55 protein-coding genes (1 of these 55 running past the window's edge) are annotated in these 54,185 nt (G+C 70.6%); 35 read left to right on the top strand and 20 right to left on the bottom strand.

The genetic code is table 11. The annotated features are described in order from the left end of the window. Positions 1 to 212: 212 nt before the first annotated feature. From AC3WPZ_RS06695 to AC3WPZ_RS06775, 17 genes are all read left to right on the top strand, one after another. Positions 213 to 452: an acyl carrier protein gene (locus AC3WPZ_RS06695; protein ID WP_382162947.1), complete on the top strand. Its 240-nt coding sequence runs from the start codon at positions 213 to 215 to the stop codon at positions 450 to 452. Between the two features lie 2 nt (positions 453 to 454). After that, positions 455 to 1,720: a beta-ketoacyl-[acyl-carrier-protein] synthase family protein gene (locus AC3WPZ_RS06700; protein WP_492438723.1), complete on the top strand. Its 1,266-nt coding sequence runs from the start codon at positions 455 to 457 to the stop codon at positions 1,718 to 1,720. Between the two features lie 25 nt (positions 1,721 to 1,745). Continuing rightward, positions 1,746 to 2,030: a phosphopantetheine-binding protein gene (locus AC3WPZ_RS06705; RefSeq protein WP_291114403.1), complete on the top strand. Its 285-nt coding sequence runs from the start codon at positions 1,746 to 1,748 to the stop codon at positions 2,028 to 2,030. A 1-nt stretch (position 2,031) separates the two neighbouring features. Next, positions 2,032 to 2,694: a COG4648 family protein gene (locus tag AC3WPZ_RS06710; protein WP_492438725.1), complete on the top strand. Its 663-nt coding sequence runs from the start codon at positions 2,032 to 2,034 to the stop codon at positions 2,692 to 2,694. Beyond that, on the top strand, positions 2,691 to 4,043 hold the full coding sequence (locus AC3WPZ_RS06715; protein WP_492438727.1) for an AMP-binding protein: 1,353 nt from the start codon (positions 2,691 to 2,693) through the stop codon (positions 4,041 to 4,043). Before AC3WPZ_RS06710 ends, AC3WPZ_RS06715 begins: the two co-directional genes overlap by 4 nt. Then, positions 4,030 to 4,338 carry an ApeI family dehydratase gene (locus AC3WPZ_RS06720; RefSeq protein WP_382162937.1) on the top strand — a complete coding sequence of 103 codons (309 nt, stop codon included), beginning with the start codon at positions 4,030 to 4,032 and terminating at the stop codon, positions 4,336 to 4,338. Before AC3WPZ_RS06715 ends, AC3WPZ_RS06720 begins: the two co-directional genes overlap by 14 nt. Further along, positions 4,335 to 5,240 (top strand): lysophospholipid acyltransferase family protein, encoded by a 906-nt coding sequence (locus AC3WPZ_RS06725; protein WP_492438729.1) that lies wholly within the window; start codon positions 4,335 to 4,337, stop codon positions 5,238 to 5,240. Before AC3WPZ_RS06720 ends, AC3WPZ_RS06725 begins: the two co-directional genes overlap by 4 nt. After that, the gene (locus AC3WPZ_RS06730) at positions 5,237 to 5,800 is read left to right on the top strand and encodes a LolA-related protein (protein ID WP_382322868.1); all 564 of its coding nucleotides are present in this window, start codon (positions 5,237 to 5,239) and stop codon (positions 5,798 to 5,800) included. The genes AC3WPZ_RS06725 and AC3WPZ_RS06730 overlap by 4 nt, the downstream gene beginning before the upstream one ends. Next, positions 5,797 to 8,139, top strand: a complete 2,343-nt coding sequence (locus AC3WPZ_RS06735; RefSeq protein WP_492438731.1) for an MMPL family transporter — start codon at positions 5,797 to 5,799, stop codon at positions 8,137 to 8,139. Before AC3WPZ_RS06730 ends, AC3WPZ_RS06735 begins: the two co-directional genes overlap by 4 nt. Further along, positions 8,136 to 8,774: an alpha/beta fold hydrolase gene (locus tag AC3WPZ_RS06740; protein ID WP_492438733.1), complete on the top strand. Its 639-nt coding sequence runs from the start codon at positions 8,136 to 8,138 to the stop codon at positions 8,772 to 8,774. The genes AC3WPZ_RS06735 and AC3WPZ_RS06740 overlap by 4 nt, the downstream gene beginning before the upstream one ends. A gap of 1 nt (position 8,775) precedes the next feature. After that, entirely contained in the window at positions 8,776 to 9,582 is an 807-nt protein-coding gene (locus AC3WPZ_RS06745; protein WP_444688000.1) for a polysaccharide deacetylase family protein, read from the top strand. Continuing rightward, positions 9,579 to 10,301 (top strand): methyltransferase domain-containing protein, encoded by a 723-nt coding sequence (locus tag AC3WPZ_RS06750; RefSeq protein ID WP_382322872.1) that lies wholly within the window; start codon positions 9,579 to 9,581, stop codon positions 10,299 to 10,301. Before AC3WPZ_RS06745 ends, AC3WPZ_RS06750 begins: the two co-directional genes overlap by 4 nt. A 62-nt stretch (positions 10,302 to 10,363) precedes the next feature. After that, positions 10,364 to 11,560 carry a beta-ketoacyl-[acyl-carrier-protein] synthase family protein gene (locus AC3WPZ_RS06755; protein WP_492438736.1) on the top strand — a complete coding sequence of 399 codons (1,197 nt, stop codon included), beginning with the start codon at positions 10,364 to 10,366 and terminating at the stop codon, positions 11,558 to 11,560. Next, complete coding sequence (locus AC3WPZ_RS06760; RefSeq protein WP_492438738.1) at positions 11,557 to 12,351, top strand: beta-ketoacyl synthase chain length factor; 795 nt, start codon at positions 11,557 to 11,559, stop codon at positions 12,349 to 12,351. The genes AC3WPZ_RS06755 and AC3WPZ_RS06760 overlap by 4 nt, the downstream gene beginning before the upstream one ends. Then, positions 12,348 to 12,884: a hotdog family protein gene (locus tag AC3WPZ_RS06765; protein ID WP_492438740.1), complete on the top strand. Its 537-nt coding sequence runs from the start codon at positions 12,348 to 12,350 to the stop codon at positions 12,882 to 12,884. The genes AC3WPZ_RS06760 and AC3WPZ_RS06765 overlap by 4 nt, the downstream gene beginning before the upstream one ends. Continuing rightward, positions 12,881 to 13,600 (top strand): 3-oxoacyl-ACP reductase FabG, encoded by a 720-nt coding sequence (gene fabG, locus AC3WPZ_RS06770; RefSeq protein ID WP_382162919.1) that lies wholly within the window; start codon positions 12,881 to 12,883, stop codon positions 13,598 to 13,600. The genes AC3WPZ_RS06765 and fabG overlap by 4 nt, the downstream gene beginning before the upstream one ends. Before the next feature lie 10 nt (positions 13,601 to 13,610). Continuing rightward, on the top strand, positions 13,611 to 14,720 hold the full coding sequence (locus AC3WPZ_RS06775) for a phospholipase A (RefSeq protein WP_492438742.1): 1,110 nt from the start codon (positions 13,611 to 13,613) through the stop codon (positions 14,718 to 14,720). 8 nt (positions 14,721 to 14,728) lie between these two features. Here AC3WPZ_RS06775 and AC3WPZ_RS06780 read toward each other — a convergent pair whose 3' ends face one another. From AC3WPZ_RS06780 to AC3WPZ_RS06800, 5 genes are read right to left on the bottom strand one after another with little or no spacing between them, the layout of a single operon-like run. Then, on the bottom strand, positions 14,729 to 15,934 hold the full coding sequence (locus tag AC3WPZ_RS06780) for a cation:proton antiporter (RefSeq protein WP_444688005.1): 1,206 nt from the start codon (positions 15,932 to 15,934) through the stop codon (positions 14,729 to 14,731). Between the two features lie 13 nt (positions 15,935 to 15,947). Next, on the bottom strand, positions 15,948 to 16,706 hold the full coding sequence (locus AC3WPZ_RS06785; RefSeq protein WP_382322876.1) for a glycosyltransferase family 2 protein: 759 nt from the start codon (positions 16,704 to 16,706) through the stop codon (positions 15,948 to 15,950). A gap of 3 nt (positions 16,707 to 16,709) precedes the next feature. After that, complete coding sequence (locus AC3WPZ_RS06790) at positions 16,710 to 17,507, bottom strand: lysophospholipid acyltransferase family protein (protein ID WP_382322877.1); 798 nt, start codon at positions 17,505 to 17,507, stop codon at positions 16,710 to 16,712. Beyond that, positions 17,504 to 18,514 carry a chorismate transformation FkbO/Hyg5 family protein gene (locus tag AC3WPZ_RS06795; RefSeq protein WP_492438744.1) on the bottom strand — a complete coding sequence of 337 codons (1,011 nt, stop codon included), beginning with the start codon at positions 18,512 to 18,514 and terminating at the stop codon, positions 17,504 to 17,506. Before AC3WPZ_RS06795 ends, AC3WPZ_RS06790 begins: the two co-directional genes overlap by 4 nt. After that, a complete protein-coding gene (locus AC3WPZ_RS06800; protein ID WP_492438746.1) occupies positions 18,511 to 19,848 on the bottom strand; it encodes an NAD(P)/FAD-dependent oxidoreductase in 1,338 nt (445 codons plus the stop codon). The genes AC3WPZ_RS06795 and AC3WPZ_RS06800 overlap by 4 nt, the downstream gene beginning before the upstream one ends. A 156-nt stretch (positions 19,849 to 20,004) precedes the next feature. On the opposite strand from AC3WPZ_RS06800, the gene AC3WPZ_RS06805 reads away from it, so the two are divergent. Together AC3WPZ_RS06805 and AC3WPZ_RS06810 are read left to right on the top strand one after the other, a co-directional pair. Continuing rightward, entirely contained in the window at positions 20,005 to 20,448 is a 444-nt protein-coding gene (locus tag AC3WPZ_RS06805) for a hypothetical protein (RefSeq protein WP_492435313.1), read from the top strand. 191 nt (positions 20,449 to 20,639) lie between these two features. Beyond that, positions 20,640 to 22,121, top strand: coding sequence for a rhodanese-like domain-containing protein (locus tag AC3WPZ_RS06810; protein WP_492435315.1), 1,482 nt, complete (start codon positions 20,640 to 20,642; stop codon positions 22,119 to 22,121). Positions 22,122 to 22,131: 10 nt separating this feature from the next. Here the strand turns inward: AC3WPZ_RS06810 and AC3WPZ_RS06815 are convergent, their stop codons facing one another. The 5 genes from AC3WPZ_RS06815 to AC3WPZ_RS06835 all read right to left on the bottom strand — a co-directional run bounded on the left by AC3WPZ_RS06815 (position 22,132) and on the right by AC3WPZ_RS06835 (position 27,188). After that, entirely contained in the window at positions 22,132 to 22,959 is an 828-nt protein-coding gene (locus tag AC3WPZ_RS06815) for an ABC transporter permease (protein ID WP_382322881.1), read from the bottom strand. Between the two features lie 4 nt (positions 22,960 to 22,963). Beyond that, positions 22,964 to 23,779, bottom strand: a complete 816-nt coding sequence (locus tag AC3WPZ_RS06820) for an ABC transporter ATP-binding protein (RefSeq protein ID WP_492438748.1) — start codon at positions 23,777 to 23,779, stop codon at positions 22,964 to 22,966. A gap of 1 nt (position 23,780) precedes the next feature. Next, the gene (locus AC3WPZ_RS06825; RefSeq protein ID WP_492438750.1) at positions 23,781 to 24,806 is read right to left on the bottom strand and encodes an ABC transporter substrate-binding protein; all 1,026 of its coding nucleotides are present in this window, start codon (positions 24,804 to 24,806) and stop codon (positions 23,781 to 23,783) included. A 106-nt stretch (positions 24,807 to 24,912) separates the two neighbouring features. Continuing rightward, entirely contained in the window at positions 24,913 to 25,677 is a 765-nt protein-coding gene (locus tag AC3WPZ_RS06830) for a class II glutamine amidotransferase (RefSeq protein WP_291117293.1), read from the bottom strand. Between the two features lie 5 nt (positions 25,678 to 25,682). Next, positions 25,683 to 27,188, bottom strand: coding sequence for a DHA2 family efflux MFS transporter permease subunit (locus tag AC3WPZ_RS06835; protein WP_492438753.1), 1,506 nt, complete (start codon positions 27,186 to 27,188; stop codon positions 25,683 to 25,685). 139 nt (positions 27,189 to 27,327) lie between these two features. On the opposite strand from AC3WPZ_RS06835, the gene AC3WPZ_RS06840 reads away from it, so the two are divergent. Continuing rightward, positions 27,328 to 28,437: an AI-2E family transporter gene (locus AC3WPZ_RS06840; protein ID WP_382162887.1), complete on the top strand. Its 1,110-nt coding sequence runs from the start codon at positions 27,328 to 27,330 to the stop codon at positions 28,435 to 28,437. Here AC3WPZ_RS06840 and AC3WPZ_RS06845 read toward each other — a convergent pair. From AC3WPZ_RS06845 to AC3WPZ_RS06865, 5 genes are all read right to left on the bottom strand, one after another. Further along, the gene (locus tag AC3WPZ_RS06845; protein ID WP_492438755.1) at positions 28,434 to 28,667 is read right to left on the bottom strand and encodes a cysteine-rich CWC family protein; all 234 of its coding nucleotides are present in this window, start codon (positions 28,665 to 28,667) and stop codon (positions 28,434 to 28,436) included. The genes AC3WPZ_RS06840 and AC3WPZ_RS06845 overlap by 4 nt on opposite strands. A 32-nt stretch (positions 28,668 to 28,699) precedes the next feature. Further along, on the bottom strand, positions 28,700 to 29,944 hold the full coding sequence (locus tag AC3WPZ_RS06850) for a PepSY-associated TM helix domain-containing protein (protein WP_492438757.1): 1,245 nt from the start codon (positions 29,942 to 29,944) through the stop codon (positions 28,700 to 28,702). After that, the gene (locus tag AC3WPZ_RS06855; protein WP_382327637.1) at positions 29,944 to 32,223 is read right to left on the bottom strand and encodes a TonB-dependent receptor; all 2,280 of its coding nucleotides are present in this window, start codon (positions 32,221 to 32,223) and stop codon (positions 29,944 to 29,946) included. The genes AC3WPZ_RS06850 and AC3WPZ_RS06855 overlap by 1 nt, the downstream gene beginning before the upstream one ends. A gap of 71 nt (positions 32,224 to 32,294) precedes the next feature. Further along, positions 32,295 to 33,329 (bottom strand): FecR family protein, encoded by a 1,035-nt coding sequence (locus AC3WPZ_RS06860; RefSeq protein WP_492438760.1) that lies wholly within the window; start codon positions 33,327 to 33,329, stop codon positions 32,295 to 32,297. A gap of 4 nt (positions 33,330 to 33,333) precedes the next feature. Continuing rightward, the gene (locus AC3WPZ_RS06865; protein WP_492435328.1) at positions 33,334 to 33,810 is read right to left on the bottom strand and encodes a sigma-70 family RNA polymerase sigma factor; all 477 of its coding nucleotides are present in this window, start codon (positions 33,808 to 33,810) and stop codon (positions 33,334 to 33,336) included. A gap of 102 nt (positions 33,811 to 33,912) precedes the next feature. Here AC3WPZ_RS06865 and AC3WPZ_RS06870 point away from each other — a divergent pair, with 102 nt between their 5' ends. Beyond that, positions 33,913 to 34,722: a crotonase/enoyl-CoA hydratase family protein gene (locus AC3WPZ_RS06870; protein ID WP_444688012.1), complete on the top strand. Its 810-nt coding sequence runs from the start codon at positions 33,913 to 33,915 to the stop codon at positions 34,720 to 34,722. Here AC3WPZ_RS06870 and AC3WPZ_RS06875 read toward each other — a convergent pair. Together AC3WPZ_RS06875 and AC3WPZ_RS06880 are read right to left on the bottom strand one after the other, a co-directional pair. Beyond that, entirely contained in the window at positions 34,709 to 35,776 is a 1,068-nt protein-coding gene (locus AC3WPZ_RS06875; protein WP_444688013.1) for an acyltransferase family protein, read from the bottom strand. The two genes, AC3WPZ_RS06870 and AC3WPZ_RS06875, sit on opposite strands and share 14 nt — an antisense overlap. 35 nt (positions 35,777 to 35,811) lie before the next feature. Next, positions 35,812 to 37,398 carry a gamma-glutamyltransferase family protein gene (locus tag AC3WPZ_RS06880; RefSeq protein WP_492438762.1) on the bottom strand — a complete coding sequence of 529 codons (1,587 nt, stop codon included), beginning with the start codon at positions 37,396 to 37,398 and terminating at the stop codon, positions 35,812 to 35,814. A 123-nt stretch (positions 37,399 to 37,521) separates the two neighbouring features. On the opposite strand from AC3WPZ_RS06880, the gene AC3WPZ_RS06885 reads away from it, so the two are divergent. Continuing rightward, entirely contained in the window at positions 37,522 to 38,271 is a 750-nt protein-coding gene (locus tag AC3WPZ_RS06885) for an SGNH/GDSL hydrolase family protein (RefSeq protein ID WP_382322890.1), read from the top strand. 13 nt (positions 38,272 to 38,284) lie between these two features. Here the strand turns inward: AC3WPZ_RS06885 and AC3WPZ_RS06890 are convergent, their stop codons facing one another. Then, a complete protein-coding gene (locus AC3WPZ_RS06890) occupies positions 38,285 to 38,587 on the bottom strand; it encodes a hypothetical protein (RefSeq protein ID WP_492438764.1) in 303 nt (100 codons plus the stop codon). A gap of 147 nt (positions 38,588 to 38,734) precedes the next feature. Here AC3WPZ_RS06890 and AC3WPZ_RS06895 point away from each other — a divergent pair, with 147 nt between their 5' ends. From AC3WPZ_RS06895 to AC3WPZ_RS06930, 8 genes are read left to right on the top strand one after another with little or no spacing between them, the layout of a single operon-like run. Next, positions 38,735 to 39,913, top strand: coding sequence for an ABC transporter substrate-binding protein (locus tag AC3WPZ_RS06895; RefSeq protein WP_492438766.1), 1,179 nt, complete (start codon positions 38,735 to 38,737; stop codon positions 39,911 to 39,913). 25 nt (positions 39,914 to 39,938) lie between these two features. Beyond that, positions 39,939 to 40,796 carry a branched-chain amino acid ABC transporter permease gene (locus AC3WPZ_RS06900; RefSeq protein ID WP_382162870.1) on the top strand — a complete coding sequence of 286 codons (858 nt, stop codon included), beginning with the start codon at positions 39,939 to 39,941 and terminating at the stop codon, positions 40,794 to 40,796. Further along, positions 40,793 to 41,800: a branched-chain amino acid ABC transporter permease gene (locus AC3WPZ_RS06905; RefSeq protein WP_492438769.1), complete on the top strand. Its 1,008-nt coding sequence runs from the start codon at positions 40,793 to 40,795 to the stop codon at positions 41,798 to 41,800. The genes AC3WPZ_RS06900 and AC3WPZ_RS06905 overlap by 4 nt, the downstream gene beginning before the upstream one ends. After that, positions 41,797 to 42,558 carry an ABC transporter ATP-binding protein gene (locus AC3WPZ_RS06910; protein WP_492438771.1) on the top strand — a complete coding sequence of 254 codons (762 nt, stop codon included), beginning with the start codon at positions 41,797 to 41,799 and terminating at the stop codon, positions 42,556 to 42,558. The genes AC3WPZ_RS06905 and AC3WPZ_RS06910 overlap by 4 nt, the downstream gene beginning before the upstream one ends. After that, complete coding sequence (locus tag AC3WPZ_RS06915) at positions 42,551 to 43,252, top strand: ABC transporter ATP-binding protein (RefSeq protein WP_382162861.1); 702 nt, start codon at positions 42,551 to 42,553, stop codon at positions 43,250 to 43,252. Before AC3WPZ_RS06910 ends, AC3WPZ_RS06915 begins: the two co-directional genes overlap by 8 nt. Before the next feature lie 22 nt (positions 43,253 to 43,274). Beyond that, a complete protein-coding gene (locus AC3WPZ_RS06920; protein WP_444688015.1) occupies positions 43,275 to 43,835 on the top strand; it encodes a MarR family winged helix-turn-helix transcriptional regulator in 561 nt (186 codons plus the stop codon). A gap of 3 nt (positions 43,836 to 43,838) precedes the next feature. After that, complete coding sequence (locus tag AC3WPZ_RS06925) at positions 43,839 to 44,795, top strand: PDR/VanB family oxidoreductase (RefSeq protein ID WP_444688016.1); 957 nt, start codon at positions 43,839 to 43,841, stop codon at positions 44,793 to 44,795. Between the two features lie 35 nt (positions 44,796 to 44,830). Further along, the gene (locus AC3WPZ_RS06930; RefSeq protein ID WP_492438774.1) at positions 44,831 to 45,925 is read left to right on the top strand and encodes a Rieske 2Fe-2S domain-containing protein; all 1,095 of its coding nucleotides are present in this window, start codon (positions 44,831 to 44,833) and stop codon (positions 45,923 to 45,925) included. A gap of 43 nt (positions 45,926 to 45,968) precedes the next feature. Here the strand turns inward: AC3WPZ_RS06930 and AC3WPZ_RS06935 are convergent, their stop codons facing one another. Then, entirely contained in the window at positions 45,969 to 48,182 is a 2,214-nt protein-coding gene (locus tag AC3WPZ_RS06935) for a malate synthase G (RefSeq protein WP_492438776.1), read from the bottom strand. Positions 48,183 to 48,560: 378 nt separating this feature from the next. Between AC3WPZ_RS06935 and AC3WPZ_RS06940 the strand changes: the two genes are divergently transcribed. Continuing rightward, the gene (locus AC3WPZ_RS06940; protein ID WP_492438778.1) at positions 48,561 to 49,649 is read left to right on the top strand and encodes a porin; all 1,089 of its coding nucleotides are present in this window, start codon (positions 48,561 to 48,563) and stop codon (positions 49,647 to 49,649) included. Positions 49,650 to 49,767: 118 nt separating this feature from the next. On the opposite strand, the gene AC3WPZ_RS06945 is transcribed toward AC3WPZ_RS06940, so the two are convergent. Next, positions 49,768 to 50,514 (bottom strand): IclR family transcriptional regulator, encoded by a 747-nt coding sequence (locus tag AC3WPZ_RS06945; RefSeq protein WP_382322898.1) that lies wholly within the window; start codon positions 50,512 to 50,514, stop codon positions 49,768 to 49,770. 110 nt (positions 50,515 to 50,624) lie between these two features. Between AC3WPZ_RS06945 and AC3WPZ_RS06950 the strand changes: the two genes are divergently transcribed. From AC3WPZ_RS06950 to AC3WPZ_RS06965, 4 genes are all read left to right on the top strand, one after another. Then, positions 50,625 to 51,548 (top strand): hydroxymethylglutaryl-CoA lyase, encoded by a 924-nt coding sequence (locus AC3WPZ_RS06950; protein WP_382162840.1) that lies wholly within the window; start codon positions 50,625 to 50,627, stop codon positions 51,546 to 51,548. A gap of 18 nt (positions 51,549 to 51,566) precedes the next feature. Continuing rightward, positions 51,567 to 52,778, top strand: coding sequence for a CaiB/BaiF CoA transferase family protein (locus tag AC3WPZ_RS06955; RefSeq protein WP_492438781.1), 1,212 nt, complete (start codon positions 51,567 to 51,569; stop codon positions 52,776 to 52,778). 63 nt (positions 52,779 to 52,841) lie between these two features. After that, the gene (locus tag AC3WPZ_RS06960; protein WP_492438783.1) at positions 52,842 to 53,768 is read left to right on the top strand and encodes a LysR family transcriptional regulator; all 927 of its coding nucleotides are present in this window, start codon (positions 52,842 to 52,844) and stop codon (positions 53,766 to 53,768) included. 13 nt (positions 53,769 to 53,781) lie between these two features. Continuing rightward, a protein-coding gene (locus AC3WPZ_RS06965) for an NADPH-dependent FMN reductase (protein ID WP_492438785.1) crosses the window boundary here: on the top strand, positions 53,782 to 54,185 show its 5' portion. Its footprint extends 163 nt past the window's final position; only the first 404 of its 567 coding nucleotides appear in the window; the start codon lies at positions 53,782 to 53,784; its stop codon lies off the right edge, out of view.

Here is a 54,185-nt window from a genome sequence, read left to right on the forward strand (position 1 = left end):
GGCCTAATGTACGACACGCGTGTGACAGCCGGCCTTCCTGTAGCCCCTTTGTATAATCCCATGCCCTGTGAAGCAAGGGCGGCGCGCCCGCCCAAGGCCGTACCAGAACCCCAAGACGGTCTTTGCTTCGGAGGAGTTCCCCCCATGTTCGTTTTTGCGCATCGGCTTGCGTGCAGGCCCCACCGTGCCAGTCTCATCCTTGGGCAATTTTCATGAGCTCCACTGAACTGATCCGCACCTTCCTCGTCGACCGCCTGGGTGTCCAGCCCGATCAGGTGCTGCCCGAGGCCTTGCTGGCCGAGCTCGGGGTGGACTCGCTGATGCTGGCCGAACTGATGTTCGAAGCCGAGGACCGGCTGGGCATCGACATCCCCTCCGACGTGCAGCCGCCCAAGACGGTGGCAGAGATGCAGGCCGTGATCGATTCGCTGGCCGCGCTCAAGGCCGGTTGAACATGCGCCCCCACCGCGTCGCGATCACCGGCATCGGGGTGATCAGCCCCTACGGCGGTGATGCCCGGGATTTCTTCGAACGCCTGCTGGCCGGGGAATCCGCCGTGCGCCACCTGCGGGTGACGCAGGACCTGCCGCGCCCGCTGTCCCACCCGTTCGTGGGCTGCGCCGGCTTCGACCCCGAGGCCGCGCTGGGCAAGCCGCTGGCGCTGATGATGGAGCGTTTCGCCCAGCTCGGCGTGGCCGCGGCCTTCCAGGCCTGGGAGCAGGCCGGCCTGCCGCGCCAGGCCACGGACACCGAGGGCGCCGAGCGCGAGGCCTGGGGCTGCATCTGGGGCACCGCCCTGGGCGGCCTGGAGGCGCACGAGCGCGGTGGCCGCGATCTGTGGATCCGGGGGCGCGAGCGCGTCTCGCCGCTGTCGGTGGTGCAGGGCATGAACAACGCGGTCAACGCCCACATCTCCATCCAGCTCGGCCTGGGCGGCGTGAGCACCAGCCACACGGCGGCCTGCGCGTCCTCCAGCATCGCCATCGGCGAGGCCTTCCGGCGCGTGCGCAGCGGTGAGGCCACGGTGATGGTCACCGGTGGCTCCGACGTCTGCCAGTCCTACAGCGTGTTGCGCGCCTGGGACGCCATGCGCGTGATGGCACCCGGCGACGCCGACACCGCGCCCGCCGCCTGCCGCCCGTTCGCGGCCGACCGCGCCGGCCTCGTGCTCGGCGAAGGCGGGGCGGCGCTGGTGCTGGAGGCCTGGGACCACGCGGTCGCCCGCGGCGCGACCATCCATGGTGAAATCGTGGGCTATGGCACCAGTTGCGATCACAGCCACCTGGTCCGCCCGCACCGGCAGGGCCAGGTGCGCGCCCTGCGCGCCGCGCTGGCCGACGCCGGCCTGGCGCCGGCCGAGATCGGCTACGTCAACGCCCACGGCACGGCCACCCCCGAGGGCGACCCGGTGGAGGTCGCGGCCCTGTGCGAGGTGTTCGGCGACGGCGCCGCGGAGTTGCCCGTGAGCGCCACCAAATCCATGCACGGCCACCTGCTCGGCGCCGCCGGCGCGATCGAGGCCGTGGCCACCGTGCTGGCGCTGCGTGAGCAGGCCATCCCGCCCACCGCCCACCTGGCCGGTCGCATCGACCCCGCCTGCGAGGGCGTGGACCACGTGCTGCAAGGCCGCCGCCAGGTGCCGCTGCGCGCGGCGCTGTCCAATTCCTTTGCCTTCGGTGGCAGCAACGCCGTGCTGGCGTTCCGCGCGCCGCCCCTTTGAAGACCCCTTTTCCCGAGTGACCGTCATGACCCAACCCGTCTCCCCTGAAACCGTCGATGCCCTCTGGCCCGAGGTGGTCGCGCTGATCATCGAAGCCCTCAACATGGAGCTCGCGCCCGCCGAGGTGGATCCCGACGGCCCCTTGTATGGCGACGGCATGGGCCTGGACTCCATCGACATGCTGGAGATCTCGCTCGTCATTTCCAAACGCTATGGCTTCCAGATGCGTTCGGACAACGAGGACAACGAGAAGATCTTCGCTTCGCCGCGCGCCCTGGCCGCCCACATCGCCAGCCAGCGCACCCAGTGAGATGACCGCTTCCACGCTGCTGCGGGACCTCGGCGCGCTGCTCCTGATGGTGGCCTGGGTGATCGCGGCGCACGTGGGCAGCAACGGCTGGGGCAATGCCGACTTCAACGCCGCCGTGGCCGTGCTGCCCATCGCCGTGGCCGTGCTGATGGCGCTGTGGCGGCTGCCCCATTGGGCCGTGCGCGGGGCCGGCGTGCTGGCGCTGGGCGCCTTGCTGGCCTGGCTCTGGCCGCGGCTGCGCCACAACGTGGCCCTGCTGTACTACATCCAGCACCTGGGCATCCACATCGCGCTGGGCGTGCTGTTCGGCAAGTCGCTGCTCGGCCCAGGCGACGCCCTCATCACCCGCATGGCGCGGCGCATCTTCGGACCCGAGCTGTCCGAGCGCAAGCTGCGCTACACGCGCGGCGCCACGCTGGCCTGGACGATCTTCTTCTTCGCCAACGCGCTGGTCTCCACCGGGCTCTTCATCTGGGCGCCGCCGGCCATCTGGTCGATCCACGCCAACGTGCTGACCGGTCCGCTGATCGGCCTCATGTTCCTGGGTGAGCACCTCGTCCGCCTGCGGGTGCTGCCGCCGCACGAACGCCCGGGCCTGGCCGACATCCGGCGCGCCTACCAGCGCGAGTCGGCGCGCCGCAGCGCCGCGCCACCACCGCCATGAACGACACCCTGCCGTTGATCGGGGCCCACGGGCTCGACGATGTGTTCGCCTGGCGCGCGCAGGGCGCGGTGCGCGTGCGCGAGTTCCTGGCCGACGCGCACGCACTCGCCGCCCGCCTGCCCGAGGGCGGCTGGCTGCTCAACGTGTGCGAAGACCGCTACCACTTCGCGGTCGGTTTCGCCGCCGGACTGCTGGCGGGCAAGGTCAGCCTGCAGCCCTCGTCGCAGTCGCCCGAAACGCTGCAGCGCCTGGCGGCCGACTACCCCGGCGTGTCCTGGCTGGGCGACCGCCCCGGGGCGGTGCCCGACCTGCCCGGCCTGGTGTTCCCCGATCTTGCCGTGCAGCTCCGGCCCGAGATCCACGACATGCCCCGGCTGGACGCCGAGCGCGTGGTCGCCATCCTGTTCACCTCGGGCTCGACCGGCCTGCCCCAGCCGCACCGCAAGACCTGGGGCAAGCTGGTGCTCAACGGTCGCGCCGAGGCCACGGCCCTCGGCCTCATGCAACGGCCGCAATCCATCGTGGGCACCGTGCCCATCCAGCACAGCTACGGTTTCGAGTCGACCTTTCTGATCGCGCTGCACGGCGGCTGCCAGTTCGCGGCCGGCAAACCCTTCTACCCGCAGGACATCGTGGCCGCGCTGGACGCCGTGCCGCGCCCGCGCATGCTGGTGACCACGCCGTTCCACCTCTCCGCGCTGCTGGCCTCGGAACTGCCGCTGCCGCCCATGGACCTGGTGCTCTCGGCCACCGCGCCGCTCAGCCCCGATCTCGCGCGCCGCGCCGAAGAACGCTGCGGCGCGCCGGTGCACGAGATCTACGGCTCCACCGAATCGTCCGCGCTGGCCAGCCGCCGCACGCTCGATGGCGCGGCCTGGCGGCTCATGGAGGCCGTGCACCTGGAGCACGAGGGCGACACCACCTACGCCAGCGGCGGGCATGTCGAAGGCCGCGTGCCGCTGGCCGACATCATCGAGTCCGGCACCGAGGGCTGCTTCCTGCTGCACGGCCGCCATGCCGACCTGATCAACATCGCCGGCAAGCGCACCTCGCTGGCCTACCTGAACCACCAGATCGGCGCGCTGCCCGGCGTGGTGGACGCGGCCTTCTTCCTGCCCGATGAGCTCGGCGACGACGGCGTGACGCGCCTGACCGCCTTCGTGGTCGCGCCCACGCTGGACGCCCGCGCGCTCATGGCCGGCCTGCGCCAGCGGCTGGACGCGATCTTCCTGCCGCGCCCGCTGGTGTTCGTCGAGGCGCTGCCGCGCAACAGCACCGGCAAGCTGCCGCGCCAGGCCTTGCAGGCGCTCTACACCGAGAAAGTGGGCCCTGGCCATGGACGCGGCTGAGTTCCACTGGGCCGTGCCGCCCGACCACCCGGCCTTCGCCGGGCACTTCCCGGCGCGCCCCATCGTGCCGGGCGTGGCGCTGCTCGATCAGGCGATCGTGTTCGCGGGACAGATGCGCCAACGCCCGTGGCAGGGCGGGTGGCAGGTCGCGCAGGCCAAGTTCTTCGTGCCGGTCGGGCCGTCCCAGGTGCTGCGCTTCGCGCTGCAGACCACGCCGCGCGGCGCCATCGCCTTCAGCGTGAGCTGCGAAGGCCGCGAAGTGGCGGCGGGCAGCCTCGTGCCCCCGGCGCCATGAGGGGCGACACGCCACCCGAGTGGATGCGCCAGCGCGAACGCAGCCACCTTGGCGCGCTGCGCTTCATGGTCTGGCTCTCGCTCACGCTGGGCCGCCCCTTCGGCCGCCTGGTGCTGCGTTTCGTCACCCTGTACTTCGTGCTCTTCTCGCCCCGCGCGCGCCGCGCCGGCCGCGACTACCTGCGCCGCGCGCTCGGCCGTGCGCCCACCTGGCGCGACGGTTACCGGCACGTGTTCAGCTTCGCGAGCACCGTGCACGATCGCATCTACCTGCTCAATGACCGCTTTGATCTGTTCGACATCACGTTCGTGGGCGACGACGCGCTGCACGATATCTTGCAGCGCCAGCGCGGCGCCCTGCTGCTCGGCGCCCACCTGGGCAGCTTCGAGGTCCTGCGGGTGATGGCGCATGCCCGGGCCCACGTGCCCGTGGCGATGATGATGTACGAGGACAACGCGCAGAAGATCAACGCCATCCTCAACGCCATCAAACCGGGCGCCCAGCAGGACGTGGTGGCGCTCGGCCACCCCGATACCATGCTCAAGGCGCGCGACAAGCTCGACGACGGCCACCTGGTCGGCCTGCTGGCCGACCGTTCCCTCGCCAACGACAGCACGGCAGAATGCATGTTTCTGGGCGCGCCGGCGCGGTTCGCGGTCGGGCCCTGGCGCATGGCCGCCATGCTGCGCCGGCCGGTGTTCTTCATGGCCGGCCTGTACCTGGGCGACAACCGCTACGAACTGCGTTTCGAGCTGCTGGCCGATTTTTCCAACGTCGAGCGCGGCGAGCGCGACGCCGCCATCGCGCAGGCCATGCAGGCCTATGCCGACCGCCTGAGCGAACTCTGCCGCCGGGCGCCTTACAACTGGTTCAATTTTTACGAGTTCTGGCAACGCACATGATCCGACGACTCTTCTGCGGCCTCGCGCTGCTGGGCTTCACCGCCCTGGCGCACGCCGCCCTCGATCTCGACCAGCTGATGGCCGAGCTCGCCCGCAACCCCGGCGGGCAGGCGAAGTTCGTCGAGAAGCGCCACCTCGCGCTGCTCGACAAACCCGTCATCGCCACCGGCGAGATGCGCTACACGCCGCCCGACCGGCTGGAGAAACGCACGCTCACGCCCCAGGTCGAGACCATGGTGCTCGACAAGGACACGCTCAGCGTGGAGCGCGACCGCCGCCGCATGACGATCCGCCTGAGCGCGCGCCCCGAAGTGGCCGCCTTCGTGGACAGCATCCGCAGCACGCTCGCGGGCGACCGCGCCGCGCTGGAGCGCCACTACAAGCTCTCGCTCAGCGGCAGCCTGGAGGCCTGGGTGCTCGTTCTGGTGCCCAACGACGAGCGCATCACCAGCCTGCTCAAAAGCATCACCGTCAAGGGCGTGCGCCAGCAGGTGCTGGGCATCGACTACCTGCAGGCCGACGGCGACCGCACCGAAATGACGATCGAGCCGACGCCATGACCCGAAGCGTGTGGCGTGCCCTGCTGATCTGGCTGGCGGCGATGGCCGTCGGCCTGGGCCTGTTGTGGAACACGCGTTTCTCGGCCGACGTCTCCTTTTTCCTGCCGTCCAAGCCCACGCCCGAGCAGTCGGTCATGGTGGACCAGCTGCGCGAGGGCGCGGTCTCGCGCCTGCTGATGCTGGCCATCGTCGGCGGCAGCGCCGACCAACGCGCCAACGCCTCGCGCGCGCTGCGCGCCTCGCTCAAGGACGAGCCCAGCCTGGACACGGTGCAGAACGGCGAGGCGGAGGCGCTGGACGCCGCGCGCGATTTCCTGCTCGACCACCGTTACGTGCTCAGCGGCGCCGTCACGCCCGAGCGCTTCAGTGTGGAGGGCCTGCGCAGCGCGGTGAACCACAGCGTGGACCTGCTCAGCTCCTCGGCCGGCCTGCTGTTCAAGCCCTACCTGGCGCGCGACCCCACCGGCGAGCTGGTGGAACTGGTCTCGGGCCTGAACGCCGGCGTGCAGCCCAACGAGCAGGACGGCGTGTGGGCCTCGCGCGACGGCGAACGCGCCATGCTGGTGGTGCAGACGCACGCGCTGGGCTCCGACACCGACGGCCAGGCCGCCGCCATCGACCTGATCCGCGAGCGCTTCGCGCAGGTCGTGCAGCAGCAGCCCGGCCTGCAGGCCCTGACGCTGGAGATGTCCGGCCCCGGCCTGTTCGCGGTGCGCGCGCGCGCCACCATTCAGGAAGAGGTCAGCCGCCTCTCGCTCATCAGCACGGCCATCCTCGCGGTGATGCTGGGCTTCGTCTACCGCCGTGGCCGCCTGATGTTGCTCACGCTGGTGCCGGTGCTCAGCGGCACCCTCGCGGCCATCGTGATGGTGGGCCTGGTGCACGGCACCGTGTTCGGCATCACCGTGGGCTTCGGCGCCGCGCTCATCGGCGAGGCGGTGGACTACGCTATCTACTACTTCGTGCAGTCGGGGCGGCAGGGCGTGGGGTCCTGGCGCGAGCAGTACTGGCCCACCATCCGCCTGGGCGTGCTCACCTCGGTGCTCGGTTTCGGCGCGCTGCTGTTCTCGGGTTTTCCGGGCCTGGCGCAGCTGGGCCTGTACGCCATCACCGGCGTGCTCACGGCCGCGCTGGTCACGCGCTACCTGCTGCCCCAGCTCGCGGGCCCGGGCGTGCACCTGCACGACGGCGCGCGCCAGGGCCGCCTGCTGCGCCCGCTGGTGGACCATGCCACCGTGCTGCGCTGGCCGTTGCTGGCGCTGGTGCTGGTCTCGTGCGTGTACCTGGTGCAGGAGCGCCACGATGTCTGGCAGTCCGACCTGTCCGCGCTGTCCACCGTGAGCCAGGCCGAAGGCGAACTCGATGCGCGGCTGCGCGGCGACCTGGGCGCGCCCGATGCGCGCTACATGGCCGTGATCACCGCGCCCGACCGCGAGAGCGCGCTGCAGGCCGCCGAGCGCGCGGGTGCCAAGCTGCGGCCGCTGGTCGAGCAAGGCCTCATCGGCGGTTTCGACACCCCGGCGCGTTTCCTGCCGAGCGAGGCCACGCAGGCCGCGCGCCGCGCCAGCCTGCCCACGCCCGAAGAACTGCGCGAGCGGCTGCGCAGCGCGCTGGTGGACGCACCGCTCTCGGCCGATCGCCTGCAACCCTTCCTGGACGACGTGGCCGCCGCGCGCGGCGCACCGAACCTCACGCGCCAGGACCTCGAGGGCACGGGCCTGGGGCTGGCGGTGGACGCGCTGCTGATGCAGCGCCCCAGCGGCTGGAGCGTGCTGCTGCCCCTGCGCCCCTCGGCCGAGGCCACCGGCGCGGACATCCCGGTGGCGGCCGTGCGCGAGGCGCTGGCCGGCAGCGGCGCGCTCTTCATCGACCTCAAGGGCGAATTCGACACGCTCTACGGCGAGTACATCGACGAGGCCATCGTGCTCTCGCTCGCGGGCTTTCTCGCCATCGTCGTGGCCATGGCCTTCGTGCAGCGCAGCGCGCTGCGGCTGGCCAGCGTGATGCTGCCGCTGGTGATGGCGGTGCTGGTCGTGATCGCCGGCCTGCACTTCTTCGGCGTGCGCCTGCACCTGCTGCACCTGGTGGGCATGCTGCTCACCGTGGCCGTGGGCTCCAACTACGCGCTGTTCTTCGACCGCCTCGCGCTCGGCGAGGTGCTGGACGACGAGACCCTGCTGTCCATCGGCGTGGCCAGTTTCACCACCGTCATCGGTTTCGGCGTGCTGGCCTGGTCGACGGTGCCGGTGCTGCACGCCATCGGCGTGACGGTGGGGCCGGGCGCGGTGCTGGCGCTGGTGCTGTCGGCGGCCTTCGCCGTCAGAAGGCCCGCGCCGTGAAGGCCTTGCGCACGGTCGGCACCTCGGGCGCTGCGCCGCAGCTGCTCGTGATGCTGCCCGGCGTGGCCATGCGGCCCGAAGAGCTCTTCGAGGCCGGCTTCGCCGACGCCATCGAACGCCGGGGCCTGGCGCTGGACCTGCTGGCGGTGGACCTCAGCGGGCTCGGGCTCGACGCCGTCGACACCTGGGACGCCTTGCAGCACCAGGTGCTCACCCCGGCGCGCGAGCGCGGCGCGCGCGTGTGGCTGGGCGGCATCTCGCTCGGTGGCATGGTCGCCATGGCGCACCTGGCCGCGCGGCCCGGCGTGGCCGACGGCTTGTGCCTGCTCGCGCCCTACCCGGGCAGCCGCCCGAGCGTGAACGTGATCGAGCGCGCCGGGGGCATCGATCGCTGGCAGCCCAGCGCGCAGGACCTGCAGGACCCCGAGCTGCGCGTGTGGCAGTGGCTGCGGCAGCCGCCCGCCGGCCTGCCGGTGTTCGTCGGCCACGGCACCGAGGACCGGTTCGCCGCGCGCATCGCGCAACTGGCCGAGCGCTTCCCGGCCGCCTCGCGCCACACCGTGCCGGGCGGGCACGACTGGTCGGCCTGGCGGCCGCTGTGGGCGCGTTTCCTCGATGCCGGGCACTTCCACTGACATGGCCACGAAGCGCTGGAGCCCATCCCCCTTCCTGAGCGCGAGCGCCGCCGTGCACGGGGCGGCCGTGCTCGGCACGCTGGCCGTGCCGGCCGCCTGGCCCTGGGCGGTGGGCGCGCTGGTGGCCAACCACGCGCTGCTGGCCGGTGCCGGCCTGTGGCCGAGCGCGCGCCTGCTCGGGCCCAACCTGATCCGCCTGCCCGAGGCCTCGGTGCGGCGGCGCGAGGTCGCGCTGACCATCGACGACGGGCCCGACCCCGAGGTGACGCCGCGCGTGCTCGACCTGCTCGACGCCGCGAGCGCGAAAGCCAGTTTCTTCTGCATCGGCCGCATCGCCGAACAGCACCCCGCGCTGTGCCGCGAGATCGTGCGGCGCGGCCACCGCGTGGAGAACCACGGGTACGCGCACAGCAACGCGTTTTCGCTGTTCGGCCCGGGCGCCATGCGGCGCGACATCGTGCGCGCGCAGGCCACGCTGGCCGACCTCACGGGCGAAGCGCCGCGCTTCTTCCGCGCCACCGCCGGCCTGCGCAACCCCTTCCTCGACCCGGTGCTGCACGGCCTGGGCCTCACGCTCGCCACCTGGACGCGCCGCGCCTACGACACCCGCACCGGCGACCCCGAGCGCGTGTTCCAGCGCCTCTCGCAACACCTGGGCCCGGGCGACATCGTGCTGATGCACGACGGCCACTGCGCCCGCACCCGCGCCGGTGAACCCGTCATTCTCGTGGTGCTGCCGCGCCTGCTGCAGACCCTCGCCGAGCGCCAGCTTCCTCCCGTCACCCTGAACCAAGCCCTGCCCCCATGAGCCGTCAATCCGTCCAGCTGCTGGTCAACGAAGCCAGCCAGACCTTCCGCCCCAGCGGGCGCTTCGCCTACCACTACGCGCGTGGCAAGCTCGGTTACGACAGCATCTTCCACGAGATGCTGCGCCGCGGCCTGCTGCCCGAAGGCGGCCACTACCTCGACCTCGGCTGCGGCCAGGGCAGCCTGTTCGCCTGGCTGCTGGCCGCGCGCCGGCTGCACGAGCAGGGCCGCTGGCCGGCGGGCTGGGCGACGCCGCCACAGCCCAGGAAGCTGCGCGGCATTGAGCTCATGCAGCGCGACGTGGACCGCGCCGCGCGCGCCTTCGGCCCGCAGCACCCGGTGGTGCGGGTGGAGCAGGGCGACATGAACGCGGTCGACTTCGGCCGGCCCGACGCCATCCTCATCCTCGACGCGCTGCACTACTTCAGCCACGAGCAGCAGCGCGAGGTGCTCGCGCGCATCCGCCAGGCGCTGCCGCCCGGGGGCGTGTTCCTCACCCGCATCGGTGACGCGGGCGCGGGCCTGACCTACCGCATCTGCAACGGCGTGGACCGGCTCGTCACCTACACGCGCGGGCACCGCCTGCCGCGCCTGTACTGCCGCACCCTGCAGGACTGGGTGGCCGAGCTGCGGCAGCTGGGCTTCGTGGTCGAGACCGAGCCCATGAGCGGGCGCAAGCCGTTCGCCAACGTGATGCTGGTCTGCCGGGTACCGCACTGAGCGCGGGCGGTTTTCCTGCCACCATCTGAGACAATGCCCGACCCCGTTTTTGCCCCCTGCCCGTGAAGCCCCTGCTGCTGTCCGCCTACACCGCCACCACCTGCCTGGGGGTGGGACTCGATGCCCACCGCGAGGCCGTGCGCCAAGGCCGCAGCGGGCTGCGGCCCTGCCATTTCGAAACCGTGGAACTGCCGACCTGGGTGGGTGAGATTCAGGGCGTGGACGCCCAGGCGCTGCCCGCCTCGCTGGCCGCCTACGACTGCCGCAACCACCGGCTGGCCTTGCTCGCGCTGCGCGCCGACGGTTTCGAAGACCGCGTGCGCGCTGCCGTGCAGCGCCATGGCGCGGGCCGCGTCGGCGTCTTCATGGGCACCAGCACCTCGGGCATCCTGGAGACCGAGCTCGCCTACCGCCAGCGCGATCCCGCCAGCGGCGCGCTGCCCGCCGCCTTCAGCTACGCCACCACGCACAACCCGTATTCGCTCAGCGAGTTCCTGCGCGAACACCTGGGCATCACCGGCCTGTCCATGACGATCTCCACCGCGTGTTCGTCCAGCGCCAAGGTGTTCGCCGCCGCCGCGCGCCAGATCGAGCTGGGCACGATCGACGCGGCCCTGGTCGGCGGCGTGGACTCGCTGTGCCTGACCACGTTGTACGGTTTCGCTTCGCTCGAACTCACCTCCGCCGAGCCCTGCCGACCCTACGACGCGGGGCGCGACGGCATTTCCATCGGCGAAGGCGCCGCCTACGCGCTGCTGGAGCGCGGCGCTGACGCCCCCGACGCGCAGGCCGTGTGGCTGCTGGGCGCGGGCGAGTCCAGCGACGCGCACCACATGTCCGCGCCGCACCCCGAAGGCCTGGGCGCGAAACTGGCCATGGAGGCCGCGCTGCGCTCGTCGTCCTTGAACGCGGGCGACATCCACTACATCAACCTGCACGGCACGGCCACGCCGGCCAACGACAGCGCCGAGGGCAAGGCCGTGGCCGCCGTGTTCGGTGACCGCGTGCCGTGTTCCTCCACCAAGGGCGCCACCGGCCACACCCTGGGCGCGGCCGGTGCGGTGGAAGCCGTGCTGTGCGCGCTCGCCCTGGTCGACGGCTATGTGCCCGGCAGCCCTGGCACGCGCGAGCGCGATCCCGCCATTCCGCTGCGCTACCAGCTGCGGGGCGAGCCCGCCGCGTTGCGCCACGCGCTCACCAACTCCTTCGGCTTCGGGGGCAGCAACTGCAGCCTGGTGTTCGGGAGGGCGCAGGCATGAACGCGCCCCTGACCGCCTGGATCACCGGCATCGGCCTGATCGCGCCGGGCCTGCCCGACTGGCCCAGTGCGCGCGCCGTGCTGCGCGGTGAGCAGGCCTGGACCTCCGCGCCCTCGGTGCTGCCCACGCCCACGCTGCTGCCGCCGGCCGAGCGCCGCCGCGCCAGCCGCGTGATCAAGCTCGCGCTGGGCATCGGCCTGGAAGCCGCGGCCGGCGCCGACGTGTCCACCCTGGCCACGGTGTTCAGCGCCTCGGGCTCGGACGGCCACAACTGCCACGCGCTGTGCGAGCAGCTCGCCACCGACGACCGCCACATCTCGCCCACGCGCTTCCACAACTCGGTGCACAACGCACCCGCCGGCTACTGGGGCATCGCCACGAAGTCGATGGCGCCGTGCCAGGTGCTGTGCGCCCACGACGGCAGCTTCGGCGCCGGCCTGATCGACGCGCTCGGCCAGGTGGTGCTGGACCGCCAGGCCACACTGCTGCTGGCCTACGACAGCGAGTACCCCGAACCCCTGTTCGCCAAGCGGCCCGTGGCGGACTGCGCGGGCGTGTCCCTGCGGCTCGAATGCGAGCCCTCGCCGGACGCGCTGGCGCGCATCACCGTGCAGACCACCGAAGCGCCCGCGCGGCCCCTGGAGCAGGCCACGCTGGAACCCTTGCGCGCGACCATTCCCGCGCTGCGTTCGCTGCCGCTGCTGGAGCGCCTGGCGCAAGGCCGCAGCGGTGAGGTCTGCATCGACTACCTGCCCGGCCTGCGGCTCGCGGTCCGGATCGACCCCGCATGAGCGCAGCGCCGGGCCGTTCCCAAGCAAGCTCGCACCGCGGCCCGCAGGGCGAAGGTGCGCCAGTGAGTCCGGCCACGCTGAACCACGCCGGCATCGCGGCCCGCATCCCGCACCAGGGCACCATGTGCCTGCTCGACGCCGTCACCGAGTGGTCGGCCGATCACGTGGTGTGCCGCGCCGTGGGCCACGCCGACCCGGCGCACCCGCTGCGCGCGCACGGCCGCCTGGGCGTGGCCAATGGCATCGAGTACGCGGCCCAGGCCATGGCGGTGCACGGCGCGCTGGTGGCCGGCACCGAGGCCGCGCCGCGCCAGGGTTACCTCACCAGCGTGCGCGGCGTCAGCCTGCACGCCGAGCGGCTGGACGACCTGCCGGGCCCGCTGGACGTGCGCGCCGAGCGCCTCTCGGGCGATGCCTCCAACGTGCTCTACCGCTTCACCGTGGGCCACGCCGGCCGCTGCCTGCTCGAAGGGCGCGCGGCCGTGGTGCTCGACGCCGACTCCCTGAACCCCAACAAGGACCCGCAGCCATGAAACGAGCCCTCGTCACCGGCGGCAGCGGCGGCATTGGCGCGGCGATCTGCCAGCGCCTGGCCACCGACGGCCACCACGTGATCGTGCACGCCAACCGCCAGCTCGACAAGGCCCAGGCCATCGCGTCGACCATCCGCGACAGTGGCGGCAGCGCCGAGGCCGTGGCCTTCGACGTGACCGACCGCGTGGCCACCGCCGCCGCGCTGGCCACGTTGACCGAGGCGGGTGCGATCCAGGTCCTGGTGAACAACGCCGGCATCCACGACGACGCCGTGTTCCCCGGCATGAGCGGCGAGCAGTGGGACCGCGTGCTCGATGTCTCGCTCAACGGCTTCTACAACGTGACGCAGCCGCTCACCATGCCCATGATCCGGAAACGCTGGGGCCGCATCGTGAGCATCTCGTCCATCGCCGGCCTCATGGGCAACCGGGGGCAGGTCAACTACGCGGCCGCCAAGGGCGCGCTGCACGCGGCGAGCAAGTCGCTCGCGCTCGAACTCGCCAGCCGGGGCATCACCGTCAATGCGGTGGCCCCGGGAATCATCGAGACCGACATGATCGAAGGCGCCTTCGACGCCGAGGCCATCAAGCGCCTGGTGCCCATGCAGCGCGCGGGCCGCGCGGACGAGGTGGCCGAGCTGGTGGCGTTTCTGGTGTCCGACAAGGCGGCCTACGTGAGTGGGCAGGTGATCTCCATCAACGGTGCGATGTGCTGAGGGCCTGCCTGTGAAACCTGAAAACCTGTCCCCGTTCATCCTGCTGTGCGGCCTCGCGGCGGGCCTGCCCGCACAGGCGCAGACCGAGACGCCCCCCACGCTGGAGACCTGCGCCGCCATCGGCGCCGCGGCCGACCGCCTGACCTGTTACGACAAGCTCGCCGGGCGCGCGTCGGCGCCTGCCGCCCCGGTGGCGCAGCAACCGTTCGGCGGCGAAGCGGCCACGGCGGACCCGACCCCCTCGCTGCTGTCGCAGTCGGGCGGGCAGCTGCCCCCGGCGGCCGCACCGGCGTCTTCCAGCAGCCTGCTGGCCAAGTTCTGGGAGCTGGACCCGGCCGACAAGCGCGGTGTGTTCAATTTCGTGGGTTACCACCCGAACTACGTGCTGCCCGTGCACGTCACCTCCCGCATCAACCGCTCGCCCCAGTCGCCGACGCAGGCGGCCGTGACCGCGCCCGACGATCGCCGGGAAGAGGCGAAATTCCAGCTGTCGCTGCGCACCAAGTTCCTGCAGAACGTGGGTTTTCCTGGCGCCGATCTGTGGGGCGCCTTCACCCTGCAGACGATGTGGCAGGTCTACAACCACGCCGACTCGCGGCCCTTTCGCAACACCGACTACCAGCCCGAGTTGATCTACGTGGTGCCCACCGCGCCGCAGTTCCGCGCCTTGCCGCTGGGTTGGCAATGGCGCTTCACCCAGCTGGGCCTGGCGCACCAGTCGAACGGGCAGTCCGACCCCTTGTCGCGCAGCTGGAACCGGGTCTACCTCGGTGCCGGCTTCGAGCGCGGCAACTGGACCTTCACGACGAAACTCAACAAGCGGCTGCGGGAACGCGAAGAGAACGACAACAACCCCGATCTCATCGACTACCGGGGCAAGGCGGAGTTCAACCTCGGGTGGGCGAGCGGGGTGCACACCGCGTCGCTGGTGCACCGCAGCACGCTGCGCGGTGGCAACCGCGGGAGCACGTCGCTCGAATGGACCTACCCCGTGGTGCGCGACCAACCCAATGGGCTGCGCTGGTACGTGCAGCTGTTCAGTGGTTATGGCGAAACGCTGTCGGACTACAACTTCCGCCAGACCAGCCTGGGCGCGGGCGTGAGCTTCCTGCAGTTCTGAGCCGGCCGTCAGGGATGGCGCAGCGCGCTGGCGCCGCGCGCCGCGCTGCGCAGCTTGGGTTCCACGATGGGCACCGTGAGCATGGTGCTGGCCACCGCCATCAGCAGCAGCGCGGTGAAGGTCTCGCTGGTGATCACCTGCTTGTCCAGCAGGATGTTGGCGAAGATGATCATGATCAGCGCCTTGGTCTGCAGCAGCCAGCCGATCAGGGAGGCCTCGCCCGGCGGCCACTTCAGCACGCGGCCGGCCAGGTGCACACCGATCAGCTTGCCACTGACCGAGGCCAGCAGCAGCAGGGCCGCCATGCCGAACACCGCCGCACCGCCCACGTCCCAGTTGGTGCGCAGGCCGGTGGAGAGGAAGAACACCGGCATGATCACCAGCAGCACGTGGTGGCGCAGCTGGTCCAGCTTGTCCTGGTCGAACCAGTCGGCGTCCATCACCACACCGGCCAGGAAGGCGCCCACCATGTAGTGCAGGCCCGACCAGTCGGCGCCGAAGGCGCAGACCGCGAGCCAGATCAGCGCGACGGCCCAGCGGTCGGCTTCGGCCAGGCGGCGCATCAGGTGGCGGAAGGCCCAGCTCAGCACGACGAAGGCGAGGATGAAGGCGCCCTGTTTGCCCACGCGCTGCCAGTCCATCAGGATCAGCGCGAGCACGCCCCAGATCGCGATGTCGTCCACGCTCGCGTAGCGCAGGATGCGCTGGCCCAGCGGCTGGCGCAGCAGCTGCAGCTTCTCCATCAGGAGGATCAGGATGGGCAGCGCGGTGACCGCGCAGGCCATGCCCACGCCGAGCACGAACTGCCAGGGCCGCGCGGACGCGCCCATCCAGCCCGGCATGCCCAGCATCACCAGCGCTGCCGCGCTGCCCAGCAGCAGCGGCGCGCCCAGGGCCAGACCGGCGGTGATGCCGCTCTCGCGCCGGTGTTTCCAGGCCTGGCGCAGGTCGAGTTCGATGCCCGCGATCATCACGAACAGCATCACGGCCCACCACGCGATGCCGTTGAGCGACTGGATCACCACCGGGCTGAAGACGAAGGCGTGGTACTCGGGGAAGGCCTTGCCCAGCACGCCGGGGCCGAGCAGGATGCCGGTGACGATCTGCACCACCACCAGCGGCGCCCAGTAGTCGGTGCGCCCCAGCCGCCAGATCAGCCACGGCACGGTGAAGATGATCGCCATGGCGATCAGGAAGATCTCGGTGGTGTTCATGGCGGTGCGGGTGTCAGCCGGTCAGGCGCCGCCAGAGCAGCAGGGGCAGGCGCAGCACGAAGCCGGTGAACAGGCGCGTGTGCATGCCGCTGAGCAGCAGGTTGTCGCGCAGGTAGTTGAAATGCGAGACGCCACCCTCTTCGGGCGTGAAGTAGCGCACCGGGGCGTCGATGTTGATCGGCCGCACGCCGGCCCAGCTCAGGCGCACCACGGCCTCGGGGTCGAAGTCGAAGCGGCGCATGAAGCGCGTGCCGTGCATCACGCGCATCAGCGGCGCGATCGGGTAGACGCGAAACCCGTAGAGCGAATCGCCGATGCCGAAGCCCAGCGTTTCCAGGTTGGCCCAGCCGTTCGAAAGCTTGCGGCCCAGCACGCGCACCAGGGGCGCTTCGGGACCGAACACCGGCTTGCCCAGCACCATGGCCTCGGGCTCGGCCTGCGAGGCGGCCATGAAGTCGGGGATCAGGGTTTCGGGGTGCTGGCCGTCGGAGTCCATGGTCAGCGCGTGCGTGAAGCCCTGCTGCGCCGCGACCGTGATGCCGTGCAGCACGGCCGAGCCCTTGCCCTGGTTCTCGGGCAGCACCAGCACGCGCAGGCCGGGGTCGCTGGCGGCCTCTTCGGTCAGCCAGTCGGCCGAGCCGTCGGTGCTGCCATCGACCACCACCCACACGGGCGTCCATTGCGCGCGCGCGGCGCGCACCGTGGCCAATACCTTGCGGCCCGGGTTGTAGCTGGGAATGAGGACCAGGTGCGTGGTGCTGGAAACGGGCATGGATCAGGCGGCGGCGGACGACGCCATCGGTGGGGAAGAGGGGTCGAGCATGGCACGGAAATAGTCTTCCAGCTCCTGCGTGAAGGCGCCCGGGTTGCGTGGCGCCTCGAAACGCCGGCCCAGGCGGATGCGGCAGGTCAGCGGCAGCAGGGGGCGGCGCCAGATCGGCCAGCCCTTGCCCAGGTAGGGGCTGGAAAACTCCACGATCAGTGTCTGCACCGGCACCTCGGCGCGGGCGGCGATCAGCGCGGTGGAGCGCGAGAGCGGGTTGATCGGGTTCGCCGGGTAGCCGCGCGTGCGCGTGCCCTCTGGGAAGATCAGCACCTGCGCGCCCTGCTGCAGCTCGCGGCGGCAGTTCAGCACGGCGGTGAGCAGGTTGTCGTTGCGCACGTAGCGCGCCAGGCGCGCGCCCGCGCCGAGCAGCGGGTTGTCCATCAGGTCGGCCTTCATGAAGCAGACCGCGTTGGGCAGGCGCGAGGTGATCAGCACGGCGTCGAGCAGCGAGGGGTGGTTGGCCGCGATGACCATGGGCCCCTGGTCGCGCAGCGCATCGATCTCGGACAGGTCGAAGCGGCAGGCGCACAGCAGGCGCAGGATGCCGACGTACAGCCGAAAGCCGCGCATGATGGCCTGGCGGCCGAGCCAGCGGCCCAGCGGCCGGGGCAACACCGGGTACAGGGCCAGCGCCGGTGGCGTCCAGCTCAGGCACACCAGCGCCAGCGCGCTCAGGCCCACCACCATCGCGAGGTGCTCGTACACGCTCCACAGCAGCGAGGTCGGGCGGGTCGCCGCCGTGCTCATGGCGACCCCAGCGGGTGGATGGCCTGGCTCTCGATTTCCACCAGCAGGTCGGCGCGGCAGATGTCGGCCTGCACGCACACCAGCGAAGCGCCGCGCAGCAGCGGCTGCAGCGTGCGCTGCACGGTGTCCACGTCGGCGGCGTGGCGCACGTAGGCGCGGTGGCTCAGGCCGGTGAACGAAAACGGCCGGCCCGAGCGCGCCACGCGGTTGGCCTCCTGCACCAGGCACTCGATGTTGCGCGCGGTCTCCTCGCACTGCGCGGCCACATCGCCGGGATGCACCGTGGCGTGCCCCACGATGCTGGCCGTGCCCGAGACGAACAGCGCCTCGCGCCCGCGCGGGTAGGCCAGCGCGGCGCGCGAAAAGGTGGGGGCGCGCGGCCCGTACTGCGAGGGGTAGCGCCAGGCACTCACCTGGCGCGGGTTCTCCAGCGGCACCACCGGCGAGCGGCCGGCCAGGAAGGCCACCGAGAGCGGGCCACCGGCCACGCCGATGGCGCAGGCCGCGGGCACCTGGCCGCCGGTCTCGCGCTGCGCGTGCACGAAGGCTTCGTAGCGGCCCAGGTTGAACTGGCGGTAACGCTCCAGCCCGTGCGACTCGCCGTTGATGTCGGCCATGTAGTTCCAGACCCGCCACAGGTGCGGCGTGCCCTGCGCGCGCAGCAGGCGGAACAGGCGCTCGTAGAGCAGCCGGCTCGCCGTCTGCAGCGGCGAGCCGCCCTCGGCCGGGGGGGCCTGTTCGGCCTCATTCAGCTCGATCACGCCATAGAGCAGTTCGGCGTTGCGGCACCAGTGGATGCCCTCGTCGCGGCCTTGGCGCAGTGGGCCGTCCACGCGCCAGTGCTCGTGCACCGCTGGCGCGCCCGCGGGCAGCACGGGCGCGCGCAGGGGCTGGTGCGGCCAAGCCATCGGGCCCAGGTCTTTCGGTTCCCCGATCGACATGCCGCCCAGCACCTCGCCGTCGGCGGGCGCGGCGGACGCCCGGCTGATGGTGTGTTGCAAGCTCACGGCGTGCGGGCCAGGGCGGTTTCGTCCGCGGGCCGGATGTTGACGCGGCGCTTGCGCCAGGCGTTGAACGCGCGGCGCGGCTGGGTGAGGTTGGCCAGCAGGTACAAGGTCTTGAAGGCCAGCATCGACCGCCCGATCGGCGCGCCGCCATACACGTCGCCCGCCAGCGTGGACAGCAGGGCTTCTTTCACGCGGAAGATGTTGCGTGGGCCCATGAAGAAGTCGCGCATGATGGGGTTGGTCACGCGGTAGATGAACCACGAGAACGCCTTCGGTCCGTGGCGGCTGTGGCGGTCGAAACGCCTGAGCGCCGCGCGCGCCTGTGCGGGCTGGCGCAGGCAGATGTCGATGGTCTGCGCGCCCAGCTCGCCGCCGTTCATGGCCAGCCACACGCCCGAGGAGAACACCGGGTCGATGAAGGTGTAGGCGTCGCCCAGCATCAGGTAGTTGTCGCCGTGATTGCGCTGCGCGGCGTAGGAAAAATTGCCGGTGGCCTCCACCGGCGCCACCCGGTGCGCGTCCTTCAGGCGCTCGGCCAGGCCCGCGCAGGTGGCCACGTTGTCCATCAGGAACTGCTCCACGCTGCGGCCTGCGCGCGTCTTCATGTGGTACGGCCAGGTCACCATGCCCACGCTGGTGACGCCGCCCGTGAGCGGGATGAACCAGAACCAGCCGTGGTCGAACCAGAAGATGGTGATGTTGCCCTCGGCCTCGCCGGTGTTGCGGCGCGCGTTCGCGAAGTGGCCGTAGACCGCCGCGCTGTTGTGGTTCGGGTTGCGTTCCTTGATCTTGAAACGGGATGCAAGAAATGTGTCGCGGCCCGAGGCGTCCACCAGGAATTTCGCGTTCCACACGCTGGTGCGGCCGTCGTCGTGCTCGGCGTGCACGCGCACCGAGCGGTCGGGCAGGAACTCCACCGAGCGCGCCTTGCAGCCTTCGTGCACCTCCACGCCTTTTCGGGCGGCGTTGCGGAACAGGATCTCGTCGAACTCGGCGCGCTTGACCTGGTAGGCGTAAGGCATGGACTTGTCCCAGGCGTCGGCGAACTCGAAGGTCTGGGTGTGCGCGTGGTGCGGCGAGACGAACTCGGCGCCCGGCTTGTGCTGCCCGATGGCGCGCACCTCGTCGGCCACACCCAGGCGCTCCAGCAGAGGCAGGTTGGCCGGCAGCAGGGATTCGCCGATGTGAAAGCGCGGGTGGTGCGCCTTCTCGAGCATCACGACGCGGTGGCCCTTGCTGGCCAGCAGTGGAGAGACGGTGGACCCGGCGGGCCCGCCACCGATCACGAGCACGTCACAGGTCTGGTGGTCGGCGCCTGGATGGTCTGGGTTCATGGCCGGGATGCTCGGGCAGTGGACAGTCCAAAATTGTACGGTGTCAAACGAAGGTGGTAGCGCCCGAAGCGGCATTGGTTACAAGCGCGGGGCGCTGAACTTTTCGGAGATGAGATTCACCCAGTCGAAGCCCTTCAGCTTTCTGGCAACGACCCCATGAACTCCAGCTTCCCCTCGTCCAGTGTTTCCATTCCACTCGGTGGGACGTCCCTGCACGGGGTCACGGATTTGATGAAAGACACGCAATTCAGAGAATTCACGAAAGAGATGGTGAAGAACTACGAGGACGCCCAGGAAGAGCAGAAGGTCCGGGAGGTGCCGGCAGAAGATGCCTTCGCTCAGGAAGTTGTCCGAAGCGCCAGCGCCCACCAGGCCCCCGTTCGCCTGAACCTCCTCAACCGCGGCGAGAAGAAGGACCAGGACGACCTCAACGGCAGCCAGCAGAAATTCATCTCTCGCCAGGGCGCGCCCTTGGTGCAGGTGCATGCCGAGCCACAGCTGTCCCCGCCGCCAAGGGTGCTTCGACCGGGCCTTCTTTCGCGCCTGAGCACGGGTTGCCTGAACTTCGTCCAGCGCTGCTTCGGGCGCCCGGCCGGCTGACCCGTCGCCCCTTCCCAATGCGGCCCACGGCCGCTTCGAGCGCCCGCCACAAGCCGCACAGCGTGGCATTTCTCGCACTTCATCGGAATGGATGGGCAGCGGGGCAATGAGCTTGTTACAAAATGCCGCATCGCCCTTGCCCGTGCGCGACGCCCATGGCGCGACAGGGCCATCGACCCGATCGGAGCACCATGCGACTGCACATTCCCCTGGCCGCCGTTCTTGTTGCCGCGCTGTTCAGCGCTGGGCCTGCCGCCGCCCAATCGCGCGGCGATCGGCTGACCACGGCGGAGCAGCAGTGCCAGCCCGGGCGCGAAGCGCGCGCCGCGGTCGCCAAGGGCGCGCCGGTCCCCGAAGGCGCCATGCCGCTGCAGGTGCCCGGCGCGGTCACCATCTCACCGCGCGAGGCCCACTGCATGATCGAGCAGATGGGGCTCGGGCTGGCCGTGGTCGCGGCCATGCGGACGCAGGACAAGATCCCGGGCACCCTGGTCGAAATGCCCCAGGTGGCCGGTGATTCGGACGAGATCCGCCAGGCGTACGCCAAAGCCTTTCAGCGGTTCACCGGGGGCGAGAAGGACACGCCCATGCTTTTCTACTGCCACCATGACCGCTGCCAGCTGTCGGTGTTCGCCGTGCAGCGGGCCGTGGAGGCCGGCTACCGCAAGCTCTACTGGTTGCGCGCGGGCAACAGCGGGTGGGTGAATGCCGGGTTGCCGCTCGAGCGCGATCTGGCGGCCAAGGCGTCGGCCGAGAAAGCCCAGGAGGCCACGCGGTATGCCCAGGTGGGTGTGCGCACCTGCGGCTTCGACGTCACCGACCAGGATTTTGTGGCGATCGCGCTGAAGTCGCCCACGGACCTGCTGCTGACCGCCAACCTGCGTTCGGCGGCCCAGCAGAGCAGAAACGTGCGCACGGAATGCCTCAAGGGCGTGCGCGAGCAAGTGGCGAAACTCGACACGCAAAGCCCCGCGCTGGCCGAGATCGACGCCCTGGTCGCCCGCACGCCGGAGGAGGTCGACCGGGCCTACAAGGCCGCCCGCGCCCGCGTCGAGGCCTCGCCTTCGACCCACCTCAAGGCGCCGTTGGACCAGATGTTCCTGCCTGCCTTGAAGATGGCCCTGGACGAGGCGCGCGCGTCGAGATCGGCGCGTCAGATGTGCGGGACCTTCGACCGCGCCATGCCCTCGAACCAGGCCCAATGGAACGCCGCCAAGACGGGACTCGATGAATACCGGACCTGTCTGGATCGCCTGGAGAGCCGGGCCGAGAGCGCGTTCACGCAGGCGGCCATGGGACACACCAGCGGCGGCGACTTCAATGCCGACGAGGCCGTCGCCCTGGTGACCGGGTCGGCGCGTTACCGCTGCTCCGTGCACGCCGCCTCGGGCTGCCTGCCGGACGCCAGCTGGGACCGCGTGGCCGTGGTCGCCACGCCCGCGAACATCGCCGCCTTCGAGAAAGCCCGCAGCGACCGGCGCAACCGGTCCAGCGACATCGACACCCTGCGCGCCGAGGCCAACAACTGGGTGGATCGCTTCAATGCCCACCTCGAGCAGCAGGAGGCGTCGCGTGCCCGCTCCAGCAGCGCCGGTGGCTACAACCCGGCACCATCGAACAGCGCCCCGCCGGTGCGCCGCTCGTACAGCACCTCGGCCCCCGGGATGAAATAGACCCCCGGCCTCAGAGCTTCTCGGTCTCGCCGCTGCGCGGCTGCCATTTCATGAGCCGCTTCTCGATCCGGCCCACGGCCGCGTCGAGCGCCAGCGCGAACAGCGTGAGCACGACGATGCCGGCCATCACGGTGTTGATGTCGAAGCTGCCCTCGGCCTGCAGGATCAGGTAGCCCACGCCCTGGCTCGACCCCAGGTACTCACCCACCACCGCGCCCACGAAGGCCAGGCCCACCGAGGTGTGCAGCGAGCTGAACACCCAGCTCGTGGCGCTGGGCAGGTACACGTGGCGCAGCAGCTGCTTCTGGCTCGCGCCCAGCATGCGCGCATTGGCCAGGATCACCGGGCTGACCTCCTTCACGCCCTGGTAGACGTTGAAAAACACGATGAAGAACACCAGCGTCACGCCCAGCGCCACCTTGCTGGCGATGCCCAGCCCGAACCACACCGCGAAGATGGGCGCGAGGATGATGCGCGGCATGGAGTTCATGGCCTTGATGTAGGGCTCCAGGATGGCCGAGGCCATGGGCGAGAGCGCCAGCCACAGGCCGCCGGCCAGGCCGCCGATGGCGCCGATGGCGAAGGCCAGCACGGTCTCGGTGAGCGTCACGCCCAGGTGCTGGTAGATGTCGGCGTCGCGCACGAACCAGGTCCAGATGCGCTCGGCCACGCGCAGCGGCTCACCGAAGAAGAAGGCGGCCTGGCGGTCGTTGTCGAACATGAAGGGCGGCACCAGCCCGGGCGTGGTCATCAGGTACCAGAACACGATGAGCGCCACCAGCAGCGCCCCTTGCCACAGGCGCAGCGTGGAGGGCTGCGGTTTGATGTGCTTCCACATGGGTTCAGGCCGCCTTGAGTTGTTGCTGGTAGCCCTTGAGCACCTCCTCGCGCATCACCGCCCAGATGGCGGCGTGCAGCTCGACGAAGCGGGCGCTGGTCTTGATCTCGGCCACGTCGCGCGGGCGCGGGATGTCGATGGCGAACTCGCCGATCGGGTGGCTGGCCGGGCCGGCGCTGAGCACCACCACACGGTCGCTCATGGCGATCGCCTCGTCCAGGTCGTGCGTGATGAAGAGCACCGCCTTCTTCTTCGCGGCCCAGAGGTCGAGCACCTCGTTCTCCATCAGCTGGCGGGTCTGGATGTCGAGCGCGGAGAAGGGTTCGTCCATCAGGATGATGTCGGGGTCGAGCACCAGGGTCTGCGCCAGGCTGGCGCGCTTGCGCATGCCGCCGCTCATCTGGTGCGGGTAGCGGTCACCGAAACCGCCCAGGCCCACGCGGCGCAGCCAGTCCTCGGCCTGGGCGCGCGCCTCGACCTCGGCCACGCCACGGAACGACAGGCCCGCCATCACATTGCCCAAGGCGGTGCGCCAGGGCATGAGGCTCTCGGTCTGGAACATGTAGCCGGCGCGCGTGTTGATGCCCTGCAGCGCTTGCCCGAACACCCGCACGCTGCCGGTGCTGGGCGCGAGCAGGCCGGCCGCGACATTGAGCAGCGTGCTCTTGCCACAGCCCGTGGGGCCCACCACGCTCACGAACTCGCCCGCGCCCACGGTCAGGGTGACGTTCTGCACCGCCGTGTAGCGCTGGCCGGGGTCGTCCTTGCTGATGAAGGTGCAGGACACGCCCTGCAGGTCGATCGCGGCTGGACTCGTCACATCAACCCTTCGGGTATTTCGCGTTGGCCTTCTGCACGAAGCTGTTGGTGTAGACGGCGTTCAGGTCGAGCTTGGCCTTGGCCAGTTCGGCGTCCACGCTGGCCAGGGCGCGAAAGGCGGTGTCCGCGCCCTTGGCCGGGAAGCTGCCGTCGGGCGAGAGCGCGCCCTTGGCGGCCATGAAGGCGTCGATGTAGACCGCGCGGTCGCCCAGCAGGTAACTCTCGGGCACGGCCTTGATGATGTCGCCCGGGCCGGCGGCCTGGATCCACTTGTCGGCGCGCACGATGGCGTTGGTGAGCGCCTGTGCGGTGTTGGGGTTCCTGTCCAGGAAGGGCTGGGGCGCGTAGAGGCAGGCCGCCGGCATGGGGCCGCCGAACACCTTGGCCGACTCGGCGACGATGCGCGTGTCGGAGATGATCCTGAGGTCGCCCGAGCGCTGCAGCAGGGTGATGACCGGGTCGAGGTTGCTGATGGCGTCGATCTGGCCCGCGCGCATCGCGGCCACCGCGCCGTTGCCCGCGCCCACGCCGACGATGCTCACGTCGCTGGGCTTGAGGCCGGCCTTGGCGAGCACGAAGTTGACCATCACGTTGGTCGAGCTGCCCGGCGCGGTCACGCCGATCTTCTTGCCCTTGAGGTCGGTGATGGCGTGGTAGCCGCCCATGGTCTTGGGGTTGACGCCGAGCACGATCTGCGGTGCCAGGCCTTGCAGCGCGAAGGCGCGCATGGGCTGACCCTTGAACTGCATGTTGACGGTGTGCTCGAAGGCGCCGGAGACCACGTCGGCGCTGCCACCCACCACCGCGGCCAGGGCGCGCGAGCCGCCCGCGAAGTCGACGATGGTCACGTCCAGCCCCTCGGCCTTGAAGTAGCCCAGCTGTTCGGCGATGGTCAGCGGCAGGTAGTACAGCAGGTTCTTGCCGCCCACGGCGATCGTGACCTTGGGTTTCTCCAGGCCCTGCGCGAATCCGAACGGGGGCAGGACCGCGGCGGCCAGGCCACCGGCCATCAGGTGTCGTCTTTGCATGGGTGTCTCCTTGGTTGCGAGCGCCGCCAGGGCTGGGCGAAATGCCCCTGGGGGTATGTTGGAAACACCATGGTAGCCCGGGGCCCGGCCCCGCGCATCCGGGAAATCACGGCAGGGGCAGGCCGTCCACGAACACCTTGAGCTCGTTGGGCTCGAAGGCGGTCCATTGTTCGTTGCTGGTCAGTGGCGTGGTCACGACCACGGCGGCGCGGTCGCCGGGGTGGTTGAGTTCGGCGAAGTTCACCGTCCAGTCCTGGTCCATCAGCGTGGCCTGGGCGAACGGGTGCTGGCGCACCAGCCAGTGCAGCTTGGTGCTGCAGTGGGCCCACAGGGCCTCGCCGTTGGAGAGCAGGAAGTTGAAGGTGCCGAACTGGCGCACCTGCGGCACCAGCTCGCGCAGCGTGAGGGTGAGTTCGCGCACGTCGGGCAGGCCGGCGTGCGACTTGGCGAGTTCCTGCATCAGCCAGCAGAAGGCGCGCTCGCTGTCGGTGGTGCCCACCGGGCGGAAGTGGCTGTGCAGCGTGGGCGCGTAGTCCTTCAGGTCGCCGTTGTGCGCGAACACCCACTGGCGGCCCCAGAGCTCGCGCACGAAGGGGTGGGCGTTTTCCAGCGCCACGGCGCCGATGGTGGCCTTGCGCACGTGGGCGATGATGTTGCGGCTCTTGAGCGGGTACTGCTGCAGGAAGGCGGCCATCGGCGAGTCGGACGCGCTCTGGTGGTCCACGAACAGCCGCAGACCCTTGCCTTCGAAGAAGGCGATGCCCCAGCCATCGGCGTGGTGGTCGGTTTTGCCGCCGCGCTGGCAGAAACCGGTGAAGCTGAAGGCCGCGTCGGTCGGCGTGGCGCAGTTGAGTCCGAGCAGTTGGCACATGGTGTTTATTGTGATGCCTGGGGCTTGGGCGCCGCCTTGAGTCTCAGCGCGGCGGTCAGTGCGAGCGCACAGATGGCCGCGAGCATCAGAAAAGTTTCCTCGAACGCCGCCACGCGCGCCGGGGTGGCCACGCCGCCGGTGGTGAGCTGCGCGCCGTGCGCGGCCAGGCGCCATTCGAGCACGATGCCGCACAGGCTCACGCCGGCCGCGCCGCCGAGCATGCGCAGGAAGTTGATGACGCTCGCGCCCTGTGCGATGTCCACGCGCTCCAGCCCGCGCATGGCGCCGATGTTGAGCGAGGGCAGGATGAAGCCCAGGCCGATGCGGCCCACGATGGCCCAGGTGACCAGCAGCGGGATGATCTGCGCCGGGCGGCTGGGGTCGATGGTGGCCATGAGGCCGAACGACGCGGAGAGCAGCACCAGGCCGATGCTCACCAGCCGGTGCGTGGGCTGCTCGTCGGCCAGGCGCCCCACCACCGCGATGGCCACCGCCAGCACCAGCCCGGCCGGCAGCAGGATGGTGCCGACGTGGGAGGCCGACAGGCCCAGGCCGCTCTGCATGTACACGGGCAGCAGGTAGGTGGAGCCGAACAGGGCGATGCCGTAGATGAAGGCCACGATGCTGCCCATCGCGAAGCGCCGGTCCTGGAACAGCGTGAGGTTCATGAGCGGGTCCGTGCCCTGGTCGGGCTGGCGCCGGCGCGCGCGCAGCGTGCGCCGCTCCAGCACCACGAAGGCCAGCAGCGCCAGCAGCGCGCCGCCCAGCAGCAGGGTGGCGGTGGTGGCGGTGCCACCGTGCAGTTCGACCAGGCCGTTGAGCAGGCACAGCGTGCCCACGGCGGCCAGCAGCAGGCCGCGCCAGTCCAGCCCGCCGCCCTGCGGGTTGGCCGCGGCGCCGCCCGGCGAGGTGGTGGGCACGAAGCGGTGCGCGAGCCAGAGCGAGGCCAGGCAGAACGGCACCACCATGAAGAAGATCGAGCGCCAGCCGAAGCCGTCCACCAGCAGGCCGCCGATGCTGGGCCCGAGCGCGGGCGCGAGCACCACGCCCATGCCGAAGATGCCGCTGGCCCGGCCCTGCTCGTGGGGCTGGAAGGCGCGCAGGATGATGATGGCCGGGATCGGCTGCACCACGCCCGCGGCCAGGCCCTCGGCCACGCGCGCGGCCAGCACCACCGGGTAGTCGTTGGCGAAGCCGCCGGCCATGCCGCCCGCCATCAGCAGGCACATGCAGCCCACGTAGGTGCGCCGGTAGCCGTAGCGCGCCAGCAGCCAGGGGGTGGTGAGCATGGAGACCGTCATGGCCGCCATGAAGCCCGAGGTGACCCACTGCGCGCGCTCCTGGCCGAGCGTGAAGTGGTGGCTCATGTCGGGGATGGCCACGTTGATGATGGTGGACGACATGATGGCCGCCATGGTGCCGACCATCACCGAAAGCAGCAGCAGCCAGCGGTAACGCTCGCCGTACCGTTCGCGCAAAGCGGGCAGGGAGTGGTCGGGCGGTGGGCTCATGGGGTGGGTGCCGTGGTGACGGTCAAGCTTAGCGCCTTTGCGGGCCGGACCGCGAACGGGCGCGTGTCATCGGGCACCGTAGGGGGGTCGGGTATATTGCCCCAGGTCTTTTTGTCTCTCTCCGCGCCCTTCTCCCTCCATGCCACCTGTCCCGAACGCTTCACTGATCATTCGCGGCCTGCTGCTGCTGATCGTGGCGGCCGGTGTCTACTTCTTCCGTGGTTTCCTGGTGCCGGTGCTGGCCGCGCTCATCATCGGGTTCGCCAGCTGGCCGCTGTACCGCCGTGGCGTGCGCGCCTGCGGCGGGCGCACCGCGCTGGCGGCCAGCCTGGCCCTGGTGGTCGTGGTCGTGGTGCTGGTGGTGCCGCTGAGCCTGGCCCTGCACTACGCGCTGAAGGAGGCGGGTGGGCTGGTGGCCTGGCTGCTGGACGTGAACCGCTACGGCGCCCCGCCGCCGCAGTGGATCGAAGCCCTGCCCTGGGTGGGCGAGACGCTGGCCACCTACTGGCGCGAGCACCTGGGCGAGCCGCACGCGCTGGGCGACTGGATCCAGCTGCTCAGCGGCCAGCACATCGGCAACATCTACCGCATGGTGCTCAGCGCCACGGGCGATGCCGTCAACCTCGCGCTGACGGTGCTGTTCATGCTGATCACGCTGTTCTTCGTCTACAAGGACGGCGCGCGCATCGCCGGCCAGCTCGACACCATCGGCGAGCGCATCCTGCCGCTGCAATGGCAGCGTTTCTCGCGCGTGGTGCCGGCCACCGTGAGCGCCACCGTGACCGGCCTGGGCCTGATCGCCATCGGCGAGGGCGTGGTGCTGGGCGTGGCGTACTGGGTGGCGGGCGTGCCCTCGCCGGTGCTGCTGGGCGTGGCCACCGGTTTCATGGCGCTGATCCCCGGCGGCGCGCCGCTGTCGTTCAGCCTGGTCTCGCTCTACCTCGTGGGCTCGGGCCACCTGTGGGCCGGCGTGGGCCTGTTCGCCTGGGGCTCGATCGAGCTCTTCATCGTGGACAAGACCCTGCGCCCGCGCCTGGTGGGCGGGCCGGTGAAGCTGCCCTTCCTGCCGACCTTCTTCGGCCTGGTGGGTGGCGTGAAGACCATGGGCCTCGTCGGCCTGTTCGTGGGCCCGGTGCTGATGGCGCTGCTGGTGGCGATCTGGCGCGAGTGGCTGCACAGCCTGAGCGCGGCGCCCGCGCCGCCGCTGGTGCCGCCGCCCGAGGCGGACCAACCGCCGCGCGAGCCCTAGCCGGCCGCTTCGCGCGCGGCGCGCAGGGCCTGGGCCACGCAGGCCGCGCAGATGCAGGCCTGGCCGCGCGCGACCTCGGGGATGCGCTTGAACAGATCGGGGCTGAAGGTCGCGCCCACGCACCAGCAGGGCGGCTGGGGTTCACCGGTCTCGCGCTGGATTTCCATCGCGCAGCGGTTGTCGGCGCCGCAGAGCGGGCAGCGGCCGGGGTCGATCGTGGGGGCGGACATGGCGCATAGGGTACTCGCCCCGCGCCGCCGCGTCAGCGCTGGGCCTGGCGCTGGCGCGCCGCGGTCTGCCGGCCGGCCCGCTTCTTCCACCAGATCCAGACGCCCGTGCCGCTGAGCCCCGCGCTGGCCAGGCCAAGCAGGAACACGGCGAGCTTGAAGGGCTGGCCCCACACGTCGGCCATGTGCAGCGCGAGCAGCCAGGTGGTGAAGGTGTCGCCGCCCGATTCGCCGGTGGGCACGTAGCTGCCCAACCGTGCGCCGGTGGCGGCGTCGAAGTCCAGCGAGGTGGTGCCGCGCCGGTCGCGGATGTCGCGGTCGCTGCGCACGCGGTAGTGGAAGCTGCCCCGGTGGGGGCTGTACGACAGGCGCTCTTCGTTGAGCACGTTGAAATCTTTTTCGCGCGCGAGCTCGGCCATGAGCGCGCGGCCCTGCGCCAGCCCGGCGTGCCAGCCCATGGCGGGTTCGTCGCGCGGCACGGGTTTCACGGCCGGCGCTTCGGTCCGCTCCTGCGTGCCCGCCAGGCTGTGCATGGTGGGGTAGTAGACCTCGCGCAGGTTGAAGGCCACGCTGGACCAGGCGAACACGAACATCCAGGCCCACAGCCAGAGGCCGCCGGCGCGGTGCAGGTCGAACCATCGCTTGTAGCGGCCCTGCGCCCAGCGCACCCGCCAGGCCGGTGCCCAGCGCGTCCACCAGCCGGTCGCCCGCGTGTCGGCGCGTGGGCCGCGCGAGCGCGGCAGGGTGAGCGCCGCGCCCACGAAACAGTCCAGCGTCCACAGCAGCGCGATCACGCCGAAGGCGTAGGTGCCCACCGTGCCCAGCGCCACCTGGTAGTGCAACCGGTAAATGAAGGGCATGAGGTTGCTCCAGCCCTGGCTGATGTGGCCCCAGCGCCGCCCGCCCAGCACCTCGCCGCTGTAGGGGTCGACGAAGACCTCGTCCTCCTCGATCGGCCGGTGGCGGCCGGTGGCCGGGTCTTCCGGCCCTTCGATGAAGAACACGGCCGGCGCGCCGGCGGGCTGCGTGAGCGGCACGAAGTTGACCTCGGCCTGCGGATGGCGCGCGAGCACCTGGTCGCGCAGCACCAGGGCCGGCAGCGGCTGCGCGCCGGCCGACGACGGCACCACGCGCAGCCAGCGCGGGTTGATCGCCGCGTCGAAGGCGTGGTACCAGGCCAGCGCGGCGCCGGTGAGGCCGGCCAGGATGAGGAAGGCCGCCATCACCAGCCCCACGTACCGGTGCAGCCACACCAGGCCGTTGCGCAGGCCGACCGGCATCAGAAGCGCAGGGTCGCGGTCAGGCGCAGTTCGCGGCCGGGTTCGCGCGAGCCCACGATGCCCTCATAGCCCGGGATGCGCTGGAAGTCCTCGTTGCTCGCGTGGTCCAGGTAGTCCTTGTCGAACAGGTTGCTGATCGCGAAGGTCAGCGTGAAGCTGTCGCGGCCGGTCGGGCGCCAGTTGGCGTAGAGGTCGTGCACCGCGTAGCCGGGCTTGCGCACGCGGCCCACCGGCGTGTCCAGCGAGCCGATGCCCTGCACGAAGCGGCCGGCCCAGCCCACGTCCACGCGCGAGGTCACGCGCCAGTCCACGCTGGTGGTGAGGGTGTTGCCCATGCTCGCGCCCAGGCCGTTGTGGTCGTACACGTTGAGCCGCTGGCCGTTGAGCGTGGCGCGGTTGTGGTGCAGGCCGGCGCCGAGCTGCACCTGCTTCCAGTCGTAGGTGGTGTGCAGCAGCGCGCCGCGCGAGCGCAGTTCGCCCACGTTGAAATAACGCGCGGGATTGCCGATGGGGTCGGCGATCACGTCGCGGATGGTGGTGTCGTAGACCTTGCCGTTGAAGCGCCAGGCGCTGCGCGTGTACTCGAAGCCGAGCTCCGAGGTGCGGGCGCGCTCGGGCCGCATGTTGGGGTCGTTGGTGATGGTGTCGAGCTTGAAGGCGTCGCGGATCTTGGGGCCGCGCAGCGCGCGCGAATGCCCGGCCAGCAGGGCCAGCTGCGGGGTCACGGCGTAGCGCACGCTGGCGTTGGGGCTCGTGCCGCTGTGGCTGAACGACAGGCCGTTGGTGTCCTTGAGCGTGTAGCGGTCGTGGCGCGCGCCGAGGTCGAGCGTGAGTTCGGGCGTGAGGGTGATGCGGTCCTGCACGTAGAAGCCGGTCACGCCGCCGCGCTCGCGCTCGGACGTGGGGTTGGTGGCCGGGCCGGCGCTGCTGCGGTCCTTGCGGTGGTCCACGCCGTAGGTGATCTCGTGCCGCTCCAGGTGCGAGGTGTTGCGCAGGTCGAAGCCGGTGGATTCGATGCTGCCCCGGTAGCGGCCCCAGCGGCCGATCACGTTCTGCTCGATGTCGGTGTCGGTCTGGTAGAGGTTGAAGGCGACGTCGAACAGCGGGTTGGACGCCGGGCGGTAGGTGTAGCCCAGGTTCCAGGTCTCGCGCTCGCTCTGCAGCGGGTAGGCGCGGTTGAAGCTGCTCGCGATCCACTGCGGGCGCTGGGTGCGCAGGCCTTCGTCCTCGTGCCGGTCGTAGCTCAGGCGCACGGTGTGGTCCTGGGCCAGCTTGCCCACGAGCTTGAAGAAGCCCAGCGCCTGCTGCGAACCGGTGTTGGCGACGCGCCGGCCCGCGCCGTCCTGGTAGTCCTTGAAGTCCTGGTCGGTGAGCGCGGCCATGGCCGACCAGTTCTCGGCGAGGCGGCCGTACACGCTGGTGTGCAGCTTGAGGCCTTCCGAGTTGCTGAAGTAGCTGCCCTTGAGCAGCGCGCCCACCGACTGGCCTTCGCGCAGCAGGTCCTCCGGGTCCTTGGTGACGAAGCGCACCACGCCGCCGAGCGCGCCCGGGCCGGCGGTGGCGTCGCCGGTGCCGGGGCGCACCTCGACGCGCTTGATCAGCTCGGGCTCGAGCTGCACGCGCCCGGTGTGGTGAAAGGCCTGGGCCACCTGGCCCGCGCCGTCGATGGTGACGTTGAGCAGCGTGTCCTCGACGCCGCGCAGGTAGATCTTCTGGGCAATGGCGTGGCCGCCGCCCACGGCCATCTCGGGCTGGCTGGCGAACACGTCCTCGAGGTCGTTCGCGGCGTGGCGCTCGAGCGTGCGCGCGGTCACGATGCCGGGTTCGACCGGGCCGGGCTCGCCGTCGAGCCGAAAGGTGCCGGGGCTGGTGCGCTCGGCCACCACGCGCACCTCGCGCAGCGCGCGGTCGGCCGCGGGCGCGGCCGAGGCCGGGCGCAGCACCACGCTGCCGCCTTCCAGGTGGGCGTCCAGCCCGCTGCCGGCGAGCACGCGCTCCAGCGCCTCGCGCAGGCTCATGGTGCCGCTGAGCGCCGCGGCCGACTTGCCGGCGACCAGTTCGGCGTTGACCGAGATCGCCACGCCGGCCTGGCGCGCCAGGGCATTGAGGGCCTGGCCGAGCGGCTGCGCGCCGAGGTTGAAGGCGTGCGGCGCCGCGAGGGCGGCCGACGAGGCGCCCTGGGCCAGGGCGGCGGAGGCCCCCAGGGTGGCGAGGGCGGCGGCGCAGGCCAGCACGGTGGCGCGCCAGCGGCGCGGGGCGGAGGGCAGGGAACGGGGCATGGAAAAAGGTCCTTTCAGCAGGGTGGTCTGCTGTGAAGACGCGGCCCGCGCCCGGAACCGGACAATTTTTTTCAGCGCCGCGCGGCGGCGATGCGCACGCCGCCGTCGGCCAGGCGCTCGGTGCGCACCGGCAGGCTGGCGGGCAGGCTGTCGACGAACACGCCCGGCGAGCGCAGCGGGAAGCTGCCGGTCAGGCGCAGCCGCGCCAGCGCCGGGTCGTCGTCGAGCCGCAGCGGCGCGCCGAGGTAGTGATTCCAGCGCGCGACGGCCTGGGGCAGCGGGGTGTTGTCGAACACCAGCCAGCCCTGGCGCCAGGCGGCGATCTCCGCCGTGGCCACCGGGTGCACCGGGCCCAGGGCCTGCGCCTCGGTGAGCACCGCCTGGCCGGCGCCGAGCACGGTGTCCACCGGCCGGGCCAGCGCGGCGCCCACGCCGCCTTCGGGCAGGGGACCGGCCCACACCGCCACGCGGCCTTGAGAGACGGCCACGCGCATGCGCGACTGCCGCGCCTCGACGGTGAACACCGTGCCCAGCACGCGGACCTGGCCCCAGCGCGTCATGACGAGGAAGGGGCGGTCCGCGTCGGCCGCCACGCTGAACTGCACCTCGCCCTCGTCCAGCCAGGCCTCGCGGCGGTCGCGGTACAGCGCGATGCGCACGCGCGTGTGGGCGTCCAGCGCCAGGCCGCTGCCGTCGGGTAGGGTGGTGGTCTTGATCTGGCCGCGCGGCGTCTGCAGCGCCACCTCGTGCAGCGCCTGCCGCCAGTGCCAGCGCGCCAGTGTGCCCGCGCCCAGGAAGAGGGCGCCCAGGCCCAGCACCGAGAGGGCCTTGCGCCGGCCGCCGCGCAGGCGCTCCTGGTGCGAGGCCGGCAGAGGCAGCTCGCCGCGCAGGGCGTCGGCGCTGGTGGCGTCCCAGCCGGCGCGCGCGGCGCCGTAGGCCGATTCGTGCGCCGGGTGGGCGCTGCGCCAGCGCGCCAGGGCCTCGCGCGCGGTCTCGGCGGTGCGCGCGTCGCCGCCGTGCACGCGGGCGATCAGCAGCAGGGCGTGTTCGAGTTGCGCGCGCGGCGAGGTCGCGGGCGCGTGAGGAGGGGTGCGGGTGGCGGGCATCGGCTCAGGCGGCGTGTGCCGTGGCCAGGTCCATCAGGTCGCAGACCGCGCGCACCACGTGCTTTTCGATCGCCTCGACGCTCACGCCCTGGTGCTCGGCCGCCTCGGCGTGCGTGTGGCCATAGACGCGCACCAGGATGAAGGCCTCGCGGCGGCGGCGCGGCAGCGTGGCCAGCCGCACGGCCAGCCGCGAGAGCTGCTGGCGCGCGCTGGCGATGCGGTCGGCCGAGGGCGCTTCGTCGCGGTGGATCAGGCCCAGCGTCTCCAGCATGCCGGCCTCCACCCGGCGGCGGCGCGCGTCGTCGATGACGATGTTCTTGCCCGTGCGGTACAGCAGGGCGCGCATGTCGCGCACCAGCGCCTGGCCGTCCATGCCCAGCACGCGGGCGTAGCTCTCCTGCACCACGTCGGCCGCCGCTTCCCGGTTCTGGAGCGCGCGCGAGAAGTAGTTGAGCAGCTCGGCGTAGTAGTGCGTGGCCACGGAAGGGAAGATGTGTAAATGAGAGTTATTCGCAATTATGCACGGTGTGCCACCGTGCGCAGGCGACAGCCCGTCGGCGCGCGCGTGGCTACCATGGGCCGCATGAGCGCCGACCCCACCCCTTCCGAAGGCCGCATCCGCACCGAGGTGCAAGGCCCCGTGCTGCTGATCGCGATCGACCGCGCGGCCAAGCGCAACGGCTTCACGCCGGCCATGCTGCAGGCCCTCGCCGAGGCCTACACCCGGCTCGACGACGACCCCGCGCTGCGCGTGGGCGTGCTGCACGCCGAGGGCGACCACTTCACCGCCGGGCTGGACCTGCCCAGCTTCGCGCCACTGATGCAGCGCGGCGAACGCGCCATCGCCGAGGGCTTGGTGGACCCGCTCAACCTGGGCCGCCCTGGCCTGCGTCGCCGCACCAAGCCGATGGTGGTCGCGGTCAAGGGCATCACCTACACGCTGGGCATCGAGCTTATGCTGGCGGCCGACATCGTGGTCGCGGCCGACGACTGCCGCTTCTCGCAGCTGGAGGTGCAGCGCGGCATCATGGCCACGGGCGGCGCCACGCTGCGCATGGCCGAGCGCGCGGGCCTGGGCAACGCCTTGCTGCACCTGCTGACCGCCGACGTGTTCGACAGCGCCGAGGCGCTGCGGCTGCACTTCGTGCAGCGCGTGGTGCCCGCCGGCAGCGAGCTCGACGAGGCCCTGCGCATCGCGCAGGCGATCGCCCAGCAGGCGCCGCTGGCGGTGGTGGCCACGCGGCTCAACGCGCTCAAGGCGGTGGAGGAAGGGCCGACGGCGGCGGCCGACGAATTCGAGGCCACGCAGCGGCGCCTGGCGAACAGCGAGGACGCGCGCGAAGGCGTGTTGTCCTTCCAGGCCAAGCGCGCCGCGCGCTTCACCGGGCGCTGAGCGGCGCCGTCCCGGCCAGGGCCGGCTCGCGCCGGCGCCCGAGGCGGCCCAGCGGTTGTTCCACCGCGTGGTGGAACAGGGCCCCCGCCACGTTGCACGCGAGCCAGGCCAGCAGCACACCGAGCGTCTGCACCTCGGCGTCGGCGCTGCCGTAGCGCGTGAACAGCGCGTTGACCACCAGCGCGATGGGGAAGTTGAGCAAGAACACCGCGTAGGAGATGCGGCTCAGGTAGGCCACCACGCGGTTGCGCGGCCAGGTGAACAGCCAGCCCTGGCGCTGCGAGCAGGCCAGCGCCAGACACACCGCGAGCGCCAGCGCGATGCGCTCGCGGAAGTCGATCGCCAGCGCCAGCAGCGTCATCGCCACCAGGGCGCCGAGCAGCCAGCGGCCGCTGCGCCAGGCCTCGTCGCTGTGGGTGGCCCACCAGGTCAGCGCGCCCAGGCCGTAGGCGCCGAAGAAGTACAGCGCCCAGCTGTCCCAGTCGCTCTCGCGGTTGAAGTGCAGCAGCGAGGCTGCCACCACCACCACCACCAGCGCCTGCGCCCAGGCGCCGGCCGCGTGCTGGCGGCGCGCCAGCCAGAGCAGGCCCAGCAGCAGGGCGTAGAGCTGGAAGTCGATCGCCACGTACCAGACGCCGGCCGAGAGCGAGTCCACGTCCAGCAGGGTGTGCAGCAGCAGCGCGTGCGAAATGAACTGCCACAGCCCGGGCGGCGCGGAAAGCGAGTCGTGCGCCATCCACAGGCGGGCCAGTTCGGTGCACAGCATGGCGACCAGCAGCGAGGCGATGTAGGGCAGGGCGGTGCGCACGTAGCGCTGGCCGACCTGGCCCAGCGGCGAGGCGGCGCGCAGCACGCCGTCGGGCGCGAGGCTGCGCGCCGCGAGGAAACCCGCGACCACCAGGAAGACCTGCACCGCCATGCGCGCGTCCTGGCTGAACCAGGTCACGAGTTCGGGCGCGAGCCGGTGCGTCCAGTCCGACATGGGGCCGTAGAAGGCGAGGTGGTGCAGCACGATCAGCTGCGAGCCCACGGCCTTGAGCAGGTCGATGAACATCAGGCGCTCACCCGCGCCGAGGCTTGCAGCGGCCCTCACAGCGCCGCCACGCCGCCGTCGCTGCGCGGGTCGGCCGCGCCCTCGATCACCCCGTCGGGGTGGCGCACCAGCGCGCCCGCGTGGCCCATGGTGTCACTGAAGGCCTCGGGCAGTTCCTCGATCACGTGGCCGGCGTCGCGCAGGGCCTGCACCAGGGCCGGGTTGAAGCGGCTCTCCAGCTTGAGCGTGGTGCTCTTGTCGCCCCAGGTGCGTCCCAGCAGCCAGCGCGGCGCGCTCACGGCCTGCTGCAGCGGCTGGCCAAAACGCGCGTAGCGCGTGAACACCGCGGCCTGCGTCTGCGGCTGGCCTTCGCCGCCCATGGTGCCGTAGGGCATCACGCGGCCGTCGTCGAACAGCGCCAGCGAGGGGTTGAGCGTGTGAAAGGGCTGGCGGCCCGGCTCGAGGTGGTTGAGCGCCTGCGGGTCGAGCGAGAAGCTGGTGCCGCGGTTCTGCCAGCAGATGCCGGTGTCCTGCAGCACGGTGCCCGAACCGAATTCCCAGTACACGCTCTGGATGAAGCTGACCGAGCGGCCCTGGGCGTCGATCGCGCCCATCCAGATGGTGTCGCCCGGCGCGGCCGGGTCGGGCCAGGGCAGGGCCTGGCGCGGGTCGATCTGCGCGGCCAGGGTGTCCAGCGAGGCGGCCTCCAGCAGGCTTTGCGGGTCGGCCGGCAGGCGCCCCGGGTCGGTCACCACGCGGTCGCGCACGCGGAAGGCGCGCTTGGTGGCCTCCACCAGGCCGTGCAGGTGCTCGAAGCCCTCGCCTTCGCTCACGCCCAGGCGGTCGAACAGGCCGAGGATCATCAGCGCCGACAGGCCCTGCGTGGGCGGCGGCAGGTTGTAGACCGTGCTGTCCTTCAGGCGCACCGCGAGCGGTTGGACCCGCTTCGCGCGGTAGGCCGCGAGGTCTGTGGTGCGCAGCGGGCTGCCCAGGCGCTCCAGCTCGGCACCGATGCGCCGGCCCAGCTCGCCGCGGTAGAAGTCGTCCAGGCCGCGTTCGGCCAGCGTGGCCAGGGTCTGGCCCAGCGCGGGTTGCCGAAGCAGGTGGCCGGGCTCGGGCGGCTGGCCGTCCACGAGGTAGGTGGCGGCGAAGCCCGGCGCGTCCTTCAGGCCGTCGAGCTTCTGCCGGGTCAGGGCGGACTGGCTGGTGCTCACCACCACGCCGTCGCGCGCGTGGCGGATCGCGTCGGCCAGCAGGCGCGCCAGCGGCAGGGCCTGGCCCCAGGGCGCGGCCAGGTTCAGCGCTTCGGCCCAGCCGCCGAGGGTGCCGGCCACGGTGAGCGCGGCGGTGGGGCCGCGCGCGGGGATCTCCTGCGCACCGGCATAGAAGTCGCGCGTGGCCAGCGCGGCGGCCGGTCCGCTGGCGTCGATCGCCACCACCGGCTGCCCGGGTTCGTGGATCAGCCAGAAACCGTCGCCACCGATGGCGTTCATGTGGGGGTAGACCACGGCGATGGCCGCGGCGGCGGCCACCATGGCCTCGACCGCGTTGCCACCGTCGCGCAGCACATCGCGCCCGGCCTGTGCCGCCAGGTGATGGGGTGCGACCACCATGCCGCCCAGGGCCTTGTGGGTATGGATCATCGGAAACGGTCTCCTGCGCGTCGGGAAATGAACATGGGGCAAACCCGTTATTGTCGCGGCGCCGCGAAGGGCCAAATCCGGGCCGTTGACGCGCCAGCGACGCCGGGGCATAGACTGGGCCGCATGAGTTCCCCGTCCTGGCCTGTGCTGCCCACCCTCATCGCCGTTCTGCTGGTGGTGCTGCTCGCGACCTCGGGCTGCGCGGTCTGGCGCATGGGCCAGGCCCGGGAGCTGGCCCAGCGCAGCGAGCCGCTGCAGCAGGCCCCCGCGGACGCCACGCTTCGCCTGCTCATCGTGGGCGACAGCACCGGCGTGGGCACCGGTGCCAGCGACCCGCGGCACAGCCTGGCCGGCCTGCTGGCGCAGGCCTACCCGAGGCTGCACATCGACAACCGCGCCAGCGATGGCGCGACCTTCGCCCAGGTGATCGGCCAACTCGAGGCCGCCACCGCGCGCCACGACCTGGTGCTGGTGCAGGCCGGCGGCAACGACGTGATCCGGCTGCGCGCGCTCGACGGCGTGCGCGCCGACATCGAGCGCGTGGCCGTGCTCGCCCACGCGCGCGGCACTCGCGTGCTGCTCATGCCGGCGGGCAACGTGGGCAACGCGCCCTTTTTCTTCGCACCGGTGTCCTGGCTCATGAGCTCGCGCGCCCGTTCGATGCATGGCTTCGTGCGCGAGGCCGCGGCGCGGCACGGGGCGGTGTACGTGAACCTGTTCAAGGAGAAGGCGGACGACCCGTTCGCCCAGCGGCCTGAGCTCAACGCGGCCGATGGCCTGCACCCCAGCGACGCGGGCTACCGCGTGTGGTTCGACGAACTCATGGCGCAAGGCCGGCTCGAGCCCGTGCTGGCGCCCGCGAAGGCGCGCTAGCGCTGCGGGGTCTTCAATCGGCTGGCGCGAACTGCGCCAGCAGGGCCTCGCCCCAGGCCCAGGGGCCGGTGACCGTCAGCGTCACCGTGGTCCATTCGCCGTCCGCCCGCACCTGCTCGTCGGCGTCCCACGCGCCGCCCTCGTCGAGCGGGCCGCGCGGGCCCGGCGCGTGGGCCTCGGCCCAGTCCAGCACGGCGCGCACCTCGGTCATCACGTCGGGCAGCTGCGCGGCGCGCACGCTGGCCATGGCGTCCCAGGTGCCGGTGCCTTCGCCGTCGTCGCTGGCGTCAAAAAGCAGGTAGTTCATCAGGGGCATGGCGGCGAGCTTAGCCGGTCCGCCGAACGCTGTTCAGGGTAAACCCGTATTTGGTTGATATTGCAACTGGTTGGCAATGCAACCATAATTCGGACCATCAACACCGATGCCATTTCCCCCGAGTGGCGCAACAACCAGGAGACACCCATGTCCATCTCACGACGCGTTCTCTGCGGCACGGCCCTGGCGGCCGCCGTCCTGTCCACCGCGCCCGTCCACGCGCAGGACCCGGCGATCAAGGTGGGCGTCATCGGCCCGTTCTCCGGCCCGTTCGCGCACTACGGCACCTTGTTCAAGGCCGGCGCGGAGGCCTATGTGGCCAGCCAGGGCGGCAAACTCGCGGGCAAGTCGGTGGAGTTCGTCTACCGCGACACCGGCGGCCCGAACCCCGCGCAGACGCGGGTGCTGGCGCAGGAGCTGATCGTCAAGGACAAGGTGGACTACCTGGGCGGTTTTGTCTTCACGCCCAACGCGCTGGCGGTCGCGCCGCTGATCCAGCAGTCGCAGACGCCCACGGTCATCTTCAACGCGGCCACCTCGTCGATCACCGAGAAGTCCGAGTACTTCATCCGCAGCAGCTACACGCTGTGGCAGGTGACGGTGCCGCTGGCCCAGTGGGCCGCCAAGCAGGGCATCAAGAAGGTGGTGACGGCGGTGACGGACTACGGCCCGGGCCTGGACGGTGAAGCGGCGTTCAAGAGCGAATTCGTCAAGCAGGGCGGGACGGTGGTCGAGACCATCCGCATGCCCATCGCCACCACGGACTTCGGCCCGTTCGCGCAGCGCATCCGCGCCAGCGGCGCGCAGGCGGTCTACACCTTCCTGCCGGGCGGCCCGCCGAACCTGGGTTTCGTGAAGGCCTACAACGAGAACGGCCTGGCCAAGGCCGGCATCCAGTTCCTGGGCACCTCGGAAACGGACGAGTTCGACCTGCAGAAGTTCGGTGACTCGGCGCTCGGCCTCACGACCGCGTTCCACTATTCCGGCGCGCACGACTCGCCGGCGAACAAGGCCTTCGTCGCCGCGCTGAAGAAGCAGAACCCGGCGGCGGTGGCCAACTACGCCTCGGTCGGCGCGTGGGACGGCATGCACGTCATCCACAAGATGATCGAGGCCACCGGCGGCCAGAAGAACGGCGCCAAGGCCCTGGCCGCGGCGCGCGAGCTGCAGTGGGAGAGCCCGCGCGGCCCGGTGCGCATCGACGCCAAGACGCGCCACATCACCCAGAACGTCTACCTGCGCAAGGTGGAGAAAGAGGGCGGCGTGCTGGTCAACAAGGAAGTGCAGAGCTTCGGACCGCAGACCGATCACGGCCTGAACCCCTGATGCGGCGGCTGATGGACGAAGCGACGTGATCACGTTCTCCAACATCCTGATCGACGGCCTGGCCTACGGCATGGTGCTGTTCGTCATCGCCGTGGGCCTGTCGGTCACGCTGGGGCTCATGCGCTTCGTGAACCTCAGCCATGGCGCCTTCGCCATGGTGGGCGGCTACTGCGTGGCCCTGCTGACGCGCGAGCTCCAGTGGAGCTTCTGGATCGCCGTGCCGCTGGCGGTGCTGGCCACCGGCCTGCTGGGCGCGCTGCTGGAAGCGTTGGTCCTGCGGCACCTGTACCAGCGCAAGGAGCTGGACCAGGTGCTCTTCACGATCGGCCTGACCTTCGTGCTGATCGCCTCGACCAATGCCCTGGTCGGCCCGCAGGTGCAGATGGTCCAGCTGCCGCCCTCGCTGTCGGGCTCGGTGGACCTGGGTTTCCGCACCCTGCCGGCCCAGCGCCTGCTCGTGATCGGCGTGGGCTTGGCCGTGGCCGTGCTGGCCGCGCTCACGGTGACGCGCACGCGCTTCGGCATCTGGCTGCGCGCGGCGGTGGACCACGCGGGCACGGCCTCGACGCTGGGCATTCCGATCCGCCGCGTGCAGTGCCTGACCTTCGCCGCCGGTGCGGCGATGGCCGGCCTGGGCGGTGTGCTGGGCGCGGAGGTGATGCCGCTGGAGCCTTACTACGCGCTGAAGTACCTGGTGCTGGTGCTGGTCGTCGTGGCCGTGGGCGGCATGGGCAGCATCGCGGGCTCGCTGTGCGCGGCCATCGTGCTCGGCCTGATCGAGACCGCGAGCAAGTACCTGGCCTCGGACTGGGGCAGCCTTTTCTTCTTCGCCGCCATGGCCCTCTTCCTGGCCTGGCGTCCCAACGGACTGTTGAAACGATGAACGCCCTGTCCTTGTTCAAGACGCGGGCGCTCGCGGGCCCGCAAGACGGCGATGCCGCTTCGCCGCGCTGCGCGCCGGCCTGGCGCGCGCCGCTGGTGATGCTGGCGCTGGGCCTGGCGGCCTGCCTGCTGCTGCCCGACCAACTCGGGCTGCTGACGCGCATCTTCATCATGGGTCTCTTCGTGCTGTCGCTGGACCTGGTGGTGGGCATCGCCGGCCTTGCCACCCTGGGACACGCCGCGATGTTCGGCGTGGGTGCCTACGCGGCGGGTGTGTTCGCCTTGCGCGTGATGCCCGACCCGCTGGTGGGCCTGGCCGTCGGCGTGCTGGCGGGCGCCGTGCTCGCGGCGGCGACCGGGGCCTTTCTGCTGCGTTACCAGGGCTTCACCTTCCTCATGCTCACCGTGGCGGTGGCGCAGATGGTGCTGTCGCTGGCGCACAAGGCACGCGACTGGACGGGCGGCGACGACGGCCTCTCGGGCTACGTGATGGGCCCGCTGCTGGGGCAGTTCCAATTCGACCTCGAAGGCCGGCTGGCCGCGTTCTACGCGCTGGCGGTGCTGGTGGTCTGCTTCTATGCCGCGCGCCGCCTGGTGGACTCGCCGTTCGGCATGGCCGTGCGCGGTATCCACGAAAACCGCGCCCGCATGGCCGCCCTGGGCACGCCGGTCTACCGCCGCCTCTGGGGCATGTACGCCGCCGCGGGCGCGCTGGCCGGCGCGGCCGGGGCGCTCTCCGCGCAGACCACCGCCGTGGTGGGCCTGGACAGCCTGTCGTTCTCCCTCTCCGCCGAGGCCCTGGTCATGCTGATCCTGGGTGGCGCCGGGCGCCTGAGCGGTGCCCTGGTGGGCGCGGCGGTGTTCCTGGTGCTGCACCACACCGCGGCCTCCATCAACCCCTACCACTGGCTGTTCGTGGTGGGCGGCCTGCTGATGCTGGTGGTGCTGGTGTCGCCCGCGAAGGCCGTGGCCTGGCTTCGCACGCGCTGGGGAGGTCGCGCATGAGCCCCCTGCTCGAACTGCGCCACCTGGACAAGCGCTTCGGCGGCATCCACGTGACACGCGACGTCTCCTTCCAGCTCGCGCCGGGCGACCGCCTGGCCCTGATCGGCCCCAACGGCGCGGGCAAGACCACGCTGGTGAACCAGATCAGCGGGGTGTTCCCCGCCGACAGCGGCGAGATCTGGCTGCGCGGCGAGAACGTCTCTCGCCTGAGCCAGGCCCAGCGCGTGCGCGCCGGCCTGGCCCGCACCTTCCAGATCACCACGCTGGCGCCGCACTTCCCGGTGCAGCGCCAGATCGAACTCGCCCTGTTCGAGCGCGAAGGGCTCGGCGGGTGCTTCTGGCGCGGCATCGACAGTTTCCCCGCGCTCCAGGCCGAGGCCCGGGCGCTGCTGGCCCGCTTCGGCCTGCAAGGGCAGGCCGCCACGCCGACGCAGGACCTGGCCTATGGCGAACAACGCCTGATCGAGATGGCGCTGGCCATGGCGCTGCGGCCCCAGGTGCTGCTGCTGGACGAGCCCATGGCCGGCGTGCCCAAGGGCGATGGCGAGCGCCTGCTCGCCGCGCTCGATGCCCTGCCGCGGGACCTCGCGGTGCTGATCATCGAACACGACATGGACCTGGTGTTCCGCTTCGCCAGCCGCATCCTGGTGCTCGCCGAGGGCGCGGTGCTGGCCGACGGCACGCCGGACGAGATCCGCCGCGACCCCCTGGTCCGCGCGGCCTACCTGGGCCATGGAGAGGCGACACGGCATGCTTGAAGTCAAAGACGCCACGGCCGGTTACGGCCCCACGACGGTGCTCAACGGCCTGTCGTTCGAGGTCGCCGCCGGCGAGCGCCTGGCCATGATCGGGCGCAACGGCGTGGGCAAGACCACGGCGCTGCGCGCCGTCATGGGCCTGGTGCCGCTGCGCGCCGGCACCATCACCTTCCAGGGCGAGGACGTCACGCGGCTGTCCGCGCACCAGCGCGCGCAGCGCGGCCTGGGCTATGTGCCCCAGACCCGCGACGTGTTTCCCTCGCTGAGCGTCGAGGAGAACCTGCTCGCCGGCCTCAAGCACCGCCCGCGCGCCGCGCTCAGCGAGGCCTACGAGCTGTTCCCGCGCCTGGCCGAGCGCCGCCGCAACGGGGGCGCCCAGCTCTCGGGGGGCGAGCAGCAGATGCTTTCGGTGGCGCGCGCCCTGCTGGGCCAGCCCCGGCTGATCCTGCTGGACGAGCCCCTCGAAGGCCTGGCGCCGCTGATCCGCCTGGACCTGTTGCGCGCCTTCGGCGAGATGAGCCGGCAGACCGGCATCGCGGTCGTCATCGTGGAACAGCAGGTCGACGAGGCCCTGGCCTACGCGGGCCGGGCGGTGGTGCTGGACCACGGTGTGGTGGTGCACGGCGCACCCGCCGACGAGCTGGCGCGCGACACCGCGGCGCTGGAGCGCTGGGTCGGGATGGCGGTGCACTGACATGCGTGTCCAGAATAGAGGCATGAAAACCTCCAAATCCCTCCCCGCCGTCAGCGATCCGCTCAAGCAGATCGACCTCGACCACTACGTCCCGGCCTACCTGACCTGGACCGCCAACAAGCTCTCGCGCGGTGCGTCCCAGCACTACCTGAAGATCTTCGGGGTGGGCATCGAGACCTGGCGCTGCCTGGTGCTGCTGGCCATCGAAGGTTCGATCTCCGCGCAGCAGGTCTCGCGCGTCATCGGCATGGACAAGGCCTCGGTCAGCCGCTGCTTCAAGTCCATGCAGGAAAGTGGCTTCATCCGCATCGCGCTGGACCCGCGCGACGGCCGGGCCCGCATCGCGGTGCTGACCACCAAGGGCCGCGCCATGCACGATCAGATCCGCGAAGTGGCGCTCGAACGCGAGCGCGCTTTCCTCGAGGTGTTGTCCGCCGACGAAGCCGAGACCCTGTTGGTGCTGCTGCGCCGCCTGCACGAAAACCTGCCGGCCGTGGAAACCGCGACCCAGCGCTTCGTGGAGCAGAAGTACGCCAAAACCCGCAAACCGCCGCGAAAGCCGGCACCCCCCGAAAGCGACTGAGACATGGTGGAACTTGACGTCAGGGTGCGCGCGCGCCAACCGGAGGCCGACGGCATCTGCAGCTTCGACCTGGAGCCCATCGGGGCGAACGAGCTGCCGGCCTTCCGCCCCGGGGCCCACATCGACGTCCAGGTCGCGCCCGGCCTGATCCGCCAGTACTCGCTCTGCGGCCACCCGCAGGAGCGGCGCAGCTGGCGCATCGGCGTGCTGCGCGAACCGCAGTCGCGCGGCGGCTCGGCCGGGTTGCACGACCGGGTGCAGGTGGGCGCGGTGCTCAAGGTGAGCGCGCCGCGCAACCTGTTCGAGCTGGTCGAGGCCCCGCACAGCGTGCTGGTGGCCGGCGGCATCGGCGTCACGCCCATCCTGTCGATGGCGCAGCACCTGCAGGACACCGGCCGCTCTTTCGAGATGCACTACTGCGCGCGCTCGCCCGGGCGCATGGCGTTTCGCGGGCAGATCGAGGCCGGGCCGCTGGCCGGGCACACGCGGCTCTATTTCAGCGACGCGCCGTCGCCCCAGGCCTTCGACGCCCCGGCCCTGCTGCGGGCCGCGCCCGAGGGCGCGCACCTCTACGTGTGCGGCCCCGCCGGCTTCATGGACTTCGTGCTCTCGGCCGCGCGCGCGGCCGGCTGGGCCGAGGCGCGCCTGCACCGCGAGCACTTCGCGGGCACCGTGGCCGACAGCACCGCTGACCAGGCCTTCCAGATCCGCCTGCAGCGCAGCGGCGCCACGCTCGACGTGCCGGTGGGCGTGAGCGCGCTCCAGGTGCTGCTGGACCACGGCGTGGACGTGAACTACGCGTGCGAGGCCGGTGTCTGCGGCAGCTGCCTCACCCGCGTGCTCGAGGGCACGCCCGACCACCGCGACAGCTGCCTGATGGACGCGGAGCGCGCCGCCAACGACCAGTTCACGCCCTGCTGTTCCCGCTCGAAATCCCCCACGCTGGTCCTCGACCTGTGAGACCGACCGCCTGACCGTCACCCAAGGAGACCCCCATGAACGCCGATTGCATCGCCATCCAACCGATCCCGCCCGCCGCCGCCAGCCGCGGTCGCTTTCCGCTGAACCAGTGGTACATGGCCGGCTTCTCCAGCGACCTGACCGACAAGCCCGTGGGCCGCACCTTCCTGAACCAGAAGGTCGTGCTGTTCCGCACCGGCGAAGGCCAGGTCGCCGCGCTGGAAGACCGCTGCTGCCACCGCTCGCTGCCGCTGTCGTGCGGCTCGGTCGAGGCCTCGGGCGTGCGCTGCGGGTACCACGGCATGCTCTATGCGCCCACGGGCGTGTGCATCGAGATCCCGGGGCAGGACCGCATTCCGGGCAAGGCCCGGGTCAAGGCCTACCACGTCGCCGAGAAGAACCACATCCTCTGGATCTGGATGCCCAAGGAAGAGGGTGGCGCACCCACCGTCGAGGCGCCCGACTACCCCTGGCACGACGACCCGCGCTACAAGTTCGGCTCCGGCCAGTACCACTACAACGCGCCCTGGCAGCTGATCCACGACAACCTGCTGGACCTGAGCCACCTCGGCTACGTGCACCTCAAGACCATCGGCGGCAACGCCCGGCTGCACATGAGCGCCAAGATGAACGTCACGCAGGACGGTGACAAGGTCAAGGTGGTGCGCCTCATGCCCGGCTCCACGCCGCCGCCGACCTACAAGGCCGCCTGGCCTTTCGGCGAGACCTGCGACCGCTGGCAGGAAATCGAGTTCGAGCTCTCGCACCTCAGGATCTGGACCGGCGCCGTCGAGCCCGGCACCGACGCCATCGACGACCCCGAGCGCGGCGGCTTCCACATGCGCGGCCTGCACGGCATCACGCCCGAGACCGAGGAGAGCTGCCACTACTTCTGGAGCATGTCCAGCACCCGGCACCCCGACATGCCGGAGAACATCGAGGCCGTCATCGAGCAGACCGCCTTCACCTTCGACGAAGACCGCGTGGTGATCGAAGAGCAGTACCGCAACATCCAGCGCTTCGGTGGCAAGCCCAGCTGGATCGACATCCACGTCGACGTGGGGGGCAACCGCGCGCGCCGCATCGTCGAGCGCCTGACCGCGGCATCGGCCGATCCGCAGCCGGCCTGAGCGCCCCAGAAAAAAGCCCGCCGGGTGGCGGGCTTTGCGAGGGTCAGGCCGCGGCCTTGACCTTCAGGCGCCAGGCGTGCAGCAGCGGCTCGGTGTAGCCGCTGGGCTGCTCCTTGCCCTTGAACACCAGGTCCAGCGCGGCGAGGTAGGCCTTGCTGGTCTTGAAGTGGCCGGCCATCTTCTTGTACAGCGGATCGCCGGCGTTCTGGCCGTCCACCACGGAGGCCATGCGCTCGAAGGTGTCGCGCACCTGCTTCTCGCTCACGATGCCGTGGTGCAGCCAGTTGGCGATGTGCTGGCTGGAGATGCGCAGCGTCGCGCGGTCTTCCATCAGGCCCACGTTGTGGATGTCGGGCACCTTGGAGCAGCCCACGCCCTGGTCCACCCAGCGCACCACGTAACCCAGGATGCCCTGCACGTTGTTGTCCAGCTCCTGCTGCTTCTCGGCCGCGCTCCAGTTCGGGTTGCTGCTCACGGGCACCGTCAGCAGGCCGGTCAGCAGGTTGTCGCGTTCGGCGTTGGCGTCGATCTTCTCCAGTTCCTTCTGCACGTCCGACACCAGCACCTGGTGGTAGTGCAGCGCGTGCAGCGTGGCGCCGGTGGGGCTGGGCACCCAGGCGGTGTTGGCGCCGGCCTTGGGGTGGGCGATCTTCTGGCGCAGCATCTCGGCCATCAGGTCGGGCATGGCCCACATGCCCTTGCCGATCTGCGCCTTGCCGCGCAGGCCGCACGAGAGGCCCACGATCACGTTGTTCTTCTCGTAGCTCTGGATCCAGGCGCTGGCCTTCATGTCGCCCTTGCGCACCATGGGGCCGGCCAGCATGGCGGTGTGCATCTCGTCGCCGGTGCGGTCCAGGAAGCCGGTGTTGATGAAGGCCACGCGGCTCGCGGCCGCGCCGATGCAGGCCTTGAGGTTGATGGAGGTGCGGCGCTCCTCGTCCATGATGCCCAGCTTGACCGTGCTGTCCTTGAGGCCCAGCACCTTTTCCACGCGGCCGAACAGCTCGGCGGCGAACTCGACTTCGCGCGGGCCGTGCATCTTGGGCTTGACGATGTAGACCGAGCCTTTGCGCGAGTTGCGGATCGCGTCCTTCTTCGTGCGCTTGAGGTCGTGCAGGGCGATGGTGGTGGTCACCATCGCATCCAGGATGCCTTCGGGGATTTCCTTGTCGTCCGCGCCCCAGAGCACGGCGGGGTTGGTCATCAGGTGGCCCACGTTGCGCACGAACATGAGCGAGCGGCCGTGCAGGCGCACGCCGTTCTTCTTGCCGTTGGGCGCGGTGTACTCGCGGTCGCCGTTGAGGCCGCGCGTGAAGGTCTTGCCCGCCTTGCTGACGGACTCGGTGAGCGTGCCCTGCAGGATGCCCAGCCAGTTGCGGTAGGCCAGCACCTTGTCCTCGGCGTCCACGGCGGCCACGGAGTCTTCCAGGTCCAGGATGGTCGAGAGCGCGGCTTCCACCACCAAGTCGCTCACGCCGGCGGCGTCGCTCTTGCCGATGGCCGTGCTGCGGTCGATCTGGATCTCCAGGTGCAGGCCGTTGTGCGCGAGCAGCACGGCGCTGGGGCTCTTGGCCTCACCCTGGTAGCCCACGAACTGCGACTTGTCGGCCAGCTTGCTGGTGCCGCCGTCGGCCAGCGTCACCACCAGCTCGCCGTCCTTGTTGACGCGGTAGCCGATCGAGCCCACGTGCGAGCCCTTCTTCAGCGGCGCGGTGCGGTCCAGCACGTAACGCGCGTACTCGATGACCTTGGCGCCGCGCTTGGGGTTGTAGCCGCCCTTGGGACCGGCCTTGCCGCAGCCCTTGTCTTCCGAAATCACGTCCGTGCCGTACAGCGCGTCGTACAGCGAGCCCCAGCGCGCGTTGGCCGCGTTGAGCGCGTAGCGCGCGTTCAGGATCGGCACCACCAGCTGCGGGCCGGCCTGCACGGCCAGCTCGTCGTCCACGTTCCTGGTCGTGGCCTTCACGCTCTTGGGTTGCGGCACCAGGTAGCCGATGGTTTCCAGGAACTTGCGGTAGCCCGCCATGTCGCGGATCGGGCCGGGGTTGGCCGCGTGCCAGGTGTCCAGCTCGGTTTGCAGGCGATCGCGCTCGCCCAGCAGGGCGGCGTTCTTGGGTGCCAGGTCCGCCACGATGCCGTCGAAGCCCTGCCAGAAGTCCGCTTCGCTCACGCCGGTGCCGGGCAGCACCTGCTGGTTGATGAAGTTGAACAGTTCGGTGGCGACCTTCAGGCCGTGGATCTGGGTGCGTGCGGTCATGGAAAGCTCCGTCTGGGCGAAAAGTGGGGTGCCCGCACTGGCGCGGGCGTGAGCGAACTGTATTCCATACCCACGTCAGCATTAATTCGATTTTTCGTCACGGATCAGTGACTTGACTGTGGGTAATGGGCCCCGAATGGGCGCATCGTGCCGCTTTGCCTTGATCGGATGAATTCTTTTGGTTGAAGAATTTCTGCATTTCGATCCTGATTCGAGCTGCCTCATTCCTTGTTTGTAATTCTTTGGGTCTAAATCTCTAGATTCCGGGTTCTTCCGAAATTCGGCGCGCAACACCGTGTGCGTGTCCGTTAAGAGGCCACCGGTGGCTCACAAGGCGCTCGCTGGTGGCATGTGTTGAACCCATCTCAAATCTCAAAAATGACACTCTTGAAAAAGACGGCGGTCGCCCTGGCCGCTTTCGGTGCCCTGACCGGGGTCGCCCACGCCCAATCCAACGTCACGCTGTATGGCCTGGTGGACCTCTATGTGGGGAAGAACACCACCAAGACCACGGTGGCCGGCGTCAGCACCCGCACCGGCCCAGGCACGAGCCTGACGAGCGGCGGCCTGAACGGCAGCCGTTGGGGCCTGCGGGGAACGGAAGACCTGGGGGGTGGCCTGAAGGCCACGTTCCAGCTGGAGTCCGGTTTCAACGCCGACACCGGCACCAGCGCCGTGGCCGGCGGTGGCTTCAACCGCACCAGCAAGGTGGGCCTGAGCGGTGGCTTCGGTTCCTTTGAAATGGGCCGTCAATACACGCAGATGTTCCTGCTGATGGACCGGTTCGATGCCCAGGGCACCTCCAGCTTCTCCGCCACCAACGCCATCTTTGGCCCGGCGCCTGCGGGCGCGCTCCCCGGCACGACACCTGCGGCGGTCGGCGCGCTGTCCCCGGCCCTTCGCCGTGACAACATGCTGCAGTACACCACGCCGAACATGGGCGGCTTCACCGGCGCCCTGCAATATGCCTTCGGCGAAAACGGTGGTCCCGGCGTCTCGGCCGGCCGCACGATGGGCCTGTCCGCCCTCTACGAAGGTGGTCCGGTGGCGGTGCAGGGTGTGTATGAGGCCGTCAAGAGTGCCGGTCCGGCCGCCACGACGGCCAAGTCCACCGGCCTGGGCGTGAGCTACGACTTCACCGCGGTGAAGGTGCTGGCCCAGTTCGTCAACCAGAAGAACGGCCTGGCCAACGGCATCAAGGACAGCGGCTTTGTGCTGAGCGTGGCCGTTCCGGTGGGCTCGGCGGGCAGCCTCAACGCGGGCATCGGCAGCGAGAAAACCAAGGCGGTCGCGACCGGCCTGCGCGTCGGCAAGACCTCCTCCGCCAGCGTCGAATACCGCCACGATCTGAGCAAGCGCACCACCGTGTACGCGGGCCTGACGAACGTGAAGTTCGAGAGGGAATCGGCGCCGGTCAGCACGTTGAAGGACCAAACCTACGGCGTGGGCCTGCGTCACCGGTTCTGAGCAAGACAAGGGTCAACACCTGGCCGCAGGGGGCCAGGTGCTGGAATTGCCCACCGCCATCCGGCGGTGGGTTTTTTTTTGTTCTCTTTCCGGTCCGCGTCGATCCGGCACCCGGTGATCAACCGACCCGCCCGTTCAGCTGCCGCGCCGCCGCCAGCACCTTGCCCACGTGCCGCTCATCGAACCGGTGCGCCGGCATCGTGAGCGTGAGGGAGGCGGCGATCGAGCCGTCCGCGTGGAACACCGGTGCCGAAATGCCGGCCACCTCGGCCAGGCGGTCGCCCACGGCGGTCATGAAGCCATCGGTGCGGATGCGCGCCAATACGCGCTTGTCGGCTGGCGTGGGCTTGCGGCTGTCATCGCCCGCGCCGAACGCCGAGAGCACGCGCCCGCCCGTGCCCTGGTGCAGCGGCAGCACGTCGCCTGCGCGGATGTGGTCGCGCACCGGATGGGGCGAATCCACGCGGTAGAGGCACAGCCGCGTCTGGTTCGGCGCCTGGCCCTGGCGCACGTGGTAGGCCGCGCTCTCGCCGGTGGCCGACACCAGCTGGCGCAGCACCGGCATGACGACCCGGTCCAGCGAAAACGAGGCCGCGTAGATGCCGTGCAGCCGCGCCACCTCGCCGCCCAGGGCGTAGCGCCCGTCGTCCAGCCGCTGCAGCAGGTGCGCGTGTTCAAGCGAGGCGAGCAGGCGCAGCGCGGTGCTTTTGTGCAGCTGGGTGCGCTCGGCCAGCTCGGCCAGCGACAACGAGGCGTCGCCCGCGTGGAACGCGCCCAGCAGCGAGAGCGCGCGGTCCACCGCGGCGGTGCCGCCGGTGGCGGCGTTGGCATCGGCCAAGGAAGGGGTCTGCGCTTTTCGGGGCATGAAGGAGGAGGAGGAAGGGGCTTGGTTGACAGGACGGAAGTGATCTGCGATTCTTTTACTAGAAAGAATATCGTTCTATCTTGTAAAACGCAAGCAACCCGGCTTCTTCCATGCAAAACGCCCCCGAAGTCCTCATCAGCGAAGTCGGCCCGCGCGACGGCCTGCAGTCCGTGAAGGCCACCATGCCCACGGCCGACAAGCTGCGCTGGATCGATGCGCTCGTGGCCGCCGGCCTGCGCGAGATCGAGGTCGGCTCCTTCGTGCCCGCCAAGCTGCTGCCGCAGATGGCCGACGTGGTTGACGTGGTGCGCCACGCCCTGCGGCACCAGGGCATCACCGTGATGGCCCTGGTGCCCAACCGGCGCGGGGCCGAGGCCGCGCTGGCCTCGGGCGTGCACAAGATCACCCTGCCGGTGTCGGCGAGCGAGGCGCATTCGCTGGCCAACGTGCGCAAGACGCGCGAGCAGATGGTGGACGAGCTGCGCGAGGTGCACGCGCTGCGCCGCGATACCGCGCCCGGCGTGGCGATGGAGGTGGGCCTGTCCACCGCCTTCGGCTGCACGCTGCAGGGCGTGGTGGACGAAGACGAGGTGATCCGCCTGGCCGTGGCCTGCGTAAAGGCGGGTGTGGACGAGGTGGGCCTGTCCGACACCACCGGCATGGCCAACCCCGCGCAGGTGCGCCGCCTGTTCACGCGCCTGCGCGCCGAGCTGGGCGAGCGCGCGGGCGCGGCCCACATGCACAACACGCGCGGCCTCGGGCTGGCCAACTGCCTGGCCGCGTTCGACGTGGGCGTGCGCACCTTCGACGCCTCGCTCGGCGGCCTCGGCGGTTGCCCCTACGCGCCAGGGGCCTCCGGCAACGTGGTCACCGAAGACCTGGTCTTCATGTTCGAGGCCATGGGCGTGCGCACCGGCATCGATCTTTCGACCCTCATCGCCGCGCGCGATCCCCTGCGCGCCGGCCTGCCCGGTGAGCCGGTGTACGGCATGACGCCCGAAGCCGGCCTGCCCAAGGGCTGGCGCGCCGCCTGAAACTTCTCCACCCCTGCCATGCCAGACACCCAAGACACCCCCCGTCCCTTGCCCTTCGAAGGCATCCGCGTCGTCGAATTCACCCACATGGTCATGGGCCCCACCTGCGGCATGGTGCTGGCCGACCTGGGCGCCGAGGTCATCAAGGTCGAGCCACCCGCCGGCGACAACACGCGCCGCCTGCTCGGCTCGGGCGCGGGCTTCTACCCGCTGTTCAACCGCAACAAGAAAAGCCTGGTGCTGGACCTGCAGTCGCCCGAAGGCCGGGAGGCCGTGCTCAAGCTGATCGCCACCGCCGACGTGGTGAGCGAGAACTTCAAGCCCGGCACCATGAAGAAGCTGGGGCTCGATCACGCCAGCCTGAAGAAGCTCAACCCGCGCCTCATCTATGTGAGCCACAAGGGCTTCCTGCCCGGCCCGTACGACCACCGCACCGCGCTCGACGAGGTGGTGCAGATGATGGGTGGCCTGGCCTACATGACCGGCCGCCCCGGCGACCCGCTGCGCGCGGGTTCCTCGGTGAACGACATCATGGGTGGCCTGTTCGGCGCCATCGGCGTGATGGCCGCGCTCAGCGCGCGCGAGAAAACCGGCGAAGGCTGCGAGGTGCAGAGCTCGCTGTTCGAGAACAACGTCTTCCTCGTCGCGCAGCACATGATGCAGTTCGCCGTCACCGGCAAGGCCGCCGCGCCCATGCCCGACCGCATCTCCTCCTGGGGCATCTACGACGTCTTCCAGGTGAAGGACGGCGAGCAGATCTTCCTCGCCGTGGTGAGCGACACGCAGTGGGCCATCTTCTGCGACGCCTTCGGCTACCAGGACCTGCAGGCCGACCCGCGCCTGCAAGGCAACAACAACCGCGTGCGCAACCGCGACTGGCTCATTCCCCTGCTGCGCGAACGCCTGGCCCTGCAGAGCGCGGCCGATCTCGCCGCGCTGTTCGAGCGCCACGGCCTGCCGTTCGCGCCCATCACCAAACCCCACGAACTGCTGGACGACCCCCACCTCTGCGCCACGGGCGGGCTCGCGCCCATCACCCTGCCCGATGGCGAGCGCGCCGGCCAGGCCGCGCAGACCGTGTTGCTGCCGCTGGCGCTCGACGGCGAACGCCTGGGCGTGCGCCGCAGCCCGCCGAAACTCGGTGAACACAGCGCCGAGCTGCTGGCCGAGCTGGGCTACGGCGCGGAGGACGCGGCGCAACTGAGCCGCACGGTCGTCAAAGCCGCCTGAAAAGTCATCAATCAACCCAAAGTTGTCATTGATTCGCTCCTGCAGGTGGGGTAATCTGCCCGGGTGGACAAACTCAAGCAACTCGAAACCTTCGTGGCAGTCGCCACGCGCGGCAGCCTCACCGCCGCCGCCAAAGCCGAGGGCGTGGCCCCGGCCATCATCGGGCGCCGGCTCGACGCCCTCGAAGCCCGGCTCGGCGTGAAGCTCATGGTGCGCACCACGCGGCGCATCACCCTCACCCACGAAGGCAGCGCCTTCCTGGAAGACTGCCAGCGCCTGCTGGTGGACATGGCCAACGCCGAGGCCAGCGTGAGCGCCGGCGGCGTCAAGGCCAGCGGCCACCTGCGCATCACCGCGCCGGCCGGTTTCGGCCGCCGCCATGTGGCGCCGCTGGTGCCGCGCTTTCGCGAACTGCACCCCGAGGTCACCATCTCGCTGAACCTGAGCGACCGCGTGGTCGATGTGGCCGGCGAGGCCTACGACTGCGCCGTGCGCGTGGGCGATCTGCCGGACTCCTCCCTGGTCAGCGTGCGACTGGCCGACAACCGCCGCCTGTGCGTGGCCACGCCGCGTTACCTGCAGCAGCACGGCCGCCCGCAGGTGCCGGCCGACCTGGTGCGCTTCGACTGCCTCACGCTCTCCAGCGACGCCTCGCAGACCCGGGGCTGGGCCTTCACCGTGCCGGCGCCAGGGGGTCTGGGCGACGTGGAGATCGTGCACCTGCGCCCCAACGGCCCGCTGGACTGCACCGACGGCCAGGTGCTGCGCGAATGGTGCCTGGCCGGTTATGGCATCGCCTGGCGCAGCACCTGGGAGGTGGAGGCCGACATCGCCGCCGGTCGGCTGGAAAGCGTGCTCGACGACTTCGCCGCGCCGCCCAATGGCATCTTCGTGCTGTTCCCGCAACGCAAGCACCTCGCGCTGCGCGTGCGCCTGTGGATCGACTTCCTCAAGCACGAGTACGCGCGGCCCGACTTCTGGAAAACCTGAACCCCTCACACCCATGACCACCAAGCTCCTCGGCCTCTCCGGCAGCCTGCGCCAGCTGTCCTTCAACACCTCGCTGCTGCGCGCGGCGGTTCCGCTGGCGGGCGACGCCGCACAGCTCGACGCCGCCACGCTGCACGGCATCCCGCTCTACGACGGCGACCTGGAGCAGCGCGAGGGCACGCCGGCGGCCGTGCGCGAACTCAAGGAAAAGATCCTCGCCAGCGACGGCCTGCTGCTCGTCACGCCCGAGTACAACAACGGCATTCCCGGCGTGTTCAAGAATGCGGTGGACTGGCTCTCGCGGCCCACGCCCGGCCTGCCCGACGTGTTCCGCGACCGGCCCGTGGCCGTCATCGGCGCCTCGCCCGGGGGCTTCGGCACCATCCTGTCGCAAGCCCACTGGCTGCCGGTGTTGCG

It is taken from the genome of Hydrogenophaga sp. FW305-3-2-15-A-LB1, assembly GCF_058787875.1.

Bases quoted from the DNA above. Each gene is read 5' to 3' on its own strand.
- AC3WPZ_RS06955 (WP_492438781.1), top strand. From the start codon at position 51,567: ATGCCAGACACCCAAGACACCCCCCGTCCCTTGCCCTTCGAAGGCATC.
- AC3WPZ_RS06725 (WP_492438729.1), top strand. From the start codon at position 4,335: ATGAGGGGCGACACGCCACCCGAGTGGATGCGCCAGCGCGAACGCAGC.
- AC3WPZ_RS06745 (WP_444688000.1), top strand. From the start codon at position 8,776: ATGGCCACGAAGCGCTGGAGCCCATCCCCCTTCCTGAGCGCGAGCGCC.
- AC3WPZ_RS06945 (WP_382322898.1), bottom strand. From the start codon at position 50,514: ATGCCCCGAAAAGCGCAGACCCCTTCCTTGGCCGATGCCAACGCCGCC.
- AC3WPZ_RS06845 (WP_492438755.1), bottom strand. From the start codon at position 28,667: ATGTCCGCCCCCACGATCGACCCCGGCCGCTGCCCGCTCTGCGGCGCC.
- AC3WPZ_RS06750 (WP_382322872.1), top strand. From the start codon at position 9,579: ATGAGCCGTCAATCCGTCCAGCTGCTGGTCAACGAAGCCAGCCAGACC.
- AC3WPZ_RS06705 (WP_291114403.1), top strand. From the start codon at position 1,746: ATGACCCAACCCGTCTCCCCTGAAACCGTCGATGCCCTCTGGCCCGAG.
- AC3WPZ_RS06840 (WP_382162887.1), top strand. From the start codon at position 27,328: ATGCCACCTGTCCCGAACGCTTCACTGATCATTCGCGGCCTGCTGCTG.
- AC3WPZ_RS06765 (WP_492438740.1), top strand. From the start codon at position 12,348: ATGAGCGCAGCGCCGGGCCGTTCCCAAGCAAGCTCGCACCGCGGCCCG.
- AC3WPZ_RS06880 (WP_492438762.1), bottom strand. From the start codon at position 37,398: ATGATCCATACCCACAAGGCCCTGGGCGGCATGGTGGTCGCACCCCAT.
- AC3WPZ_RS06935 (WP_492438776.1), bottom strand. From the start codon at position 48,182: ATGACCGCACGCACCCAGATCCACGGCCTGAAGGTCGCCACCGAACTG.
- AC3WPZ_RS06915 (WP_382162861.1), top strand. From the start codon at position 42,551: ATGCTTGAAGTCAAAGACGCCACGGCCGGTTACGGCCCCACGACGGTG.
- AC3WPZ_RS06910 (WP_492438771.1), top strand. From the start codon at position 41,797: ATGAGCCCCCTGCTCGAACTGCGCCACCTGGACAAGCGCTTCGGCGGC.
- AC3WPZ_RS06850 (WP_492438757.1), bottom strand. From the start codon at position 29,944: ATGCCGGTCGGCCTGCGCAACGGCCTGGTGTGGCTGCACCGGTACGTG.
- AC3WPZ_RS06785 (WP_382322876.1), bottom strand. From the start codon at position 16,706: ATGCCCGTTTCCAGCACCACGCACCTGGTCCTCATTCCCAGCTACAAC.
- AC3WPZ_RS06780 (WP_444688005.1), bottom strand. From the start codon at position 15,934: ATGAACACCACCGAGATCTTCCTGATCGCCATGGCGATCATCTTCACC.
- AC3WPZ_RS06870 (WP_444688012.1), top strand. From the start codon at position 33,913: ATGAGCGCCGACCCCACCCCTTCCGAAGGCCGCATCCGCACCGAGGTG.
- AC3WPZ_RS06760 (WP_492438738.1), top strand. From the start codon at position 11,557: ATGAACGCGCCCCTGACCGCCTGGATCACCGGCATCGGCCTGATCGCG.
- AC3WPZ_RS06875 (WP_444688013.1), bottom strand. From the start codon at position 35,776: ATGTTCATCGACCTGCTCAAGGCCGTGGGCTCGCAGCTGATCGTGCTG.
- AC3WPZ_RS06925 (WP_444688016.1), top strand. From the start codon at position 43,839: ATGGTGGAACTTGACGTCAGGGTGCGCGCGCGCCAACCGGAGGCCGAC.
- AC3WPZ_RS06710 (WP_492438725.1), top strand. From the start codon at position 2,032: ATGACCGCTTCCACGCTGCTGCGGGACCTCGGCGCGCTGCTCCTGATG.
- AC3WPZ_RS06735 (WP_492438731.1), top strand. From the start codon at position 5,797: ATGACCCGAAGCGTGTGGCGTGCCCTGCTGATCTGGCTGGCGGCGATG.
- AC3WPZ_RS06700 (WP_492438723.1), top strand. From the start codon at position 455: ATGCGCCCCCACCGCGTCGCGATCACCGGCATCGGGGTGATCAGCCCC.
- AC3WPZ_RS06730 (WP_382322868.1), top strand. From the start codon at position 5,237: ATGATCCGACGACTCTTCTGCGGCCTCGCGCTGCTGGGCTTCACCGCC.
- AC3WPZ_RS06835 (WP_492438753.1), bottom strand. From the start codon at position 27,188: ATGAGCCCACCGCCCGACCACTCCCTGCCCGCTTTGCGCGAACGGTAC.
- AC3WPZ_RS06815 (WP_382322881.1), bottom strand. From the start codon at position 22,959: ATGTGGAAGCACATCAAACCGCAGCCCTCCACGCTGCGCCTGTGGCAA.
- AC3WPZ_RS06810 (WP_492435315.1), top strand. From the start codon at position 20,640: ATGCGACTGCACATTCCCCTGGCCGCCGTTCTTGTTGCCGCGCTGTTC.
- fabG (WP_382162919.1), top strand. From the start codon at position 12,881: ATGAAACGAGCCCTCGTCACCGGCGGCAGCGGCGGCATTGGCGCGGCG.
- AC3WPZ_RS06920 (WP_444688015.1), top strand. From the start codon at position 43,275: ATGAAAACCTCCAAATCCCTCCCCGCCGTCAGCGATCCGCTCAAGCAG.
- AC3WPZ_RS06825 (WP_492438750.1), bottom strand. From the start codon at position 24,806: ATGCAAAGACGACACCTGATGGCCGGTGGCCTGGCCGCCGCGGTCCTG.
- AC3WPZ_RS06930 (WP_492438774.1), top strand. From the start codon at position 44,831: ATGAACGCCGATTGCATCGCCATCCAACCGATCCCGCCCGCCGCCGCC.
- AC3WPZ_RS06790 (WP_382322877.1), bottom strand. From the start codon at position 17,507: ATGAGCACGGCGGCGACCCGCCCGACCTCGCTGCTGTGGAGCGTGTAC.
- AC3WPZ_RS06720 (WP_382162937.1), top strand. From the start codon at position 4,030: ATGGACGCGGCTGAGTTCCACTGGGCCGTGCCGCCCGACCACCCGGCC.
- AC3WPZ_RS06940 (WP_492438778.1), top strand. From the start codon at position 48,561: ATGACACTCTTGAAAAAGACGGCGGTCGCCCTGGCCGCTTTCGGTGCC.
- AC3WPZ_RS06860 (WP_492438760.1), bottom strand. From the start codon at position 33,329: ATGCCCGCCACCCGCACCCCTCCTCACGCGCCCGCGACCTCGCCGCGC.
- AC3WPZ_RS06855 (WP_382327637.1), bottom strand. From the start codon at position 32,223: ATGCCCCGTTCCCTGCCCTCCGCCCCGCGCCGCTGGCGCGCCACCGTG.
- AC3WPZ_RS06715 (WP_492438727.1), top strand. From the start codon at position 2,691: ATGAACGACACCCTGCCGTTGATCGGGGCCCACGGGCTCGACGATGTG.
- AC3WPZ_RS06885 (WP_382322890.1), top strand. From the start codon at position 37,522: ATGAGTTCCCCGTCCTGGCCTGTGCTGCCCACCCTCATCGCCGTTCTG.
- AC3WPZ_RS06695 (WP_382162947.1), top strand. From the start codon at position 213: ATGAGCTCCACTGAACTGATCCGCACCTTCCTCGTCGACCGCCTGGGT.
- AC3WPZ_RS06905 (WP_492438769.1), top strand. From the start codon at position 40,793: ATGAACGCCCTGTCCTTGTTCAAGACGCGGGCGCTCGCGGGCCCGCAA.
- AC3WPZ_RS06805 (WP_492435313.1), top strand. From the start codon at position 20,005: ATGAACTCCAGCTTCCCCTCGTCCAGTGTTTCCATTCCACTCGGTGGG.
- AC3WPZ_RS06890 (WP_492438764.1), bottom strand. From the start codon at position 38,587: ATGCCCCTGATGAACTACCTGCTTTTTGACGCCAGCGACGACGGCGAA.
- AC3WPZ_RS06895 (WP_492438766.1), top strand. From the start codon at position 38,735: ATGTCCATCTCACGACGCGTTCTCTGCGGCACGGCCCTGGCGGCCGCC.
- AC3WPZ_RS06950 (WP_382162840.1), top strand. From the start codon at position 50,625: ATGCAAAACGCCCCCGAAGTCCTCATCAGCGAAGTCGGCCCGCGCGAC.
- AC3WPZ_RS06800 (WP_492438746.1), bottom strand. From the start codon at position 19,848: ATGAACCCAGACCATCCAGGCGCCGACCACCAGACCTGTGACGTGCTC.
- AC3WPZ_RS06830 (WP_291117293.1), bottom strand. From the start codon at position 25,677: ATGTGCCAACTGCTCGGACTCAACTGCGCCACGCCGACCGACGCGGCC.